General features: G+C 64.7%; 54 protein-coding genes and 2 tRNA genes (1 of these 56 cut by a window edge). 41 read left to right on the top strand and 15 right to left on the bottom strand.

Translation table 11 applies throughout. The features are described from left to right. Positions 1-263: the 5' portion of a hypothetical protein gene (locus AC07PE_RS21930; protein ID WP_498768423.1), read on the bottom strand. It extends 94 nt beyond the left edge of the window; only the first 263 of its 357 coding nucleotides appear in the window; it begins with the start codon at positions 261-263; the stop codon falls past the left edge of the window. Here AC07PE_RS21930 and AC07PE_RS21925 point away from each other — a divergent pair. After that, positions 247-549, top strand: coding sequence for a hypothetical protein (locus AC07PE_RS21925; RefSeq protein WP_498768421.1), 303 nt, complete (start codon positions 247-249; stop codon positions 547-549). The two genes, AC07PE_RS21930 and AC07PE_RS21925, sit on opposite strands and share 17 nt — an antisense overlap. 66 nt (positions 550-615) lie before the next feature. Here AC07PE_RS21925 and AC07PE_RS21920 read toward each other — a convergent pair whose 3' ends face one another. Further along, positions 616-927, bottom strand: a complete 312-nt coding sequence (locus AC07PE_RS21920) for a hypothetical protein (RefSeq protein ID WP_498768419.1) — start codon at positions 925-927, stop codon at positions 616-618. A gap of 187 nt (positions 928-1,114) precedes the next feature. Then, positions 1,115-1,762 (bottom strand): ABC transporter ATP-binding protein, encoded by a 648-nt coding sequence (locus AC07PE_RS21915; RefSeq protein WP_498768417.1) that lies wholly within the window; start codon positions 1,760-1,762, stop codon positions 1,115-1,117. A gap of 80 nt (positions 1,763-1,842) precedes the next feature. Here AC07PE_RS21915 and egtD point away from each other — a divergent pair, with 80 nt between their 5' ends. From egtD to AC07PE_RS21895, 4 genes are read left to right on the top strand one after another with little or no spacing between them, the layout of a single operon-like run. Beyond that, positions 1,843-2,841: an L-histidine N(alpha)-methyltransferase gene (gene egtD, locus AC07PE_RS21910; RefSeq protein WP_498768415.1), complete on the top strand. Its 999-nt coding sequence runs from the start codon at positions 1,843-1,845 to the stop codon at positions 2,839-2,841. 15 nt (positions 2,842-2,856) lie between these two features. Then, entirely contained in the window at positions 2,857-4,080 is a 1,224-nt protein-coding gene (gene egtB / locus AC07PE_RS21905) for an ergothioneine biosynthesis protein EgtB (protein WP_498768413.1), read from the top strand. Beyond that, entirely contained in the window at positions 4,077-5,012 is a 936-nt protein-coding gene (locus AC07PE_RS21900; RefSeq protein WP_498768411.1) for a YihY/virulence factor BrkB family protein, read from the top strand. Before egtB ends, AC07PE_RS21900 begins: the two co-directional genes overlap by 4 nt. A 59-nt stretch (positions 5,013-5,071) precedes the next feature. Beyond that, positions 5,072-5,860 carry a YdcF family protein gene (locus tag AC07PE_RS21895; protein WP_498768409.1) on the top strand — a complete coding sequence of 263 codons (789 nt, stop codon included), beginning with the start codon at positions 5,072-5,074 and terminating at the stop codon, positions 5,858-5,860. On the opposite strand, the gene AC07PE_RS21890 is transcribed toward AC07PE_RS21895, so the two are convergent. Further along, on the bottom strand, positions 5,853-6,290 hold the full coding sequence (locus AC07PE_RS21890; RefSeq protein WP_498768407.1) for a DUF3592 domain-containing protein: 438 nt from the start codon (positions 6,288-6,290) through the stop codon (positions 5,853-5,855). The two genes, AC07PE_RS21895 and AC07PE_RS21890, sit on opposite strands and share 8 nt — an antisense overlap. A gap of 64 nt (positions 6,291-6,354) precedes the next feature. On the opposite strand from AC07PE_RS21890, the gene AC07PE_RS21885 reads away from it, so the two are divergent. Beyond that, on the top strand, positions 6,355-7,560 hold the full coding sequence (locus tag AC07PE_RS21885) for a glycosyltransferase (protein WP_498768405.1): 1,206 nt from the start codon (positions 6,355-6,357) through the stop codon (positions 7,558-7,560). Here AC07PE_RS21885 and AC07PE_RS21880 read toward each other — a convergent pair. Together AC07PE_RS21880 and leuA are read right to left on the bottom strand one after the other, a co-directional pair. Continuing rightward, positions 7,557-8,423: a cupin-like domain-containing protein gene (locus tag AC07PE_RS21880; RefSeq protein ID WP_498768403.1), complete on the bottom strand. Its 867-nt coding sequence runs from the start codon at positions 8,421-8,423 to the stop codon at positions 7,557-7,559. The genes AC07PE_RS21885 and AC07PE_RS21880 overlap by 4 nt on opposite strands. Continuing rightward, positions 8,423-10,120, bottom strand: coding sequence for a 2-isopropylmalate synthase (gene leuA / locus AC07PE_RS21875; protein WP_498768401.1), 1,698 nt, complete (start codon positions 10,118-10,120; stop codon positions 8,423-8,425). The genes AC07PE_RS21880 and leuA overlap by 1 nt, the downstream gene beginning before the upstream one ends. A gap of 506 nt (positions 10,121-10,626) precedes the next feature. On the opposite strand from leuA, the gene AC07PE_RS21870 reads away from it, so the two are divergent. Both AC07PE_RS21870 and AC07PE_RS21865 read left to right on the top strand, forming a co-directional pair. Continuing rightward, entirely contained in the window at positions 10,627-10,809 is a 183-nt protein-coding gene (locus AC07PE_RS21870; RefSeq protein ID WP_498768400.1) for a hypothetical protein, read from the top strand. Continuing rightward, on the top strand, positions 10,797-11,441 hold the full coding sequence (locus AC07PE_RS21865; RefSeq protein ID WP_498768398.1) for a DUF1906 domain-containing protein: 645 nt from the start codon (positions 10,797-10,799) through the stop codon (positions 11,439-11,441). Before AC07PE_RS21870 ends, AC07PE_RS21865 begins: the two co-directional genes overlap by 13 nt. Positions 11,442-11,447: 6 nt before the next feature. Here the strand turns inward: AC07PE_RS21865 and selD are convergent, their stop codons facing one another. Beyond that, on the bottom strand, positions 11,448-12,500 hold the full coding sequence (gene selD / locus AC07PE_RS21860) for a selenide, water dikinase SelD (RefSeq protein WP_498768396.1): 1,053 nt from the start codon (positions 12,498-12,500) through the stop codon (positions 11,448-11,450). Between the two features lie 16 nt (positions 12,501-12,516). After that, entirely contained in the window at positions 12,517-13,485 is a 969-nt protein-coding gene (gene senB, locus AC07PE_RS21855) for a selenoneine biosynthesis selenosugar synthase SenB (RefSeq protein WP_498768394.1), read from the bottom strand. A 42-nt stretch (positions 13,486-13,527) separates the two neighbouring features. Here senB and senA point away from each other — a divergent pair, with 42 nt between their 5' ends. Continuing rightward, the gene (gene senA, locus AC07PE_RS21850) at positions 13,528-14,733 is read left to right on the top strand and encodes a selenoneine synthase SenA (protein WP_498768392.1); all 1,206 of its coding nucleotides are present in this window, start codon (positions 13,528-13,530) and stop codon (positions 14,731-14,733) included. A gap of 66 nt (positions 14,734-14,799) precedes the next feature. On the opposite strand, the gene AC07PE_RS21845 is transcribed toward senA, so the two are convergent. The 3 genes from AC07PE_RS21845 to AC07PE_RS21835 all read right to left on the bottom strand — a co-directional run bounded on the left by AC07PE_RS21845 (position 14,800) and on the right by AC07PE_RS21835 (position 18,406). Further along, positions 14,800-16,338 (bottom strand): DEAD/DEAH box helicase, encoded by a 1,539-nt coding sequence (locus AC07PE_RS21845; protein ID WP_498768390.1) that lies wholly within the window; start codon positions 16,336-16,338, stop codon positions 14,800-14,802. A 375-nt stretch (positions 16,339-16,713) separates the two neighbouring features. Then, entirely contained in the window at positions 16,714-16,914 is a 201-nt protein-coding gene (locus AC07PE_RS21840; RefSeq protein ID WP_498768388.1) for a hypothetical protein, read from the bottom strand. A 133-nt stretch (positions 16,915-17,047) separates the two neighbouring features. Next, positions 17,048-18,406, bottom strand: a complete 1,359-nt coding sequence (locus AC07PE_RS21835; RefSeq protein WP_498768386.1) for a transglycosylase SLT domain-containing protein — start codon at positions 18,404-18,406, stop codon at positions 17,048-17,050. 429 nt (positions 18,407-18,835) lie between these two features. On the opposite strand from AC07PE_RS21835, the gene AC07PE_RS21830 reads away from it, so the two are divergent. Then, entirely contained in the window at positions 18,836-19,405 is a 570-nt protein-coding gene (locus AC07PE_RS21830) for a DUF1415 domain-containing protein (RefSeq protein WP_498768384.1), read from the top strand. A gap of 4 nt (positions 19,406-19,409) precedes the next feature. Then, entirely contained in the window at positions 19,410-19,601 is a 192-nt protein-coding gene (locus tag AC07PE_RS21825; RefSeq protein ID WP_498768382.1) for a DUF1289 domain-containing protein, read from the top strand. Between the two features lie 61 nt (positions 19,602-19,662). On the opposite strand, the gene AC07PE_RS21820 is transcribed toward AC07PE_RS21825, so the two are convergent. Next, a complete protein-coding gene (locus AC07PE_RS21820; protein ID WP_498768380.1) occupies positions 19,663-20,172 on the bottom strand; it encodes a DUF1993 domain-containing protein in 510 nt (169 codons plus the stop codon). Positions 20,173-20,392: 220 nt separating this feature from the next. Here AC07PE_RS21820 and AC07PE_RS21815 point away from each other — a divergent pair, with 220 nt between their 5' ends. Together AC07PE_RS21815 and AC07PE_RS21810 are read left to right on the top strand one after the other, a co-directional pair. Then, entirely contained in the window at positions 20,393-23,563 is a 3,171-nt protein-coding gene (locus AC07PE_RS21815) for an EAL domain-containing protein (RefSeq protein WP_498768378.1), read from the top strand. Beyond that, positions 23,526-25,826: a xanthine dehydrogenase family protein molybdopterin-binding subunit gene (locus AC07PE_RS21810; RefSeq protein ID WP_498768376.1), complete on the top strand. Its 2,301-nt coding sequence runs from the start codon at positions 23,526-23,528 to the stop codon at positions 25,824-25,826. Before AC07PE_RS21815 ends, AC07PE_RS21810 begins: the two co-directional genes overlap by 38 nt. Here the strand turns inward: AC07PE_RS21810 and AC07PE_RS21805 are convergent. Next, positions 25,823-26,251: a thioredoxin family protein gene (locus AC07PE_RS21805; RefSeq protein WP_498768374.1), complete on the bottom strand. Its 429-nt coding sequence runs from the start codon at positions 26,249-26,251 to the stop codon at positions 25,823-25,825. The genes AC07PE_RS21810 and AC07PE_RS21805 overlap by 4 nt on opposite strands. Before the next feature lie 52 nt (positions 26,252-26,303). Here AC07PE_RS21805 and tsaB point away from each other — a divergent pair, with 52 nt between their 5' ends. Genes tsaB through AC07PE_RS21785 form a run of 4 tightly spaced genes read left to right on the top strand, consistent with a single transcriptional unit; the run spans position 26,304 to position 29,431 of the window. Further along, on the top strand, positions 26,304-27,038 hold the full coding sequence (gene tsaB / locus AC07PE_RS21800) for a tRNA (adenosine(37)-N6)-threonylcarbamoyltransferase complex dimerization subunit type 1 TsaB (RefSeq protein WP_498768372.1): 735 nt from the start codon (positions 26,304-26,306) through the stop codon (positions 27,036-27,038). Further along, positions 27,038-27,511, top strand: coding sequence for a ribosomal protein S18-alanine N-acetyltransferase (gene rimI, locus AC07PE_RS21795; protein ID WP_498768370.1), 474 nt, complete (start codon positions 27,038-27,040; stop codon positions 27,509-27,511). Before tsaB ends, rimI begins: the two co-directional genes overlap by 1 nt. Beyond that, positions 27,508-28,491, top strand: a complete 984-nt coding sequence (locus AC07PE_RS21790) for a uracil-DNA glycosylase (RefSeq protein WP_498768368.1) — start codon at positions 27,508-27,510, stop codon at positions 28,489-28,491. Before rimI ends, AC07PE_RS21790 begins: the two co-directional genes overlap by 4 nt. After that, positions 28,475-29,431: a DUF1853 family protein gene (locus AC07PE_RS21785; RefSeq protein ID WP_498768366.1), complete on the top strand. Its 957-nt coding sequence runs from the start codon at positions 28,475-28,477 to the stop codon at positions 29,429-29,431. Before AC07PE_RS21790 ends, AC07PE_RS21785 begins: the two co-directional genes overlap by 17 nt. A 185-nt stretch (positions 29,432-29,616) precedes the next feature. Here AC07PE_RS21785 and lplT read toward each other — a convergent pair whose 3' ends face one another. Continuing rightward, positions 29,617-30,879, bottom strand: coding sequence for a lysophospholipid transporter LplT (lplT, locus tag AC07PE_RS21780; RefSeq protein WP_498768364.1), 1,263 nt, complete (start codon positions 30,877-30,879; stop codon positions 29,617-29,619). A 138-nt stretch (positions 30,880-31,017) separates the two neighbouring features. Here lplT and alr point away from each other — a divergent pair, with 138 nt between their 5' ends. The 16 genes from alr to AC07PE_RS21700 all read left to right on the top strand — a co-directional run bounded on the left by alr (position 31,018) and on the right by AC07PE_RS21700 (position 48,322). Then, positions 31,018-32,124, top strand: a complete 1,107-nt coding sequence (alr, locus tag AC07PE_RS21775) for an alanine racemase (protein WP_498768362.1) — start codon at positions 31,018-31,020, stop codon at positions 32,122-32,124. Between the two features lie 142 nt (positions 32,125-32,266). Beyond that, positions 32,267-33,646, top strand: a complete 1,380-nt coding sequence (gene radA / locus AC07PE_RS21770; RefSeq protein ID WP_498768360.1) for a DNA repair protein RadA — start codon at positions 32,267-32,269, stop codon at positions 33,644-33,646. Between the two features lie 52 nt (positions 33,647-33,698). Then, positions 33,699-34,016, top strand: a complete 318-nt coding sequence (locus AC07PE_RS21765; RefSeq protein WP_498768358.1) for a PilZ domain-containing protein — start codon at positions 33,699-33,701, stop codon at positions 34,014-34,016. Positions 34,017-34,555: 539 nt separating this feature from the next. After that, complete coding sequence (pstS, locus tag AC07PE_RS21760; RefSeq protein WP_498768356.1) at positions 34,556-35,599, top strand: phosphate ABC transporter substrate-binding protein PstS; 1,044 nt, start codon at positions 34,556-34,558, stop codon at positions 35,597-35,599. A gap of 205 nt (positions 35,600-35,804) precedes the next feature. Beyond that, positions 35,805-36,737, top strand: a complete 933-nt coding sequence (pstC, locus tag AC07PE_RS21755) for a phosphate ABC transporter permease subunit PstC (RefSeq protein ID WP_498768593.1) — start codon at positions 35,805-35,807, stop codon at positions 36,735-36,737. Beyond that, positions 36,737-37,591, top strand: a complete 855-nt coding sequence (gene pstA / locus AC07PE_RS21750; protein WP_498768353.1) for a phosphate ABC transporter permease PstA — start codon at positions 36,737-36,739, stop codon at positions 37,589-37,591. The genes pstC and pstA overlap by 1 nt, the downstream gene beginning before the upstream one ends. Before the next feature lie 22 nt (positions 37,592-37,613). Beyond that, positions 37,614-38,411 (top strand): phosphate ABC transporter ATP-binding protein PstB, encoded by a 798-nt coding sequence (pstB, locus tag AC07PE_RS21745; RefSeq protein ID WP_498768591.1) that lies wholly within the window; start codon positions 37,614-37,616, stop codon positions 38,409-38,411. 47 nt (positions 38,412-38,458) lie between these two features. After that, positions 38,459-39,163 carry a phosphate signaling complex protein PhoU gene (gene phoU, locus AC07PE_RS21740; protein WP_498768351.1) on the top strand — a complete coding sequence of 235 codons (705 nt, stop codon included), beginning with the start codon at positions 38,459-38,461 and terminating at the stop codon, positions 39,161-39,163. A 4-nt stretch (positions 39,164-39,167) separates the two neighbouring features. Further along, complete coding sequence (locus tag AC07PE_RS21735) at positions 39,168-39,860, top strand: response regulator (RefSeq protein WP_498768349.1); 693 nt, start codon at positions 39,168-39,170, stop codon at positions 39,858-39,860. Between the two features lie 54 nt (positions 39,861-39,914). Continuing rightward, complete coding sequence (gene phoR, locus AC07PE_RS21730) at positions 39,915-41,219, top strand: phosphate regulon sensor histidine kinase PhoR (RefSeq protein ID WP_498768589.1); 1,305 nt, start codon at positions 39,915-39,917, stop codon at positions 41,217-41,219. A 68-nt stretch (positions 41,220-41,287) separates the two neighbouring features. After that, the gene (locus tag AC07PE_RS21725) at positions 41,288-42,226 is read left to right on the top strand and encodes a patatin-like phospholipase family protein (protein ID WP_498768347.1); all 939 of its coding nucleotides are present in this window, start codon (positions 41,288-41,290) and stop codon (positions 42,224-42,226) included. A gap of 37 nt (positions 42,227-42,263) precedes the next feature. Beyond that, the gene (locus AC07PE_RS21720; RefSeq protein WP_498768345.1) at positions 42,264-42,671 is read left to right on the top strand and encodes a GlcG/HbpS family heme-binding protein; all 408 of its coding nucleotides are present in this window, start codon (positions 42,264-42,266) and stop codon (positions 42,669-42,671) included. Between the two features lie 222 nt (positions 42,672-42,893). Continuing rightward, positions 42,894-44,057: a glutamine-hydrolyzing carbamoyl-phosphate synthase small subunit gene (gene carA, locus AC07PE_RS21715; RefSeq protein ID WP_498768343.1), complete on the top strand. Its 1,164-nt coding sequence runs from the start codon at positions 42,894-42,896 to the stop codon at positions 44,055-44,057. After that, the gene (gene carB, locus AC07PE_RS21710; protein WP_498768341.1) at positions 44,058-47,288 is read left to right on the top strand and encodes a carbamoyl-phosphate synthase large subunit; all 3,231 of its coding nucleotides are present in this window, start codon (positions 44,058-44,060) and stop codon (positions 47,286-47,288) included. Positions 47,289-47,393: 105 nt separating this feature from the next. Further along, positions 47,394-47,867: a transcription elongation factor GreA gene (greA, locus tag AC07PE_RS21705; protein WP_498768338.1), complete on the top strand. Its 474-nt coding sequence runs from the start codon at positions 47,394-47,396 to the stop codon at positions 47,865-47,867. 14 nt (positions 47,868-47,881) lie between these two features. Beyond that, on the top strand, positions 47,882-48,322 hold the full coding sequence (locus tag AC07PE_RS21700) for a DUF4149 domain-containing protein (RefSeq protein WP_498768336.1): 441 nt from the start codon (positions 47,882-47,884) through the stop codon (positions 48,320-48,322). A 108-nt stretch (positions 48,323-48,430) separates the two neighbouring features. On the opposite strand, the gene yhbY is transcribed toward AC07PE_RS21700, so the two are convergent. Next, on the bottom strand, positions 48,431-48,901 hold the full coding sequence (gene yhbY / locus AC07PE_RS21695; protein WP_498768334.1) for a ribosome assembly RNA-binding protein YhbY: 471 nt from the start codon (positions 48,899-48,901) through the stop codon (positions 48,431-48,433). Positions 48,902-48,947: 46 nt separating this feature from the next. Here yhbY and AC07PE_RS21690 point away from each other — a divergent pair, with 46 nt between their 5' ends. The 8 genes from AC07PE_RS21690 to AC07PE_RS21655 all read left to right on the top strand — a co-directional run bounded on the left by AC07PE_RS21690 (position 48,948) and on the right by AC07PE_RS21655 (position 56,057). After that, positions 48,948-49,592 carry an RlmE family RNA methyltransferase gene (locus AC07PE_RS21690; protein ID WP_498768332.1) on the top strand — a complete coding sequence of 215 codons (645 nt, stop codon included), beginning with the start codon at positions 48,948-48,950 and terminating at the stop codon, positions 49,590-49,592. A 261-nt stretch (positions 49,593-49,853) separates the two neighbouring features. Then, the gene (gene ftsH / locus AC07PE_RS21685; protein ID WP_498768330.1) at positions 49,854-51,737 is read left to right on the top strand and encodes an ATP-dependent zinc metalloprotease FtsH; all 1,884 of its coding nucleotides are present in this window, start codon (positions 49,854-49,856) and stop codon (positions 51,735-51,737) included. Positions 51,738-51,809: 72 nt separating this feature from the next. Next, entirely contained in the window at positions 51,810-52,649 is an 840-nt protein-coding gene (folP, locus tag AC07PE_RS21680) for a dihydropteroate synthase (RefSeq protein ID WP_498768328.1), read from the top strand. Between the two features lie 26 nt (positions 52,650-52,675). Beyond that, positions 52,676-54,016: a phosphoglucosamine mutase gene (glmM, locus tag AC07PE_RS21675; RefSeq protein WP_498768326.1), complete on the top strand. Its 1,341-nt coding sequence runs from the start codon at positions 52,676-52,678 to the stop codon at positions 54,014-54,016. 65 nt (positions 54,017-54,081) lie between these two features. Beyond that, a tRNA-Pro gene (locus AC07PE_RS21670) sits at positions 54,082-54,158 on the top strand. Positions 54,159-54,219: 61 nt separating this feature from the next. Next, positions 54,220-54,296 (top strand) — tRNA-Arg (locus AC07PE_RS21665). A 191-nt stretch (positions 54,297-54,487) separates the two neighbouring features. Next, positions 54,488-55,363: a hypothetical protein gene (locus AC07PE_RS21660; RefSeq protein WP_498768324.1), complete on the top strand. Its 876-nt coding sequence runs from the start codon at positions 54,488-54,490 to the stop codon at positions 55,361-55,363. After that, positions 55,356-56,057 (top strand): hypothetical protein, encoded by a 702-nt coding sequence (locus AC07PE_RS21655; protein ID WP_498768322.1) that lies wholly within the window; start codon positions 55,356-55,358, stop codon positions 56,055-56,057. Before AC07PE_RS21660 ends, AC07PE_RS21655 begins: the two co-directional genes overlap by 8 nt. Positions 56,058-56,416: the final 359 nt, after the last annotated feature.

Genomic DNA, 56,416 nt, shown 5'->3' with positions numbered 1-56,416 from the left:
GGCAGCGCCGCAAAAACGGCGCGCACGAAAGCAGCAACGGCGGAAAAGGCGCCAGCCAAAGCGGCCGCGAAGACGGCTGCGAAGACCAATGCAAAGGCCAGCACTGCCGCGCGTAAGCCGGCCGCGGTAAAAGCTGCCGCAGTAAAATCGGTCGCAGCTAAACCGGCCGCACTAAAAACGGCTGCACTAAAAACGGCCGCTGCAAAGCGCGCCGCCACGCCGGCCGCGAAGGCTGCAAGGGCAGCCGTGAAAGCCGCAACCAAGCCCGCAGCAAAGCCGCGCGCAAGCCGCCGCGCCGAGCCAACGCGTCCCGACACCGCAGCCCAGGCGCGGCCCACGCTGGTGCGCGACAGCTTCACCATGCCCGAGCAGGAATACGCCGTGCTCGGTGCAGTCAAGCAGGCCTGCCTGAAAGCCGGCTTCGAGGTCAAGAAGAGCGAGCTGCTGCGCATCGGCGTGGCCCTGCTGGGCCAGCTCGACGTCACCAGCCTGCGCGCCGTGCTGGGCGGCTTGCCGCAACTGAAAACGGGCCGTCCGCCGGGCGAGTAGGCGCTTCATGGCCCCGCAGCGTCATGCTGCATGGGCCGGCGGCGCCTGGCCCGCACGGCGTTCCGTTCAGTGCGTGGTGCGCCCCGGCGGCTGTGCCCGGGCTTCCGCCGTGAGCTCCTTCAGCTCGCGAATCGGAATGTTCGACTTCTCGTGCATCCTCAGCAGGATGGTGGCGCCGACGTTCAGCTTGCGGTGCCGGATCTTGCTGATGATGGGCGGCTGCACTTCGAGGACGCGGCACAGCTCCGCGTCGTTCTTCAGCTGCATGCGGGTGATCAGGGTATCGAGTAGGGGATTGGGGACGAAACTCGACGGCTCGGCCGCGCGAGCGCGGTGCATCGCCTCGAGCAGCTCCTGTTTTTTCTGTCGTACGCTCATGAACTTCCTCCATTTGGGAACATTCAAGACAGACCGACTTGTTTTGGAGAGTTTGCCCGACCGCAATTGTGCCGCTTTTTATGCTGCTTATGCTCGGTGGGTTTGTTGGAATGCTACTACGACTTTGACAAGTTTGACGCACTGTTCATGAATAAAAGCCCATAACGTCCGTCTTTCTGAACGGAACTTACGTTAATTTCAGTCCGGAACGTGTCAATACCAGGGTGCGGTCGGCCATGGCGGCCGCCGCATGCGAGTGCGTCACCATGATGGCGCCGGCGCCGCTCTGGCGGATCTCGTCGCGCAGCAGGTGCAGGATGCCGTCCGCCGTCTCCGGATCCAGGTTCCCGGTCGGTTCGTCGGCCAGCAGCAGGGCGGGGCGGTGCACCAGGGCGCGCGCGATCGCCACCCGCTGCAGCTCGCCGCCGGACAGCTGGCGCGGAAAGTCGGCGCCGCGTCCGTGCAGGCCGACCGCATCCAGCATGGCGCGGGCGCGCGCCGTGTCCGCGCCGCCGTTCAGCAGCAGCGGCAGGGCCACGTTCTGTTCCAGCGTCAGGTGCGGCAGCACGTGGAAGGCCTGGAAGATGAAGCCCATGCGGCTGCGGCGCAGCCTGGTGGCGGCATCGTCGTCGAGGCTGGACATCGGTACGCCGTCGACCACCACCTGGCCGCTGTCTGGCGTGTCCAATCCGGCGATCAGATTCAGCAGGGTGGATTTGCCGACCCCGGATTCCCCCATCACGGCCACGAATTCGCCGGGCGCGAAACGGTGCGAGAGATGGGCCAGCACGGCGCGGCCGCCGTAGGACTTGGTGAGGTCGACGAGTTCTAGCATAGTCCGCTACTGTAGCATGGCGACGGCATTCTCCCGATTCGCGTATGATGGCAAGAACGTCAACATTCCAGGACCTAGCGATGCTGAACCGTTCGACCGAAGCGCCTGCGCTCGACGCGCCCTTTGACACCTCTGCGGAAGGCCTGCGCCTGCGCGCCGAACTCGAGGCCGGCCTGCGCGCGCAGCACGCCTGCATCTCGCCCAAATTCCTGTACGACGCACTCGGCTCCAAGCTGTTCGAGGCCATCTGCGAGGTGCCCGAGTATTACCCGACCCGCACAGAAGCAGCCATCTTCGAACGCCACGGCGGCGAGATCGCGCGCGCGGTCGGCACCGGCTCGACCCTGATCGACCTCGGCGCCGGCAACTGCGCCAAGGCAGCGCGCCTGTTCCCGCTGCTGCATCCGGCCCAGTACGTCCCCGTCGACATCTCGGCCGACTTTCTGCAAGACGCCGTCGAGCGCCTGCAGCAGCGCTTCCGCCATATCGAGATGAATCCCCTCGGCATGGATTTCTCGGGCGGCGACTGGCGCCTGCCGGACGTGGTGCGCCAGGAGCGCCGCCTGTTCTTGTATCCCGGTTCCTCGATCGGCAACTTCAGTCCGGAAGATGCGCTGGCCTTCCTGCGCCGCGTGCGCGCCCAGTGCGGAGCGGACGGCGGCATCCTGATCGGCATCGACCTGGCCAAGGAGCGCGCGGTGCTGGACGCCGCCTACGACGACGCCCTGGGCGTGACCGCCGCCTTCAACCTGAACGTGCTGCGCCACGCCAACCGCCTGCTCGGCGCCGACTTCGACATCCGCGCCTGGCGCCACCAGGGCTTCTACAACGAGCGCGAAGGCCGCGTCGAGATGCACCTCGAAGCCAGGACCAGCCAGCAAGTCAGCTGGCAGGGCGGCAGCCGCCGCTTCGAAGCCGGCGAATGCATCCACACCGAGAACAGCTACAAATACCGCCCGGCGGCCGCCGTTGGACTCCTGGAGCAGGCCGGCTTTGCCGCCGCCGGCGTCTGGACCGACGAACGCGGATGGTTTGCCGTGATCCACGCGCGCGCCGTCCCGCCGGGCGCCATGCACTGAAGCCGCGAGGGAGCCATGGGAGCGAACGAACACCGCCAGGCCCGCGAATTCGAACAGGTGCGCCAGCGCTCGCTGCACTTGGCCGAGCCCTTGTCCAGCGAGGACTGCTGCGCGCAGTCGATGCCGGACGCCAGCCCGATCAAATGGCACCTGGCCCACACCACCTGGTTCTTCGAGACCTTCATTCTCGAGCCGCGCGAAGCAAACTACCGGCCCTTCCACCCGGCCTTCCGGGTGCTGTTCAACTCCTATTACAACGGCGTCGGCGCCAAGCATCCGCGGCCGCAGCGCGGCCTGCTGACGCGCCCTGCCTTCGATGAGGTGCTGGCCTGGCGCCGCGACGTCGACGGCCGCATCGCGCGCCTGCTGCAGGATGCGCCCGATGACCGCGAACTGGCTGCGCTGGTGACGCTGGGCCTGCAGCACGAGCAGCAGCACCAGGAGCTGATGCTGACCGACCTGAAGCACCTGCTGGCCCAGAATCCGCTGTATCCGGCCTATCTCGACTCCACGCTGCCGGAATCCTGTCCGGTCGGGCCGATGGTCTGGCAGGACTTCGAGGGCGGCCTGGCCGAGATCGGCCACCGCGGCGCCGGCTTCTGCTTCGACAACGAGCTGCCACGCCACCGCCAGTATGTCGCGCCCTTCCAGCTGGCCTCGCGCCTGGCGACGAACGGCGACTATCTCGAGTTCGTCGAGGCCGGTGGCTACCGCGATCCGGCCCTGTGGCTGTCCGAAGGCTGGGACCGGGTCTGCAGCGGCGAGATCGAACAGCCGCTGTACTGGCGCAAGGAGGCGGGCGGCTGGATGGAGTTCACGCTGCATGGACTGCAGCCGCTCGACCTGGCGCGCCCCGTGACGCACGTTTCGCTGTACGAAGCCGATGCCTACGCGCGCTGGCGCGGCGCGCGCCTGCCGACGGAAGCCGAGTGGGAATTTGCGGCCGCCGACATCGCGATCTCCTGCGGCGACCTGCATCCGCGCGCGGCCGGCAGTGACGGCCTGGCGCAGATGTTCGGCGAATGCTGGCAGTGGACCAGCAGCAGCTACGCGCCTTACCCCGGTTATGCGCCGGCGGCCGGCGCGCTGGGCGAGTACAACGGCAAGTTCATGGTGAACCAATACGTGCTGCGCGGCTCCTCCTGCGCCACCCCGCACGGACACGCGCGCGCCAGCTACCGCAACTTCTTCCCGGCGGGGGCGCGCTGGCAGTTCACCGGGATCAGGCTGGCCCGATGAAGGCAATGAGCGGCCTGCGCCTGGCGGTCCTGAACCGGCGCGCGAATGCCTACATCCTCGCTCATCCGCTCGCCTTCACGCTGGGCGTATTGAAAAGCTTCCGCGCCAACCAGGGGCTGCTGCTGGCCGGCGCCGTCGCCTATTACGCGCTGCTGTCCATCGTGCCCTTCCTGATGCTGGTGGTGGTGGTGCTCTCGCACTTCCTCGACCAGGCCGAATTGCTGCTGACCATGCGGCGCTACCTGGAATTGCTGCTGCCCGGCCAGTCCGCCGCCATCGTCGCGGAGGTCGCGCACTTTCTCGACGAGCGCGACCTGATCACCTGGGTGCTGGGCGCCACCATGGTTTTCTTCAGCTCCTTCGCCTTCACGGTGCTGGAGAACGCGATGAGCGTGATCTTCGTGCACCGCGTGGCCGTGCGCCGGCGCCACTTCATGGTCTCGGCGCTGCTCCCTTACTGCTACATCCTGGCGCTGGGTTTCGGCATCATGATCGTGACCCTGGTGGCCGGTACGCTGCAGGTGATCGGCACCGAGACCGTCGACCTGTTCGGCTACAGCTGGTCGCTGCATGGCGTCTCCGGCGCCTTGCTCTACTTGCTCGGCCTGGCCGGCGAGATCCTGGTGCTCACCTCCATCTACATGGTGATGCCGGTCGGCCGGCTGTCGCTCTCGCACGCGCTGGTCGGCGGCATCACCGCGGCGCTGCTGTGGGAAGTCGCGCGCCATGTGCTGGTCTGGTATTTTTCCACCCTGTCGAAGGTGAACGTGGTGTACGGCTCGATGAGCACCGCCATCGTCGTCATGTTCAGCCTCGAGATCGGCGCGGCGCTGCTGCTGTTCGGGGCGCAGGTGATTGCGGAGTACGAGCGGGTCGGGCAGGGCGGCGGGCCGGGGCAGGCGAAGAAGATGGAGACGCGGCCGGCCGAGTGAGGCCGCGAGCCGGTACACTAGCGTGTCCGTCTCCCGACGCCACCCTTGACGCCACCTCGATGCTAGCCCTGCTCAATGCCATCCCGCGCGAACTGATCCTGCCGCCCGCCAACCTGTTCCTGCTGATCGTGATCGGTCTATTGATCTGGCGGCGCTGGCCGCGCGCCGGCCGCATCGTCGCCGGGACGGGGCTGGCGCTGCTGGCGGTCCTGTCCACCATCGCCGGCGCCTCCCTGTTCGTCAGGCCGCTGGAGCGCATGACGGCGCCGCTGCTGGCGCCCGAGCGCGCCGGGGCCCAGGCCATCGTCGTGCTGGCGGCGGGGCGTCTGCAGGCCGCGCCCGAATACGGCGGCCAGGATATTCCCGACTATCTCGCGCTGGCGCGCCTGCGCTATGCGGCCCACCTGCAGCGGCAGACCGGGTTGCCGGTGCTCGCCAGCGGCGGCATCGGCGCACGGGCTGTCGATGCGGGCGACCATGCGATGGCGGATGCGATGGCCACGGCGCTGCGCGAGGATTTCGGCGTGCCGGTCAAATGGATCGAAGGGCGCTCGCGCGACACGGCGGAAAACGCTGCCTACAGCGCGGCCATGCTGCGCAAGGATGGCGTCAAGCGCATCCTGTTGGTGACCGACGCCATGCACATGCCGCGCGCCCGCATGGCCTTCGAGCACGAAGGGCTGGAGGTGGTCAGCGCACCGACCATGTTCTTCAGCCATCAGGCCCGCTCGCCCAGCTCCTTGGTGCCGAGCGCCGAGGGCATGCGCCGGTCCTGGTATGCGCTGTATGAATTGATCGGTTTCGCCTGGTATCGGGTGCGCCTGGGCGAGCGGAACGGCGCTACCTGAAACCCATCCAGAACACCAGGCCCATCGCCCAGCAGACCGGCGCGATGGCGAAGCCGATGCGGGTGTACTTGTTCACTCCCGGGATCAGCACGCTTCTGCCGTGCTTGAGCGGGTGGTGATATACCTTCACCATCGACCGGGCGGGAAATTTTCCGACGATCTTGCGGGCGACGGACACCTGAACGGTGGCGCCGAAGTGAGTCCGCCATCCCGTATAAGCATGCCCATCGACGCTGTAGCGGTATTCGACATGCCAGTACCAGCGATGGCGCCGCGACCGCATGGCGGGCACGCTGATCACCGAGCGGACGACCTGGCCTTCGACTGTCGGCCACTTCGTGCTCATGCGCCCATTGTGCCAATCGAAGAAGGCCCAGGCCAGCATGAGGAAGCCGAAAAGGAAAATTGCCGCAAGGACGAAGGGTTCCATCCTGGCAGTGTAAGAGCAAAAAATCCATGTGGCAACACGACCAGGCTGGTCTACACTGCCGGACATGCCAAACATCCTCCTCGGCTGGGAACTCGGCCTCGCCCTCGGCCACGCTGGCCGCCTGAAATCCCTCGCGCTGCCGCTGATCGCGCGCGGCCACAGGGTCTCGTTCGCCCTGCGCGATCTGGTCCACACTCAGCGCCTGCTGCACGACCTCGAGGTCCCCAAATTCCAGGCGCCTTTCTGGCAGCATCGCGTCGAAGGCCTGCCGCCGGGTGAGGCTAGTCTGGCCGACATCCTGCTGGCCTGCGGCTGGATCGACGCCGGGGCCGTGAATGGCCTGGTCGAGGGCTGGCGCGCGCTGCTGAAGGCGACCCAGGCCGATCTGGTCGTCTGCGATTACGCGCCGACCGCGGTGCTCGCTGCGCGCAGTCTGGGCATCCCCAGCGCCGCCGTCGGCGCCGGCTTCTGCATGCCGCCGGCTGCGCAAGCGCTGCCGCCGCTGCGCGACTGGGAGGCCGCCCCGCGCGAGCGCATGGCCGCCACCGAGGCGCGCGTGCTGGACAGCGCGAACAAGGTGCTGGCCCGCTACCACGCGCCGCCGCTTGCGCACGCATCCAGTCTGCTGCTGGGCGATGCGCCGCTGCTGTGCACCTTTCCCGAACTCGATCCCTGGCGGCGCGCGGCCGGCAGCGCCAGCTGGTACGGGCCGAATGTGGCGCCGTCCGCCGGCGCCTTGCCGCAGTGGCCAGCGGGTGAGGGGACCAGAGTGTTCGCTTATCTGAATGCCACGCACCCCGAGCATGCCGCGATGCTCCAGGCGCTCCGCGCGGCCGGCTGCCGCACGCTCTGCTATGCACCGGACGTAGCGGCCGGCGCCAGGCCTCCGCGGGAAGCTACGGAGATTGCCTGGTCGCGTACACCGGTGGACCTCGGCCAGGCCCTGCCCGAATGCGATCTGGTGGTCTGTCACGCCGGCGAATCGACGGTCTCGCAGGCGCTGCTGGCCGGCAGGCCGCTGCTCTTGATGCCGCAGTCGGCCGAGTCCTTCCTGACAGCGCGCCGCGTGCGTGAGATGGGAGCAGGGATCAATATCGGCGAGCTGGCCCGGCCGCTGGATTGGCCGGCCATCGTCCGCAGTTTGCTGAGTGACGGGCGATACCGGCAGGCGGCGCAAGCCTTCGCGCAACGCCATGCTGACTTCGACGCGCACCGCCAGGCCGAAGCGCTGGCGGACGCCCTCGAAGCAGCAGCCTTGAAGAGGGTTTAGACGCCGCCCGGCAAGGCCAGCGGCACGGCGCGCGCCCAGCGGTTGGACGACAGCGAGAAGCTCAGCGCCCGCACCTGGTGATACCACCCGGCCGGCACATAGAGCATGTCGCCGGGCTTCACCACGACCTCGACGACGGCGGCCTGGCGCGCCAGCGGGTAAGCCTCGAAGTCCGGCGCCTCGGGATCGACGGGCGATCCGAACAGCACCGGATTGGCTTCCCGCGTGTACAGGAATTCGTCGTGGTGCGGGGGCGCCAGGAAGATGCGCTTGCTGCCCCAGATCTGCGCGAAGATGTTGTCGTCGTAGTCGCAGTGCAGCGGCGTCACCGTGCGCGCGGGGCCGAGCCAGAAGCGCGGCGGTCCCATCTTCTCGAAGTAGCCGGGCCAGTGGCACATGCCGTTCAATTCGCGAAGTTCGAGGTTGCCGACATAGGGCGGCAGGTCGCTGGCCGGGGCTTCGCTGATGTCGAGATACTCGCGCAGGGACATGTCCTGCATCGCGCGGTCCGGCGCGAAGGCCGTCGCCACGTAGTCGCCGACCCGTGCACGCACAGGCACGTCGCCGAAGCGCTCGCGTAGTTGGGACGGGCTGAGCGCGCACAGCGGCCAGCGCCTGACCACGCCAGACATCAGGAAGGGCAGGCCATGCGCAGCGCGGGCGCGAAAGGCCGCGCCATCGAGCTTGCCGAGGCGCGGCACTTCGGTGATGAGGGGGAGCGTGCGCGAGGCAGCACGGATCGCCTCGCGCATCGCCTGGATCGACGAAACGCCGCGCACCTGCGCGGCCTTCTGCTCGCGCGCCGCCGCCGGCTGCAAATCCAGTCGCGGCGGCAGGCGCTTGAGGGTACTGCCGTCGCTCATCAGGCCGCGCGGGCGACCGGCTGCGGGTCTTGTTGAGCGGCCATGGCGAGCTGACGGTTCACCGCCGACAGCACGGCCTTGAAGGACGCGGTCAGGATGTTGCTGTCGATGGCGGCGCCGAACAGGGTCGGGCCGTTCCCGAGGCGCAGCTCGACGTAGCAGGCGGCCTTGGCGTCGGCGCCCGAGCCGATCGCGTGCTCGTGGTAGTCCATCAGGCGGATGTCCAGGCCGAGCGCGCTGACGAAGGCGTCGATCGGACCGTTGCCCTTGCCGTGGTGGTTGACGGTCACGCGCTCATGCTCGACCGAGACGTCGATATCGACGCGGTGCTCGCCTTCGCTGTCCTCGGCCATGCGGTGCGAGACGTAGCGGTAGGACGGGTTCTCCTGCTCGAAGTATTCGCGGGCGAACAGGGCGTGGATGTCGCTCGCTGCCACCTCGGCGCCGGTGGCATCGGCATGGCGCTGGACCACGCGCGAAAACTCGATTTGCAGACGCCGCGGCAGTTCGAGGCCGTATTCCTGCTCGAGCAGGTAGGCCATGCCGCCCTTGCCGGACTGGCTGTTGACGCGGATGACGGCGTCGTAGCTGCGGCCCAGGTCTTGCGGGTCGATCGGCAGGTAGGGCACTTCCCAGAGCGCGTCGCTCTTCTGCGCCGCGAAGCCTTTCTTGATCGCGTCCTGGTGCGAGCCGGAGAAGGCAGTGAACACGAGGTCGCCGACATACGGGTGGCGCGGATGCACCGGGATCTGGTTGCATTCCTCGACCAGCTGGCGCACCGAGTCGATGTCCGAGAAGTCCAGGCCCGGGTGCACGCCCTGGGTGTACAGGTTCAGCGCGAGGGTCACCAGGTCGACGTTCCCGGTGCGTTCGCCATTGCCGAACAGGCAGCCTTCGACGCGGTCGGCGCCGGCCATCACGGCCAGCTCGGCGGCGGCGACGGCGGTGCCGCGGTCATTGTGCGGGTGGACGCTGATCACCAGGCTGTCGCGGCGCTCGAGGTGGCGCGACATCCATTCGATCTGGTCGGCGTAGACGTTCGGGGTGCTGGCTTCGACGGTCGAGGGCAGGTTGACGATCAGTTTGTTTTGCGGGGTCGGCTGCCAGACTTCGCTGACGGCGTCGACGATGCGCTTGCTGAAATCCAGCTCGGTGGTCGAGAAGGATTCCGGCGAATACTCCAGGCCCCAGCGGGTTTCCGGATGCTGTGCAACCAGCTCTTTAATGAGGCGGGTGCCGTTCACGGCGATCTGCACGATCTCGTCCTGGCCCATGCCGAACACCACGCGGCGGAACACCGGCGCCACCGAGTTGTAGATGTGGACGATGGCCTGCTTGGCGCCGACGCAGGACTCGACGGTGCGGCGGATCAGCTCATCGCGGGCCTGGGTCAGCACGATGATGGTGACGTCGTCCGGGATGCGCTTTTCCTCGACCAGCATCCGCACGAAGTCGAAGTCGGTCTGCGAGGCGGACGGGAAGCCGACCTCGATCTCCTTCACGCCGATCTGCACCAGCTTTTCGAAGAAGCGCAGCTTCTTCTCGGGGCTCATCGGTTCGATCAGGGCCTGGTTACCGTCGCGCAGGTCGGTGCTCATCCAGATCGGCGGCTGGGTGATGGTGCGGCTCGGCCACTGGCGGTCGCTCAACGGGACGGCGGGGAAGGGACGGTATTTGGCGGCGGGATTGGTCAACATGGCGGAACTCCTGATAATAGATTCGGTAAGCACGGTGTGGCGCGGGCTGCCGGACGGGCCACGAAACGCTAGGCCCGGCAACCGATCGGTAGCGATAGCAGGTGCGCGCGCTCGCCGGCGGCCGACAGGAGGGTTCCGGCGATGCTAAAAACGGTGGTGAAGGCGGTGGCAAACATCTGTTCAACTTTCCTTGGGCTGCGGTTCCGGCAAGGTGCCGGGCGGGGTACGGCGCTTGAATTAAGCGCGTAGTAGCAGGCCTGCCGGCGCTAGGGCGACGGTCAGCGGTAGGAAGATCGACAGAGGCAGTTGAAAGAACATTTCTTCACTCTAAGTGAATTTTGTTTGGTGTGTCAAGCGTTTGTTACGCCCGCGTTTGGTAGTCGCGACAGAATTTCTCAAAAGATTGTTGTGGCTGATCAAGCTTTTGCGCTCGGCGTGGTGGCAGAGTACACGCTTGCGCCGCGCCAAACGTGCGCAACAAAAAACCGAGCGGGAGATGAGTTGTGATGAGCCAGGATCTGATCTTCGGTTTTCCGATTCCGGTGCTGCTGGCCTTGGCCGTGGCGGTACTGCTCGTGCTCGTGCTGGCAGGCGTGCTGGCCTCGATGAGCGGGCCGGTGCGGGTGCGCGATCCCGGCTGCGCGGCGGAACCCGAGACGGAGCAGGAGGACGCGGCATGGCGGTTCTAAGAGGGCTGGACACGACCGTCGAGCTGACGCGCCACGCCGAGGCGCTGAAGGCGCAGGGTGTTGACTTCGCGATGCGTTACTACAGCAATAACGCGTCCAAGAACCTGTCGCTGGGCGAAGCCCGCGCCCTGTCGCAGGCCGGCCTGCAGATCGGCGTGGTGTGGGAGACCACCGGCACCCACGCCGCCTACTTCACGCGCGCCCAGGGCCTGGCGGACGGCGCCCAGGCCTTCCGCATGGCGCGTGAAAGCATAGGCCAGCCCTTCGGCTCGGCCATCTATTTCGCTGTCGACTTCGATCCGACCCAGGCCGACATCGACGGCGGCATCAGCAATTACTTCACCGGCGTCCACGCGGCGCTGTACGTGGCGAACGATGGCGCGCCGTGCTACCGGGTCGGGGTCTACGGTTCGGGATTGTGCTGCGGCGCCCTGGTCGAGCGCGAGATCGCGGGCCTGAGCTGGCTGTCGCAATCGTCCGGCTTCGCCGGCTCGCGGCGCTATGCCGAGCAAAAGCTCTACGACCTGATCCAGATGCTGCCGGCGCGGATCGTGGGCGCGGACGGGATCGTGCTGAGCATCGATCCCGACGCCACCCATCCGGAAAAGGACGCCGGGCTGTTCAGCGTCTAGCTGCGCTTAACTTACCTTCACACGCGAGGCACCCGCTTCCATGCGGCCGATCACGGCGGCGTGGCCGAAGCCTTCGCGCGCGAACAGCGCCAGCACTTCGTCGACGCTGCCCGGGTCGCAGGACACCAGCAGGCCGCCCGAGGTCTGCGGGTCGGTCAGCAGCACGCGCTGGGTGTCCGTCACGCCGGCGCCGAGGTCGACGTCCATGCCATAGGCGTCCCAGTTGCGGCCCGACGCGCCGGTAAAGTAACCGTCGTGGGCCAGCTGTTCGACGCCCGGCAGCAGCGGGATGTTTGCCATGTCGAGCTGCGCGGTCAGTTTGGCGCCGCGCGCCAGCTCCAGCAGGTGGCCCAGCAGGCCGAAGCCGGTGACGTCCGTCAGCGCGTGCACGCCGGCCAGCTCGGCCAGTGCCTTGCCCGGCTTGTTCAACTTGGTGGTGTTGGCGATCATGGCCGCATAGCCTTCCGCATCCAGCTTGTCCTTCTTCAGCGCAGCCGACAGCACGCCCACGCCCAGCGGCTTGCCGAGCACCAGCACGTCGCCCGCGCGCGCGTCCGCATTGCGCTTGACCTTGGACGGATGCACCAGGCCCATCACCACCAGGCCGTAGATCGGCTCGACCGAGTCGATCGTGTGGCCGCCGGCGATCGGGATGCCGGCTTCGGCGCAGATCGATTCGCCGCCCTGGATGATCTTGCCGATCGTATCCAGCGGCAGCTTATTCACCGGCATGCCGACCAGGGCCAGCGCCATGATCGGTGTACCACCCATCGCGTAGACGTCGGAAATCGCATTGGTGGCGGCGATGCGGCCGAAGTCGAAGGGATCGTCGACGATGGGCATGAAGAAGTCGGTGGTGGCGATCAGCGCCTGCTCGTCGTTCAGCTTGTAGACGGCGGCGTCGTCGGCGGTCTCGATCCCGACCATCAGTTCTTTCGGCACCGGGAAGCCGGTCGACTTCTTGAGGATCTCGGACAGGACGCCGGGCGCGATCTTGCAGCCGCAGCCGCCGCCGTGCGAGAAGGAGGTCAGTTTGATGGCTTGGTCAGGAGTGGTCATGGAAGGCTCGTCGATTTCAATGAATGCGTAAAAGGAGATTATCTACCAGGTCGAGCAGGGCTGCTCGCTCGCGGCCAGGCGCGAACAGCCGCCGCCTTGCCGCGCACTGGCGCAGCAGCTTCGCGCGGAAGGCCTCGTCGATGGCGACCCGGTCGATCAGCCGCGCCAGCGCGGCCGCGTCCCCGAGCGGGAAGAAGCCGGCGTAGTCCTCGCCCAGCATGCCGCGGTTGCCGCCGATACTAGACGCCAGCACCGGCACGCCGCTCATCACCGCCTCGATGATGACGTTGGCGCCGCCCTCCATGCGCGAGCAGATCGCCATCGCCCGGCAGCGGCGCAACAGGCGCCGGGCCGGCATGTGGGGCAGGGCGCCGAGCCAGCGGTAGCGCGGCGCGTCCCTCTGCGTCTGGCGCGCGGCCTCGCCGAGGGCCGGGTCGAGCGCGCCGCCCACGTGCAGCAGGCGCACTTCCGGATTCTTCACCAGCGCGGCCGCGCGCATGAAGGTAAGCGGGTCTTTTTCCTCGCGCAGGTGGCCGATCATGGCGATGTCGCAGCTGCCTGCATGCGGCCGTGCGGGCCGCAGCAGCGGGGCCGACTGGTAGATCACATGCGCCTTGGCGCGTTCCTCGGGGGCGAGTTCCTCCAGGCCCTGCGGCTGCAGCAGCGCCAGGGCCGTGGCATGGGCCAGCGAGGCGCGCGCGGCGGCGTCCTGGTGGATGTCGCGATACAGGTCGGTGCCGGTCAGGACCAGCAGGCTGGGATGGTCCGGATGCGCTTGGGCGAAGGCGGCCAGCGCCGGGGCGGAACGGCGCGCATGCAGGGCGATCAGCAGGTCCGGCGCCGGCTGGCCAGCGTCCCAGCCCTGCGCGACCGTGACGTGCGCATGCGCGGACAGGTGGCGCATCCAGCGGCTGGCGGTCTGCCAGTTGCCGTTGTTCTCGCGCGCGGAGGCGGGGCTGACGATGAGGATGCGGGGACGAGCCATTGGCCTTATTGGCTTATTGTCAAACGATCGTAGAATGTCAGCATGGACCAACAAGACCCTTCGTTCCGGCACGCCGGACCCGACCGGCTGGCAAGCATGCTGCGGGATGCGCGGCATTATACGCTGGCGCTGTTCGATACATTGGCCGACGCCGGCTACGCCGATGCCGCGCGCGTCCCGCGCCTGCCCATCATCAATCCGCCCTTGTGGGAGCTCGGGCACACGGCCTGGTTTGCCGAATGGTTCGTGCTGCGCGCAGCCACCAGCAGCCGTCCCGGTGATGCCGAGGGCCACAGCCTGCTGGCGCGCGGCGACGACTGGTTCGATTCTGGCCTGGTCCCGCACCGCACGCGCTGGGCGCTCGACCTGCCGGGGCCGGGCGCGATCCAGACCTATTGCGAGGAAGTGCTCGAGCGACTCCTCGACAAGCTGGCGCACGAACCCGACGACGATGCCGCGCTCTATCCCTACCGCCTGGCGCTGGCGCACGAGGACATGCACGGCGAGGCGCTGCTTTACACCATGCAGACCCTGGGCCTGCCGCTGACCTCCGGCATGGCGGGCACGCTGGCGGCGGCGCCGCCTTCGGGCGAGCTCGCCTTTGCCGGCGGCGCCTTCCTGCGCGGCGGCGAGCAGTCGTACGGTTTTGTGTTCGATAACGAGAAGGACGCGGCCAGCTGCCGCGTGGCGCCGTTCGCGATCGATGCTTCGCTGGTCTCGAACGCCCGCTACCAGGCCTTCGTCGACGATGGCGGCTACCAGGATGCACGCTGGTGGAGCGAGGCGGGCCAGACATGGCTGACGGCCTCGGGACAGCAGGCGCCGCGCTATTGGCGGCGTGAAGGCGAAGGAGAGGGCGGCTGGCAGCAGCTGCGCTTTGGCCGCCGCGAGCCGCTGGTACCGGGTGCCCCGGTGCGCCACCTGAGCTTGCACGAAGCCCAGGCGTATTGCCGCTGGGCCGGGCGGCGCCTGCCGACGGAGCTCGAGTGGGAATTCGCGGCCGCGTCCGGCCATCCGGGCTTCGAATGGGGCCGGCTATGGGAATGGACGGCCACACCTTTCCTGCCCTACGCCGGCTTCGCGCCGGACCGCTATCTCGAGTATTCGGCGCCCTGGTTCGGCAGCCGCCAGGTCCTGCGCGGCGCCTCCTTCGCCACGCCGGCGCGCTTCCGCAGCCCCGTGTTCAGGAATTTCTTCACGCCCGAGCGCGACGATATTTTCGCCGGCTTCCGTACCTGCGCGCCCTGAGCTGCCGGGCGCGGGCGAAAAAAAAGGCTGCCGAAGCAGCCTTTCCTCATTCATGCAAGCAGACGATCAACGGTCGCCGAAGGTGCGGCGGGCATTGTCCGCCGAGCGCGGGTGCGAACCGCGGTAGCCGCCTTCGCGCGGGGCGCTGTCACGTGGTCCGGCATCCCGGCGCGGTGCAGCGTCGCGGTTGTAGCCGCCGCCGGCCGGACGGCCGCCTTCACGGTTGTAGCCGCCTTCGCGCGGTGCGCTTTCGCTGCGGTAGCCGCCTTCGCTACGGAAGCCGCCTTCACGCGGGCCCGAACCCGGCTTGTGGAAGCTGCGCTGGCCCGGCTTGGCGCCTGCGTTGCGGCCATCGCCCGGCTTCCAGCCCGGACGGGCGCCGGAGCGTGCCGGCGCCGAACGCTTCGGCTCGAAGCCTTCCACCACGTCGACCGGGATGGTCTGCTTGGTGAAGCGCTCGATGCGCTTGACGTTCATGCCTTCCGCGTGGTTCACCAGCGAGACGGCGATGCCGTTGCGGCCGGCGCGGCCGGTACGGCCGATGCGGTGCACGTAATCTTCCGGGAACTTAGGCAGATCGTAGTTCACCACGTGGGTGATGGTCGGCACGTCGATGCCGCGCGCGGCGACGTCGGTGGCAACCAGCACCTTCACCTGGCCGCGGCGCATGCTGTCCAGCGTGCGGTTGCGCGCGCCCTGGTGCATGTCGCCGTGCAGGGCGGCAGCCGCGAAACCGGCGATGTTCAGGCGGTCGGCGATCATGTCGGCGTCACGCTTGGTGGCGGTGAAGACGACGGCCTGGTCCAGGGTTTCGTCGCGCAGCAGGTGGTCGAGCAGGCGGTTCTTGTGCGACAGGTCGTCGACGAAGTGGACCTTCTGCACGATGTTCTCGTGACGCTTGGTGCCGCTGGCGATCTGGATCACCATCGGGTCCTTGGTGATGCGACGGGCCATGTTGCCGACCACACCGTCCAGGGTGGCCGAGAACAGCATGGTCTGGCGCGAATCCGGGGTCGCGGCGACGATCTTCTCGATGTCTTCGATGAAGCCCATGTCCAGCATGCGGTCGGCTTCGTCCAGCACCAGGATCTCGAGCTGGGAGAAGTCGATCTTGCCCGACTCCATGTGGTCGATCAGGCGGCCCGGGGTCGCAACCAGGATTTCAGGATTCTTGGCCAGCAGCTGCATCTGCTTCGGGTAAGGCATGCCGCCCAGAATCGACACGGCGCGGATGCGGCGCATGAAGGCGGTGTACTGCTCGGTGGCGCTGGTGACCTGTAGAGCCAGTTCGCGGGTCGGGGTCAGGACCAGCATTTTCGGCTGGGCCGGCTTGAAACGGACGCGCTCGCCGCGTGCCTTGGCCGCCTGCGCTTCTTGCGCCGGGGTACGGCCGGCCGGGGCCGCTTCCTGGTTGGCGAATTTGTTCAGGGCCGGCAGCATGAATGCTGCGGTCTTGCCCGAACCGGTTTGCGACGAGACCAGCAGATCGCGACCCGCGATACCAGCCGGCACGGCCTGCTCCTGCACCGGGGTCGGCTTTTCATAGCCGGCAACCGACACTGCTTTGACGATGGACGTGTGTAAGCCTAGTGCTTCAAAACTCATTGTTTGGTGTACTTTCGATAGATCTGTGGGCGTTTACGCATAGTTGCGGAAACGCAAAATAGCAACGCGAGCCAACAAAACGAAATGACTACAAAATGAAAGAAATTTCGGCACAAAAGCTTTGCGCCGGGACGGTGCCAATGAAGACGGCACGCAGGGCGGGAGGGCTTATGAAAGGGTATCTTTCTACGATACCAGGGCTTGCGAAGCTTGCTAGTTGTACTGCTGATTTACTTCTGGTGGACTGTCGCAGCGACTCGTTTTCGGTCGCGTTTTGCAGCGCACAAACGACACTATACCGTAGTTTTGAAAAGTCTGCAGGAAGCGTGCGAGAAATGCGGCCAGCCTGTCGGCCGGGCCGCATCCTGGCGCCGATTACATCTCGCAGTAATTGGCCGGGTAGTTGATGCCGCAGCGTCCGTTGTTGTACAGGTCGCATGCCGCGCGGTCGCCGGCCTGGCAGTCCTCCAGATAAACCTGGCAGGTCAGGCAATCCGGGGGTACCCAGGCGTAGGCAGCGGAAGACAGGCCGATACCGAGACCGAGTGCAAACAGCGCTTTTTTGAAGCTGATCATTGTGATGCCTTTCAAAAGATTGTTTCGAAAGTTTCTTGGGGCCTTGGATAAGGCTTCACAATGTTATCGGAATGGAACTATGCGGTGCGGGTATTTGTCGTAGAGCAAGTCCGGGACTGGCCCGAACCGGCAATCAACGGTGCTTCCGGCCGTTGGCGCGCGCCGAAGGCTTGCTGCCGCCCGTGACACGGCTCTTGATCTCTGCCACGGTGGCCTTGATGCGCTGGGCGCCGGTCAGCTTCTGGCCCTTGCGCTTGCTGTCGCCGCGGTCGGCTTCCAGTGCAATCTGGGCGTTGTCGACGATGGCGTCGGCGATGTCCGAGGCGGTCGAGGTGCTGGTCTTCGGCACCAGGATGGTCGAACCGGCCTTCAGGCGCATCTGCGGCGGGATGTTGTTGGCCTGGCGGATGACATCGGGCGTGGTGCCGAACTTCGAAGCCAGCGAGGCGATCGACTCCTTGGCGCCCGTGATCTTGTGGGTGGTCCAGGACGACAGCGCGTGGCCCCATTGCGCCAGGTTCAGGTGGAACTTCTCGGCGTTCTCTTTCGGCAGCAGGATCTTGGTCGATTCGCCGGTGATGACCGGTTTCTTGAACTGCGGGTTCAGGGCCTTGAATTCGTCGATCGACATTTCGGCCAGCTGGGCGGCGACGGCGAGATCGATGTCCGAGGTCTTGTCGACGGTCGTGAAGTAGGGCTGGTTGTCGATGGCCGGCAGGGTCACGCCGTACTGGCCCGGATTCGCGATGATATTCTTGACCGCCTGCAGCTTCGGTACGTAGTTGCGGGTCTCGGCCGGCATCAGCTCGGCCAGGCTCTCGAAGTCGGTCGGCTTGCCAGCCGCGCGGTTCTTCTGGATCGCCTTCTGAACGTTGCCTTCGCCCCAGTTATAAGCGGCCAGCGCCAGTTGCCAGTCACCGAACATGGTGTACAGGCGCTGCAGGTAGGTGAGGGCGGCGTCGGTCGAGGCCAGCACGCCGCGGCGCTCGTCCTTGAACATGTTCTGCTTGAGGTTGAAATCCTTGCCGGTGCCCGGCACGAACTGCCACAGGCCGGACGCGTCCGCGGTCGACAGCGCCTGCGGGTTGAAGGCGGATTCGATCACCGGCAGCAGCGCCAGTTCGGTCGGCATGCCGCGCTTTTCCAGTTCCTGCACCACGTGATAGAGGTAGAGCGAGGCGCGGCCCGAGGTGCGCGCCAGGTACTCCGGACGGCTGGAGTACCACTGCACGTGCTTGGCGACCAGGTTGTTGTCGACGTCGGGAATGGCGTAGCCGCTACGGATGCGGGCCCACAGGTCGGGGTCCTTGTAGTCGTCGCCCTTGGCGGCGCTCAGGGATGCGGACAGGGCCGGCTTGGCAAACGCGGCGGTGGTGACGCCCAGGTTGCTTTGCGAGATCGTGCTCGAAGAACTTTCGGCGGCGAGGCCAATCGCGGGAGCCAGCAGGATCGCGAGGGCCAGGGCTTTGGTGGTGCGAGTCGTTTCGTACATAGCTTTCCAGTGTTGCGTCCAGGAACGGTTAGGACTGACGAGTAAGGGGGGAGTGTACGGACCAGTTGTCGCGTCAGTCAAGAATTATGTCGGCACGGTTACAAATTTTCTTGGCTACTCATTTTGATAAGCCTTGCTTATATTTTGACAATTTTCCAATGGGTATGCGTGCGTGAGAAGATCGCTTCATAGGGGAATTTGATGCAGACATGAATATACCCCTGGGGGTATGTTCCGAAAGAAAGTGAACATGCAAGACCTTTCGTGAGCATTCCGACAAGCTGAAACCCATGTCGGAACGCTCACCAGCGCCGACGGCTATGTTTGCCAAGTTACCCGGGCTTGCCAGTCGATCTATGAGGGCACGCAAAGTGCGCGTACAATGCCAGCTCTGCGCACCGCGTATTTGCAATTTTGGAAAGAAGCATCATGAGCACTGCCAACCTGAATGCGGACGATGAGGAGATCGTCGCCGCCACCCGCCGCTGGCTGGAACGCGCCGTCATCGGCCTGAACCTGTGTCCGTTTGCCAAGGCGGTGTATGTCAAGGAGCAGGTGCGCTACGTGGTGTCGCCGGCGCGCACCCCGGAAGAGCTGCTGGAAACCCTGATGAACGAGCTGCAGGACCTGGCCGACGCCGATCCGGAAAAGATCGACACGACCTTGGTGATCCATCCCTTCGTGTTAAATGACTTTTTGGACTTCAATGAATTCCTGGACGTGGCCGACGCCGCGGTGGAAGACATGAGCCTGGATGGCGAGTTGCAAGTGGCCAGTTTCCACCCGGACTACCAGTTCGCCGATACCGACCAGAACGACATCTCGAACTACACCAACCGCGCGCCTTACCCGATCCTGCAGTTGCTGCGCGAAGAGAGCATCGACCGCGCCGTGGAAGCCTTCCCCGAAGCGGAGGCGATCTTCGAGAAGAATATCGAGACCATGGAAGCGCTCGGTCACGAAGGCTGGGACAAGCTCGATGTCGGACCGGCCCGCTGATCCCATGGGCGCCCCATTCCCGGAACGCCCGGACACGCCCTGTGTGGCGGTGTGCTCGACCACTTTCGACGAAATCTGCCGCGGCTGCGGCCGCACGGTGGTCGAGGTGGCCCATTGGGTATCGATGACGACGGAGCAGAAGGAAGCCGTCTGGCAGCGCATCCTGTCCCAGGGCTATCCGCGCCGTAATACCTGACCTGATAAGAATCAAACCGGCTCAGACTGTCGCGCGGCAGTCTGAGCCGGTTTGCGTTTACTCAAAAGCTGCCGACGAAGTCCTTCTTGCCAATCTCGACGCCGTTATGGCGCAGGATGTCGTAAGCCGTCGTCGCATGGAAGTAGAAATGCGGCAGCGAGTAGTGCATCAAATAGCTCTGGCCGCCGTTGAACTGGCGCTGCTTTTCCCCGCTGCCGATCGTGATCTCGCGCTTCTCGCCATCCTCGATCGCTTCGCGCGGCACGCTGTCGATGAAGGCCAGGGTCTTCGCGATGCGCGCCTGCAGGCCGGCGAAGTCCGTTTCGACATCCTCGTAGCGCGGCACGTCGACGCCGCCCAGGCGCGCTACCGTGCCCTTGGCGAAATCGGTTGCCACCTGCACCTGGCGCAGCAGCGGGAACATGTCCGGGAACAGGCGCGCCTTCAGCAGCGCGTCCGGCTCGATCTTCTTCAGGTCGGCATGGGATTCGGCCTTTTCCAGAATTGCCGCCAGGCTGCCCAGGATCTGCCGGAAGACCGGGACCGACGCGGTATACATCGACAAGCTCATCGTTCACTACTCCTTCTATATATAAGACACGCATCATAGCAACTGTGAAACGTGGTTGCACAGTCACGCTTCGCGTCTTTGCGCTTGCCAGTCACGACTATTTGCTGACTTGCGGCAACTTTGTGTGCATAATCTGTCAACAGAAGCTAACCAATACTCACAAAAAAAGCTACCGCCTCCCGGCGCTCCCGTCTTGCCCGCCATGTCTGCATCCAGGTTCATGTCCAGCCTCGCCAAGCGTGCCCTCCCGTTGCGCCTGCTACGCCTGTACGGGCGCTCGCTGTACGGCGCGCTGCTGCTGGTCGTGTTCGGCGGCCTGGTGGTGCCGGCGCTGGTGGGCAGCTATCTGCTGGTCGGGGTGCAGGAGCGCGAGGCTGCGCGCGCCAACCTGGACGAGACCCTGCAGCGCACCGCCGACATCCTCGCCCTCGGCATGCAGGAATCGCTGTGGAACATGAACGCCGACGCCGCCCGCTCGCTGGTCGAATCGGTGATGCGCGACCCGGCCGTGCTGCACGTGCAGGTGCGCGCCCAGGCCGACGGCGACTTCATCGACGAGCATGCCGGCGTCGCGCCCGAAGGCCGCGTGTTCCGCGCCGAGCGCACCGTGGTCGTGCACGGCGAGCCGATCGGCCGCGTGCTGGTCGAGATGGACGATAGCCGCAGCCAGCAGGAGCTGCGCGCCAAGCAGTGGCGCTATGCCGGCGTGCTGGCGGTGCAGCTGGCCATGTCGCTGCTGCTGATCGCGCTGCTGATCAAGCGCCGCCTGCTGGCGCCGCTGGGCGCCCTGACCGGCTTTTCCGACCGCCTCTCGCGCGGCGACTTCGATACCCCGCTGGTGCTGTCCTCGAAGGACGAACTGGGGCGCCTGGGCGCGCAGATGGATCGCATGCGGGTCGCGATCCGCGAGCTGTTCGCCGACATCGGCCGGCGCGAGGAGCGCTTCCGCACCATCGTGACCCAGGTCCCGGGCGCAGTGTTCCGGGCCCGTCCCGGCGGCAGCATCGATTTCGTCAGCGACGCCATCGAAGGCATCGCCGGCTACCCGGCGCGCATGTTCATGAACGCCACCACCGACCGCTGGTCCGACCTCGTCGCCCCCGAAGACCGCCGCATGCGCCGGCACCTGGCCAAGGAAGCGCTGCTGGCCGGGCGCTCCTACGAGATCGAGTACCGCATCGTCGATGCCGACGGCGTCGAGCGCTGGGTGCTGGAGAGCGGCCAGCCGGTGGCGCAGGGCGGTGATGCCGCGTTCTGGGTCGACGGCCTGATCTCCGATATCAGCGAGCGCAAGCACAATGAGATGCGCATCGAGGCGCTGCTGGCCGAGCAGGGCGTGATGCTGGATTCGGTCATGTTCGGCATCTTGCACGTGCGCGAGCGGCGCGTGGTCTCGACCAACCGCCGTTTCGACGAGATGTTCGGCTATGACGAGGGCGAGCTCGTCGGCGATTCCGTCATGACCCTGTTCGTCTCGCCGGAAGACTGCGAGGATGCCTTGCGCACCAGCGTGCCGGTGCTGTCCAGGGGAAGCGAATTCCACGAAGAGCGCCAGTTCCGGCGCCGCGACGGCAGCTTGTTCTGGTGCATGGCGAGCGGCCGCGCGCTCGACCCGGAGCGCCAGGACGCGGGCGGCATCTGGGTGTTCGCCGACGTCACCCAGCGCCGCCAGGCCGAGGAAACGCTGCGCCTCTCGGCCACGGTGCTGGAGCACATCGCCGACGGCGTGATGGTGATCGACGTGCACGGCCGGATCGTCGCCATCAACCCGGCCTACACCCAGATCACCGGCTGGACCGAGATGGAGGCGATCGGCACCCAATCGAACCTGACCCGCGGCGCGAGCCAGGACCAGGAATTCTACGACGCCATGTGGCGCGACCTCGCCGAGACTGGCTTCTGGCGCGGCGAGATCTGGAGCACCCGCAAGAACGGCGAAATCTATCTCGAGTGGCTGACGGTGTCGGCGGTGCGCGACGACGAGGACACGGTCACGCATTACGTCTGCGTGTTCAGTGACATCACCAAGCTGAAGGAGTCGCAGGAAAAGCTCGACCACCTGGCCCACCACGATCCGCTCACCGGCCTGCCGAACCGCCTGCTGTTCCACGACCGCCTTCAGCACGCGCTGGTGCGCGCGGCGCGCGCAAACGAACAGCTGGCCGTGATCTTCATCGACCTGGACCGCTTCAAGAACGTCAACGACACCCTCGGCCACCACGTCGGCGACGAGCTGCTCAAGCAGGTCGCGAAGTCGCTCTCCGGCTGCCTGCGCATCGGCGATACCCTAGCGCGCCTGGGCGGCGACGAATTCATCGTGCTGCTCGAAGACGTGGACGGCGAGCGCGGCGCGCGCCTGGTGGCGGAAAAGCTGATGCGCCTGTTCGAGCAGCCGGTGCTGGTGTCCGGCTACGAGCTGTTCGTCACCGGCAGCGTCGGCATCAGCCTGTTCCCGCAGGACGCCGGCGACCTGAATGTCCTGATCCGCAACGCCGACGTGGCCATGTACCAGGCCAAGGCGCGCGGCCGCAACGGCTACGCCTTCTACGCGCCGTCGATGGATGGCGAGGGCGTCGAGCGCCTGCGCCTGGAAGCGCTGCTGCGCCGCGCGATCGAGAAGAACGAGATCTGGCTGGCCTACCAGCCGCAGGTCGAAATCGACAGCGGCCTGTTGATCGGGGTCGAGGCCCTGGTGCGCTGGAACAGCCCGGAGCTGGGCGCCGTCGGGCCGGACCGCTTCATCCCGCTGGCCGAGGACATCGGCTTCATCAACCAGCTGGGCAGCTGGGTGCTGGAGGAGGCCTGCCGCCAGATGATCTGCTGGGACCTGGCCGGCCTGTACGTGCCGAAGATCGCGGTCAACCTGTCGGCCCGCCAGTTCGACCGCGGCGGCCTGGCCGCCACCGTCGAGCGGGTACTGCGCGAGACCAATCTGCCGGCGCACCGCCTGCAGCTCGAGGTGACCGAATCGGTGATCATGAATACCGGCGACGCGATGCAGTATATTAACGATTTGCACGCGATCGGCGTCGAACTGGCGATCGACGATTTCGGCACCGGTTATTCCTCGCTGGCGTATCTGAAGCAGCTGCCGGTGCAGACCCTGAAGATCGACCGCAGCTTCATCCGGGACATCTCGACCGATGCGATTAATAAGGACAATGAGGAAGCGATCGCCATCGCCATCATCCAGCTCGGGAAGAGCATGAACCTGGCGGTGATCGCGGAGGGCGTGGAGACGGCCGAACAAGCGGCCTTCCTGCTGCGGCACGGCTGCCGTCGCGCGCAAGGATACTTATATGCCCGGCCTTTGCCGCCGGAGCAAGTGCTGGCACAGTGGGGACAGAATAATAATGCGCGACTCGAATATTCAGGAGCAGGACAAGAGTAACAAGCCGGCGCGCGGACGCCGCCGCTTCCTGCTGGGCGGCCTCGCTGCCAGCGGGGTGCTGGTGGTCGGCTGGGGCCTCGCGCCGCCGCGCCAGCGCCTGCGCGGCGCCAGCCCGCTGGCCGTGGAAGCGGGCGCCGTCGCCCTCAACGGCTGGGTTGCGATCGCGCGCGACGGCACCGTCTCGGTGGTGGTCCCGCGCAGCGAGATGGGGCAGGGCGTGAACACCGCGCTGCCCATGCTGCTGGCCGAGGAACTCGATGCGCCCCTGGCGAACGTGCGCATCTCGCAGGCCCCGATCGACAAGATCTTCGGCAACCTGACGGTGCTGCGCGAAAACCTGCCTTTCCACCCCGACGACCGCGGCAGCATCAAGCAGGGCGCGCAATGGGTAATGTCCAAGGTCGGGCGAGAGCTCGGCCTGATGTTCACCGGCGGTTCGACCAGCGTGAAGGATGCCTGGGTGCCGATGCGCGAAGCGGGCGCGGTGGCGCGTGCGATGCTGGTGCGCGCGGCGGCCGAACGGTGGAAGATTGAAGCTTCGCGGCTCACGACCCGTGACGGCTTCGTGCTGCATCCGGACGGCCGGCGCCTCGCTTACGGCGAACTGGCCGAGCGTGCCGCGGTGGTCGGCGCCGACATCGAACCAAGCAACGTCCGCCTGAAAACCCCGTCCGAATTCCGCCTGATCGGCCAGCCGGTGCCGCGACGCGACAGCCCGGCCAAGGTGAACGGCAGCGCGCTGTTCGGCATCGATGCCCGCGTGCCGGGGATGCTGTACGCGGCCGTGCGCATGGCGCCCGTGGTGGGCGCGGGCGTTTCTTCTTTCGACGCCTCGAAAGTCATGGCGATGCCGGGCGTGCTGAAAGTGGTCGAGGTCCCGGCACTGCCGCAGTATTCCGGCGCCGGCGCCGGCATCGCGGTGGTGGCGAAATCCTGGTGGCAGGCGAAGCAGGCTGCGGCCGCGCTGCCGGTCACCTGGAGCGCCAGCCCGCACGCCGGGTTGTCCAGCGAGGCGATCTTCGCCGACTTTGCCAGGCTGCTCGACAGCGAGTCGGGCTTCACCTATTTCGAGAGCGGCAGCCAGGACGTCCAGGGCGCGTCGAAGACCATCCATGCCGAGTACCGCGCGCCTTTCCTGGCCCACGCCACCATGGAGCCGATCAACTGCACGGCCCAGCTCAAGGACGGCAAGCTGAAACTGTGGACCTCGACCCAGGTGCCGAGCGTGGCGGTGGAAGTGGCGGCCAGGGTGGCCGGCGTGGACCGCGCCGACGTCTCGCTGGACCTGATGCTGCTGGGCGGCGGCTTCGGGCGGCGCCTGGAAACGGACATGGTGGCGCAGGCGGCGGCGATTGCGAAGGCGCTCAGCGGCCAGCCCGTGCAGCTGATCTGGACCCGCGAGGACGACGTCCAGCACGACGCCTACCGCCCGCAGGCGCTGGCGCGCTTCACGGCCAAGTTCGATGGCAAGGGCAATCTGCTCGCCTGGGACAACAAGTCGGTCAGCGGCGCCATCGGCCACCAGTACTTCCCGCGCAACCTGGGCCTGCCCGGCATCGGCCCGGACAAGACCACGGCCGAGGGCGAGTACGACATGCAGTACGCGATCCCGAACCGCCGCATCGCCCACGTGATCGCGGACAGCCCGGTGGCGATCGGCTACTGGCGCTCGGTCGGCCATTCGCACAATGCCTTCTTCAAGGAGGGCTTCCTGGACGAGGTCGCGCATGCGGCCGGCAAGGATGGGGTGGCGCTGCGCCGTGAACTGCTGCGCGAGCATCCGCGCCACCTGGCGGTGCTGGAGGCGGCGCTGGCCCGTGCCGGCAGCGCGCCGGAAGGGCGGGCGCACGGGGTGGCGGTGCACCAGTCCTTCGGCACCATCGTGGCGCAGGTGGCCGAGGTGTCGGTGACGGACAAGCAGATCCGCGTGCACCGCGTGGTGTGCGCGGTCGATTGCGGCATCGTCGTGAACCCGAACATCGTGGCGCAGCAGGTGGAGTCGGCGGTCGTGTTCGGGCTGTCGGCGGCGCTGGGCGGCGAGATCACTTTGAAGGACGGGCAGGTCCAGCAGACCAACTTCGGCGATTATCCGGTGTTGCGGATGAACGAGGCGCCGCTGGTCGAGACCGTGATCATCCCGAGCATGGAGCCGCCCGAGGGCATGGGCGAGCCGGCCGTGCCGCCGGTGGCGCCGGCGGTGGCGAGCGCGGTGTTCAAGTTGACCGGGCAGCGGCTGCGCAGCCTGCCGCTGCGCCTGGCTTAAGAGTCGGCCTTGGCCAGCAGGGTGCGCAGATTGGCATTCCGCTGCCAGCCACGCCGCTCCTCGCTCGAGGAAGCCAGGCGTGCCAGCTCCTCGTCCGGCAGCGCCGCCTGCGCCTGCACCAGGCGGTCGGCCACGTTCGCATCCGGCAGCATGGTGCCGAAGAAGGCGACCCGGTCGCCGCGCTGCATCAGCAGGGTAGGGAAGTTCTCGACGTCGAGGTCGCCGACCACGTCGGCCTGGTCTTCGATGTCGATCCAGACGAAGGTCTTGTCCGGGTGGCGCGCGGCCAGGCCCTCGAAGGCGGCGCGGTAGGACGAGCAGGTGCCGCACCAGGCGGCGCACAGGCAGGCGACGACCCAAGCCTCGCCATCCAGGGCGGCGGCGAGCTGGTCGCGGTTGTCGGACTCGAGTAACAGACTAGGCATGGGCCGGATTTTACGGCTTTTGGCCGGCAGGCGCCACGGGTTAAAATACGGCATGCCTATCATCCTTGCCATCGAAACCTCGTCCGAGCTGGCCTCGTGCGCGCTGTTCAATAGCGCCGCCACGCCGGCAGCTGCATCCGCCACCGTCCTTTCCCGCGAAACGGCCGGCGTGCGCACCCATTCGCAATCCGTGCTGCCGATGGTGCAGGAACTGCTGCGCGAGGCCGGCGTCAAGCTGGCCGACTGCGACGCCATCGCCTTCGGCGCCGGTCCCGGCTCCTTCACCGGCGTGCGCACGGCTTGCGGCGTGGCCCAGGGCCTGGCCTTCGGCGCCGGCCTGCCGGTGCTGCCGATGGTGACGCTGGAAGCGCTGGCCGAAGCCTGCCGCGCGCGCGCCGGGGCCACCGAGGTGCTGGCGGTGCTGGATGCGCGCATGGGCGAGGTCTACTGGGCGCAATACCGTTACGCGGACGGCGCCTGGACGGCGGTTTGCGAGCCAGCCCTGAGCGCGCCGCAGGACGTGTCGCCGCAGCCTGTTCCCGGCCTGGCCGCCTGCGGCAACGGCTTCGCCGCCTATTTGGAAGCCTTTGCGGGCAAGGATTTCGCCGCGAACGCCATCGGCGACATGCTGCCGCACGCACGCGACATGGCCGTGCTGGGCGTCGCCGCGCTGGCCGCCGGTCTTGCGGTTCCGGCCGACCAGGCCCAGCCTCTCTACCTGCGCAACAAGGTCGCCTATACGAGCGCCGAGCGCCAGGCGATCAACGCGGCCAAGGCGGGCGGCTGATGGCGGCATCGCTGGAACAGGTGGGGCTGGCGCTGCGGCGGATGGTCGTCGCCGACATCGACGAGGTGTACGCGCTCGAGCAGAGCGTGTTCCCGCATCCCTGGAGCCGCGCCAACTTCGTCGATTCGCTGGCCAGCGGCTACGATGCGTGGGTGCTGCGCGAGCCGGACGAGGGCGCGCTCGCCGGCTACTTCCTGGTGATGTACGCGGTGGACGAGGCGCATCTGCTGGACGTCGCCGTCAGCGGCGCGCGCCATGGTACCGGCCTCGGACGCTTCCTGCTGGACCGCATCGCGGCGCGTGCGCGGGCGATGGGCATGGAGTCGATCCTGCTGGAGGTGCGGCCGTCGAACGAACGCGCGCTGCAGGTGTACGAGCGCTATGGTTATACGCAGATCGGGCGCCGCAAGGGGTATTATCCAGCCCATGAGGGCAAGCGCGAGGATGCGATCGTGATGAGGTATGCACTATGAACGGATTCGCCGAGCGCGATGCTGTCTTCCTGGCGGAGATGGGGATTACGCCGCTGTGGACTTTGCGGGATGCGCCGGCTGTCGTGGCCGATGCGGCTGCAGTGGTCGAAGCGGTTGATGACGTGGCTGCGCTTGGCGTGGTTGCGCACGACGACGTGGCCGGCGATGCATTCGGCGAGGGCCAGGCACCTGTTGTGACGGCGGCGCCTGCAGCGGCTATGCCTGCCGCGCCGCCGCCGCGCGAAGCTGTGCCGGGTCCGCGCCCGCTGCAGCCGGTCGCGCAATCGGTATCGGCGCTGGCGCCGGTGCCGCCCGAAGACCTGGCCTGGGACGACGCCGCGCTGCCGGCCGAGGCCACGCCGGAAGAAATCGCGCAAATGGACTGGGACCAGCTTGCCCTGGCGATCGCCGCCTGCCGCCGCTGCAGTGCCTGCCGCGACGGCCGTGCGCCGGTGCCGGGCACGGGATCGAAGACGGCGCGCTGGCTGGTGGCGGCCGGCGCCTCCACGGCCGCCGACGAGAAGGCCCGCATCCCGCTGGCGGGCGACCCCGGCAAGCTGCTGGACAACATGCTGGCCGCGGTGGAGCTGTCGCGCGAGCGCGATGTCTACATCACCAATCTGATCAAGTGCCGACCGACCACGCCGGGCGGCGGCGAGCGCGCGCCCACGGCCGAGGAAGCGGCGGCCTGCCGTCCTTACCTGGAACGCGAGCTGGTCCTGAGCGGAGCCGGCACCGTGCTGACCCTTGGCCAGATCGCCGCCAACACCCTGCTGGGACGTCCGCTGGCGGAGCCGCTGGCCGGCGTGCGCGGCAAGGCCTATCCGCTGCAAAGCGCCCCGGCGACCCTGGTGGCGACCCAGCATCCGGGCGAGCTGCTGCGGCGCGGCGGCGACAAGGCGCTGGCCTGGGCCGATTTGTGCCGGGCGCGCGCCGCCGGCGGAACCGGCGTTGGAACCCACGGTGCGGGACGCGGCTGACAACTACCAGTCCTATTTCGAGCGCCGCTGGGGCCACCTGCGGCGCGCCCGGGTGCGGGCCCTGGCCTGGCTGCTGGACGCGCCCGACCTGCTCGACATCCACGATCCGCACTGGGAAGGGCGCATCGCCACGCTGGGGCCGATGACGCCCGAGACCGAGCGCTGGCTGGCGGCGCTGGACCAGGATCCGTCCGCGCTCGACGCTGCGCTGGGCGCCAAGATGACTACCCGCCTCGGCCTGTACGCCGAAAAGCTGATGGCCTTCTATTTCGCCGAGCAGGGCAGGCTGGTCGCCCACGGCCTGCAGGTGCGGGCCGCGCGCGACGACACCGTCGGCGAATTCGACTTCCTGCTGGATGCCGGCCCGGATGGCGTCGAGCACATCGAGTTCGCCACCAAGTTCTATCTGCTGCAGGCTGAGGTCCACGGCAACATCGCGGCCAGCTTCGACAGCTTCGTCGGCCCCAACCTGGCCGATAGCCTGGGCCGCAAGATGCGCAAGGTGTTCGAGCGCCAGCTGCAGCTCGGATCCCATCCGGCCGCCCAAGAGGTGCTGCCTCGGCCGGTGGTGAGCGCGAAGGCGCTCGTGAAAGGCTGGCTGTTCTACCCGGCCGGAACCTACTTCGCGATGGATGGCATCGCGGCCGGCCACTGCCGCGGTTTCTGGTGTTCGCTGTCCGAGCTCGGGCAGATGGACGAAGACCGCTTCCTGATCCTGCCGCGCCTGCAATGGCTGCAGCCTTTCCGCGCCTCGTCCGCCACCTGGATGCTGGATCGCGCCCAGCTGCTCGCCGAGCTGGCCGACCATTTCGCGGCATCGGATTCGCCGGTGCTGGTTGCGGCGGTGCGGGAAGAGCCGGGCAGCATCGTCGAAACCGAGCGCGGCTTCATCGTCCCCGACGACTGGCGCGAACGCGCCGGCGCCCGCCTGCACCCCTGAACTCTCGGTAATTCGGGGTCAGACCACTTTTTGAAGAAATAGCCGCGCGGACGCAAGTTCGCAGGCAGAGACACGCGTTTTGAAAGATTCTGTCAAAACGGTTTCAAAAATGAAAGAAAATTTCAGATCGGTTGGACAGAGCACCTGGGAGGGCAATTACCCAAAAAAGTGCTCTGACCCCGAATTTAGTGCTTGTGCTCGCCGATCAGCGCCAGCGAGTCGTGCTCGCGCTGGTTGGCGGCGTGGCGGCGGCCGATCAGGTACATCAGGCCGGCGAGGGCGAAGCCGAACAGGACGATGATGACGTTCAGGTCCAGGTGCAGCGTGATCATGATGGCATAGACGGCCATCAGGGTCAGGATCGACAGGTTCTCGTTGAAGTTCTGCACGGCGATCGAGTGGCCGGCGCTCATCAGGACGTGGCCGCGGTGCTGCAGCAGGGCGTTCATCGGCACCACGAAGAAGCCGGACAGCAGGCCGATCAGCAGGAGCAGCGGCACGGCGACGGTCACCGAATACACCAGGGTCATGCCCATCACCACGATGCCCATGATGATGCCGAGCGGGATCACGGTCAGCGATTTGCGCAGCGGGATCATCTTGGCGGCCATTGCCGCGCCAACCGCGACGCCGATCGCCACCACGCCGATCAGGCTCGATGCCTTGTCGAAGGGCATGTGCAAGGAGCGCTTCGCCCATTCCAGCACGATCAGCTGCAGGGCCGCGCCGGCGCCCCAGAACAGGGTCGTCACCGCCAGCGAGATCTGTCCCAGCTTGTCCTTCCACAGCGTGGCCGAGCATTCGGCAAAGTCGGCGATCAGCTTGACCGGATTGCGTTCCTGGTGCTCGTAGCGCGCGCCCGTGTCCGGAATGCGCAGGTTGAACAGCGCCGCCACGGCGTAGACGACGATCAGCACCGCCAGCGAAGCCTTGACCGGGGTGTCGATGCCGGTGTCGATGACGGGGAAGTCCAGCGTCATCAGCCAGCCGCTGACGTGCGGGCCCACCAGCGCGCCGCCGATCACGGCGCCGAGGATGATGGACATGACGGTCAGGCCTTCGATCCAGCCATTCGCGGCGACCAGCTTTTCGGCCGGCAGCAACTCGGTCAGGATGCCGTACTTGGCCGGCGAGTACACGGCCGCGCCGAAGCCGACCACGGCACAGGCGATCAGCGGATGGACGCCGAAGAAGATCAGGCAGCAGCCGAACACCTTGATCAGGTTGGCGATGAACATGACGCGGCCCTTGGGCATCGAGTCGGCGAACGCCCCGACGAATGCAGCCAGCAGGACGTAGAACAGCACGAACGACAGCTTCAACAGGGGCGTCAGCGAGGGTGGGGCTTTCATCGCCGTCAGCAGACCGATCGCAACAAAAATCAGTGCATTATCTGCCAGCGACGAGAAGAATTGCGCCGCCATGATGGTATAAAAACCACGCTTCATTCGAGACGTTCTAAAAACAGTGTGGGTTGCTTTATACCATGAAAGGCCGCCGGGCCAAAGAAATCGACAATACGCCATTTCAACAGCTGGCGCTAAAATAGTACTTACTTTCGCCAGTTGAGCCCCCATCTTACGCCCATGCCACGTCCCCTCCACGCGATCATCCATCCCGACGCCATGCAGCACAACCTGGCCAAGGCCCGCGCCTGCGCGCCGACGGCCAAGGTGTGGGCGGTGGTCAAGGCGAATGCCTACGGTCATGGCCTGGAGCGCGGCATGCGTGGCTTTGTGCAGGCCGACGGCCTGGCCCTGATCGAGACCGAAAACGCCCTGCGCCTGCGCGAACTGGGCTGGGTGAAGCCGATTCTCTTATTAGAGGGAATCTTCGACGCGGCCGACGTGCCGCTGCTGGCCGAGCACAGTATTAATAGCACGGTCCATTGCCTCGAGCAGATCAAGGTGCTGGAATACACTCAGCTCTACCGCCCGATCGACGTGCACCTGAAGATGAACACGGGGATGAACCGGCTCGGCTTCCGCCCTGACGAGTACGCGGCGGCCTATAAACGCCTGCGGGCGATCCCCGGCATCCGCAACATCACGCTGATGACGCACTTCGCCAACGCCGACGAGCTGCAAAACCCGCGCCTGTCGATCGCGGAGCAGGTGCGCCGCTTCCGCGAAGGCGCCCAGGGCCTGGAGGGCCAGCGCAGCCTGTCGAATTCCGGCGGCGTGCTGCACCAGGCGGCCCTGTCCAAAGAGCTGCATAATGACTGGGTCCGTCCCGGCGTGATGCTGTACGGCGGCACCCCGGGCGGCGGTGTCACGGCGCGCGAATACGGCCTGCTGCCGACCATGACCCTGAAATCCGAGATCATCGGCATCCAGCAGCTGCAGAAGGGCGATACGGTCGGCTACGGCAGCCGCTTCGAGGCGCCAGGGCCGATGACGGTGGGCGTAGTGGCTTGCGGCTATGCCGACGGCTACCCGCGCCACGCCGAGCAGGGCACGCCGGTGCTGGTGGACGGCGTGAAGACCCGGCTGGTCGGCCGCGTCTCGATGGACATGATGACCGTCGACCTGAGCCCGGTCGCCAACGCCCGCGTGGGCAGCAAGGTGACCCTGTGGGGCGACGGCCTGCCGATCGACGAGGTGGCGAACAGCGCCGGCACGATCGGCTACGAATTGATGTGCGCCCTGGCGCCGCGCGTGCGGGTAGCCGAAGGCCGCGTAGGCACCGACTAAGAGCACCCGATAAACCCACCATGGCGGCGTTGCATCGTCTCGCCGTACTAAAGTACTGTCTTCGTGGTCCGCCACTGCGGCGATGCGCCTTGCCCCGGGGGCTTTCTCGGGCGCTCTAATTTAAATGAACTAATAAATAGCAATGGCAAAATCCCGAACCAGTTTCGTCTGCAACGATTGCGGCTCCGTGGCGAGCCGCTGGACCGGCCAGTGCGGCGACTGCAAGGCATGGAATACCATGACCGAGCAGGTCGAGTCCGCCGGCCTGAACCGGATGTCGCAGACACCCGGCATGCATAAAAGCCTGGCGCAGACCGCGCCGGTGCTGTCGCTGGCCGACATCGAGGCGATCGACGTGCCGCGCTTCGGCACCGGCATCGAGGAATTCGACCGCGTGCTGGGCGGCGGCCTGGTCGCCGGCGGCGTGGTGCTGATCGGCGGCGACCCCGGCATCGGCAAGTCGACCCTGCTGCTGCAGGCGCTGGCCAACCTCGCCACCACCCGCAACACGCTCTATGTATCGGGCGAAGAATCGGGCGCCCAGATCGCCCTGCGCGCGCGCCGGCTGCAGGTCGAGGCGAAGGAATTGAAGCTGCAGGCCGAGATCCAGCTCGAGAAGATCCTCGGCACCATTGCCGACGTCAAGCCCGACGTCTGCGTGATCGACTCGATCCAGACCCTGTACTCGGACGCGCTGACCTCGGCGCCGGGTTCGGTGTCCCAGGTGCGCGAGTGCGCGGCGCAGCTGACCCGGGTCGCCAAGCAGACCGGCGTCACCATCATCCTGGTCGGCCACGTGACGAAAGAAGGATCGCTGGCCGGTCCGCGCGTGCTCGAGCACATCGTCGATACCGTGCTGTACTTCGAAGGCGATACGCAGAGCAGCTTCCGCCTGGTGCGGGCGATCAAGAACCGTTTCGGCGCCGTCAACGAGCTGGGTGTGTTCGCGATGACGGAAAAGGGACTGAAAGGGGTGTCGAACCCGTCGGCCTTGTTTTTGTCGCAACACGACAGCCAGGTGCCCGGCTCCTGCGTGATGGTGACCCAGGAGGGCACGCGCCCGCTGCTGGTCGAGATCCAGGCCCTGGTCGACACCAGCCACTTGCCGAATGCGCGCCGGCTGTCGGTCGGCCTGGAACAGAACCGCCTGGCAATGCTGCTGGCGGTGCTGCACCGCCATGCCGGCATCGCCGCCTTCGACCAGGACGTGTTCATCAATGCGGTGGGCGGCGTGAAGATCACCGAACCGGCGGCCGACCTTGCGGTGCTGCTTGCCATTAATTCGTCGATGCGCAGCAAGCCCTTGCCGCGCGGCCTGGTGGTGTTCGGCGAAGTCGGCCTGGCCGGCGAGATCCGCCCGGCGCCGCGTGGCCAGGAACGCTTGCGCGAAGCCGCCAAGCTGGGCTTCTCGGTGGCCGTGATCCCGAAATCGAACGTGCCGAAGCAGCCGATCGAGGGCATGACCATCGTTGCCGTCGAACGGATCGACGAGGCCTTCAACAAGCTGCGCGAACTTGACTGAACCCTTATAATTTGTGGTTTGTTCGATATTGGTACCACAAAGGCAAGGTGTAATGACAGATCAAAGGCAGTCCGCGCGCAAGATTGTGAAAGTGAAGGCGCTCCTCGCGATGGAGGGCCAGGGGCCCGTGCTCGGGAAGACCGCGGATGTGGGCGCCAACGGCGTCAGCGTTGCGGTGCAGAGTCCCTTGCAGGTGGGACAGACGGGGCAGGTGAGCTTCGACCTGCTGGTCGAAGGCAAGCTGGTCCCGATCGCGGCCCGGGCGAAGGTGGTTTACTGCATCTTCGGCGGCGGCGAATTCAAGGTCGGCTTCCAGTTCCTCAACCTGGACTTGACGGCCATGACCCAGCTCTCGCGCTTCCTGCGCTGAGCACCAGACAAACCGACGATGCAAGCGAAAGCGGCGAGCGCCCTGAGGGCCTCGCCGCTTTTTCAATTTGGCTAAATGCCATATACGCTATTCGTGATAGCGGTCCCGCAATTTTTCCGAGCATCCGTGGCCTTCGCAAACAGCCTCGAAGAGCACAAGCCCGGCGATGCCTGCCAGCACCCCTGTAACGATCAAACCTAACATGGACTTCAAACGCCGTTTGGCGAGTCCCCCCAATTCGTCCCGCACGCTTTTGAGAGCGAGGCATGCACACGCTGTATCGGTCCTCCATTCCGCCTCCACATCTTCACCGTAGCAGATGGTCAGGTATTTACAAGATACTTTTTCCCCTGTTCCGTAAGGCGAAAAAGCAGGCAGGCCCGGCATTGTTACAGTGCGCCGTCACTTATATGACATGCATAAAATGCCCGCGACATGATCAAGAAAACCATGTCATAAAGCCGTCATATTTGCTCACTACACTGCGCAGCATTAACACCGCGTCACCACCCTTAACCAAAGTACAACAAGGACCTGATATGCGCATGAAGCAACTGCTGGCAACCCTGATCATCGGCACCTCGGCCGCCTTCGCGAGCACCGCGACGCTGGCTGCGGACATCACCGGTGCGGGCGCTACCTTCCCGTACCCGATCTACGCCAAGTGGGCGGAGATGTACAAGAAGGCCACCGGCAACGGCCTCAACTACCAATCGGTCGGCTCGGGCGCCGGCATCAAGCAGATCAAGGCCAAGACGGTGGAATTCGGCGCGTCCGACATGCCGCTGCCGGCTGATGAACTGAACCAGGCAGGCCTGTTCCAGTTCCCGGCCATCATGGGCGGCGTGGTTACGGTCGTCAACCTGGACGGCATCGCACCGGGCCAGCTGAAGCTGACCGGCCCCGTCGTCGCCGACATCTACCTGGGCAAGATCACCAAGTGGAACGACCAGGCGATCGCCGCCCTGAACCCGGGCGTCAAGCTGCCGGCCGAAGACATCACCGTCGTGCACCGCGCCGACAGCTCGGGCACCTCCTTCCTGTTCACCGACTACCTGTCGAAGACCAACCCGGAATTCAAATCGAAGATCGGCGCCGGCACCGCGGTCAAGTGGGCCACCGGCGTGGGCGGCAAGGGCAATGACGGCGTCGCCGCCAACGTCCAGCGCATCAAGGGCTCGATCGGCTACGTCGAGTGGGCCTACGCGAAGAAGAACAAGATGAGCCACACCCAGCTGAAGAACCGCGACGGCGTGTTCCTGCAGCCGGATGACGACAACTTCAAGGCCGCCGCCGCCAACGCCGACTGGGCCAAGACCCCGGGCTTCTCGGTGGTCCTGACCGACCAGCCGGGCAAGGCGGCATGGCCGATCACCGGCGTGTCCTACATCCTGGTGCACAAGACCCAGGAAGACGCCGCCAAGGGCAAGGAAGTCCTGAAGTTCTTCGACTACGCCTTCAAGAACGGCGACGCCGCTGCAACCGAGCTGGACTACGTGCCCATGCCTGACGCGGTTACCAAGCTGGTGCAGGATGCCTGGAAGGCCAACTTGAAAGACGCTTCGGGCAAGGCGATCTGGTAATTGAGCATCACCCAAAACGTGGGTAGCGCAGCTCCCACTCTCCCGGCGAGTGGTCGGGAGGGTGGGGCGGCGCATTTTGCTTGCAGGTAATAAATTGAATAACGATATGAGCGCACACACCGCCGCGGTCTCCAACGAGGCTGCAGACGAAGCCGCCAAGCAGGCCCTGTTCGACGAGGCCAGCCAGGCGCGGCTGCGCAACACCATGCGCAACCAGCGCATCCAGGATTTCTTCTTCCACAAGATCACACTGCTGTTCGCGGCCTCGGTGCTGGTGGTGCTGGTCGGGATCATCGTCTCGCTGGCCATCGGCGCGGCCCCGGCCTTCCGCGAATTCGGCGCGGGCTTCATCGCCCGCAACGAGTGGGACCCGGTCAACGACCAGTTCGGCGCCCTGATCGCCATCACCGGCACCCTGGCGACCTCGCTGATCGCGCTGCTGGTGGCGGTGCCGATCAGCTTCGGCATCGCCCTGTTCCTGACCGAGATCTGCCCAGCCTGGCTGCGCCGCCCGATGGGCACCGCGGTCGAGCTGCTGGCCGGCGTCCCCTCCATCATCTACGGCATGTGGGGCCTGTTCGTGTTCGCGCCCATGTTCGGCGACCACATCCAGCCGCTGCTGAAGAAGACCCTCGGCGTCCTTCCCGTGATTGGCCCGCTGTTCCAGGGCCCGACCATGGGCCTCGGCATCCTGACCGCCGGCCTGATCCTGGCCGTGATGATCATCCCCTTCATCGCTTCCGTGATGCGCGACGTGTTCGAGATCGTCCCCGCGGTGCTGAAGGAATCGGCGTACGGCCTCGGCTGCACCAAGTGGGAAGTGGTCCGCAAGATCGTGCTGCCTTACACCCGTACCGGCGTGGTCGGCGGTGTCATGCTGGGCCTGGGCCGCGCGCTCGGCGAGACCATGGCCGTCACCTTCGTGATCGGCAACGCCAACGAACTCTCGTGGTCGCTGTTCGCCGCGGGCAACTCGATTTCCTCGACCCTGGCCAACGAGTTCGCCGAAGCCAGCACGCCGCTGCACGTGTCCTCGCTGTTCGCACTGGGCCTGATCCTGTTCGCGATCACCTTCGTGGTGCTGTCGGCCGCCAAACTGATGCTGCTGGGGATGTCCCGCAAAGAAGGAGTGAAGTAATGGAAGGCGTCATGAATCCCGTCTACAGGCGCCGCCTGCTCGGTCACCGCATCGGTATCGCGCTGTCGGTGCTGGCCATGGCAATCGGCCTCGGCTTCCTCGCCTGGATCCTGTTCACCCTGCTGGTGCACGGCTTCGGCGCGCTCTCGCATACCCTGTTTTCGCTGGATACCCCGGCGCCGGGCAGCGAAGGCGGCATCCGCAACGCCATCGTCGGCAGCCTGCTGATGGTCGGTTTCTCGACCCTGGTCAGCACCCCGATCGGCATCCTGGCCGGCATCTACCTGGCCGAGTACGGCCAGAACAACAAGTTCGCCGCCGTCACACGCTTCGTCACCGACATCATGCTGTCGGCGCCGTCGATCGTGATCGGCCTGTTCGTCTACGCATTGCTGGTGCCGCGCATGGGCCACTTCTCGGGCTATGCCGGCACGCTGGCGCTGTCCCTGATCGCGATCCCGGTGGTCGTGCGCACCACCGACAACATGCTGCACCTGGTGCCGAACAGCCTGCTCGAAGCAGCCTTCGCGCTCGGTGCGCCGCGCTGGAAGGTGGCAACCACCGTGCGCCTGCGCGCCGTGAAGGCCGGCGTCGTGACCGGCGTGCTGCTGGCCGTGGCCCGCATCTCGGGCGAGACCGCGCCGCTGCTGTTCACGGCCCTGAACAACCAGTTCTTCACGGCCGACATGAACCAGCCGATGGCCAACCTGCCGGTGGTGATCTACCGCTTCGCCATGAGCCCCTACGAAGACTGGCAGTCGCTCGCCTGGGGCGCCGCGCTGCTGGTGACCTTCAGCGTGCTGCTCCTGAATATCCTGTCGCGGACCATGTTCCGCCAAAAGAACCCGCAATAATCCAAGCATGACCCAGACGATCATGATGACCCAAGCTACCGCGAACGCCCCCGTGTCGAAGACCAAGACCAAGACCATCGAGATCTCCGGCCTGGACTTCTATTACGGGAAGACCAAGAGCCTGAAGAACGTCAGCCTCGACATCCACGACAAGCAGGTGACGGCCTTCATCGGCCCCTCGGGCTGCGGCAAGTCGACCCTGCTGCGCACCCTGAACCGCATGTACGACCTGTACCCCGGCCAGCGCGCCGAAGGTTCCATCCTCTACCGCGGCCGCAACATCCTGGAGCCGGGCGTGGACGTCAACATGCTGCGCGCCAAGGTCGGCATGGTGTTCCAGAAGCCGACGCCCTTCCCGATGTCGGTGTACGACAACATCGCCTTCGGCGTGCGCCTGTACGAGAATTTGTCCAAGGGCGAGATGGACGAGCGCGTCGAATGGGCGCTGAAGAAGGCGGCCCTGTGGGGCGAGGTCAAGGACAAGCTGAACAAGAGCGGCCTGTCGCTGTCGGGTGGCCAGCAGCAGCGCCTGTGCATCGCGCGCGGGGTTGCAGTGAAGCCGGACGTGCTGCTGCTCGACGAGCCGACCTCGGCGCTGGACCCGATCTCGACCGCCAAGATCGAGGAACTGATCAGCGAGCTGAAGGGCGACTACACGATCGCCATCGTGACCCACAACATGCAGCAGGCCGCGCGCTGCTCGGACTACACCGCCTACATGTACCTGGGCGAGCTGGTGGAATTCGGCGAGACGGACCAGCTGTTCATGAATCCGGCCAAGAAAGAAACTCAGGACTACATTACTGGCCGCTTCGGTTGATCCGGGCTGATGCGGTAAGATAACCTTATAGAACAGGAAACAGAGACATGGTAGGCGAGCATTCATCCAAGCAGTACGACCAGGAACTGGAAGCCATCCGTTCCAAGGTGCTGCTCATGGGCGGCATGGTGGAAACCCAGTTCGACGAGGCGCTGAACTGCTTCCGCGTCGGTAATATCGACCTGGCGGACAAGGTGATGGCGGACGACCAGGCCGTGAACCAGCTCGAAGTCCAGCTGGACGACGCCTGCAGCCACCTGATCGTGCGCCGCCAGCCGGCCGCGAACGACCTGCGCACCGTGATGGCGACCATCAAGGTGATCACCGACCTCGAACGCATCGGCGACGAGGCCGCGAAGATCGCGCGCACGGCCAAGAGCCTGCACGAGCGCGGCATGGTCAGCTTCAACCACTACGACATCGTGCGCACCATCTCGCGCAACACCGCCGACATGCTGCACGACGCCCTCGACGCCTTCGCGCGCCTGGACGGCAAGACCGCGCTGCAGATCATCGCGCGCGACGACGAGGTCGACTTCGAATTCCGCACCATCCTGCGCAACATGATCACCTTCATGATGGAAGACCCGCGCACGATCTCGTCGGCGCTGGACACGCTGTGGGTGGCCAAGGCCATCGAGCGCATCGGCGACCACGCCAAGAACATCGCCGAATACGTGATCTACGTGGCCGAGGGGCGCGACATCCGCCATTCCAAGCCTGCCGCCGCGGCCGTCCACGGGGAAGGCTGAGTCGATGGCGTCCAACACGAGCGTCCTGATCGTCGAGGATGAGCCGGCCATCGTCGAGCTGGTAAGTTATTCCCTGCGCGAGACCGGCTGGGAGATCCGCACCGCCGCCAACGTGGCATCGGCCTGGGACTCCATCGTGCACGGGCGTCCGGACCTGCTGCTGCTGGACTGGATGCTGCCCGACCAGAGCGGGCTGCGGCTGCTGTCGCGCCTGCGCGGCGACCGCGACTTCCAGGACATCCCCGTCATCATGCTGACCGCGAAGAGCATGGAAGAGGACAAGATCGCCGGCCTGAACACGGGCGCCGACGATTACGTCACCAAGCCCTTTTCGCCGAAGGAGCTGCTGGCGCGCGCCAAGGCCCTGTTGCGGCGCAAGAGCCCCCACCTGGCCGAGGCGCCGCTGAACGCCGGGCCGGTGGTGCTCGATCCGGGCAGCTGCACCGTGACCCTGGACGGCCGCCAGCTCGACATGGGCAATGCCGAATACCGTCTGCTCAAATTCCTGATGGCCCACCGCGAGCGCGTGTTCTCGCGCAGCCAGTTGCTCGATAAAGTCTGGGGCGACGCCTCGGCGGTCGAGGAGCGCACCGTCGACGTCCACGTGCTGCGTCTTCGCAAGGCCCTGAAGGAAGCCGAAAAGCTGATCAAGACCGTGCGCAGCGTGGGCTACATGCTGACCGAGAAAGAGTTGTAAGTGCAAGCCGCTCCCGACGCCACGCCCGAGGCAAATACCGTTACCGAAACGCCGATGCCGTCCGGCGTCCATCCGCACCTGCTGTTCTGGGTGCCGGCGCTGCTGCGCCTGGGCCTCGTGTTCGTCGCCGCCGGCATCGCCTGGTGGCTGTTCGGCCTGGTGGCCGGGCTGTCGCTGGCGCTGCTCATCACGGTGGCGCTGCTGGTGGTGCAGCTGTCCTACCTGCACCAGCTGGGCGAGTGGCTGCACCATCCGCACAGCAGCCGCCTGCCGGACGGCTGGGGTTCCTGGACCGACGTGTTCGCCCGTCTGTACCGCCTGCGGCGCGACGACGAGCGCAACCAGGAAGAGCTGGCCGAATGGCTGGCGCGCTTCCGCCAGGCCATGCATCTGCTGCCGGAAGGCGTGGCGATCATGGACGACGTGCTCTTCCTCGAATGGTGCAACCCGACCGCCGAGCGCCACCTGGGCCTGACCCTCGAGAAGGACAAGGGCCGCCGCGTGACGAACCTGATCCGGCATCCGGAATTCATCGACTACATCATCCTCGGCCGCTACGAGCAGCCGCTGACGCTGGCGATCCGCAACCGCAAGCTGGTGGTGCAGATCATCCCCTTCGAGAACCGCCGGCAGATCCTGGTGACGCACGACGCCACCGAGACCGAGCGCATTGAAGCCATGCGCCGCGACTTCATCGCCAACGCCTCGCACGAGCTGCGCACGCCGCTGACGGTGATCGTCGGCTTCCTCGAAATCGCGATGGCCGACCCGGGCATGGACGAACGCACCCGCGTCGCCCACCTGAAGCTGATGACCGAGCAGGGCCAGCGCATGCAGCGCCTGATCGAGGACATGCTGACCCTGTCGCGTCTGGAGTCCGACGAGTACCCGCTCAAGCGCGAGCGCGTCGACGTGCACGCGCTGGTGGAGCAGGTGGCGAACGATGCGCGCGCGCTGTCGAACGGCCGCCACGAGATCGAGTTCACGGTCGAGGGGCCGGACGTGATGGGCAGCTGGGATGAATTGCGCAGCGCCTTCGGCAACCTGGCGACCAATGCGGTGCGCTACACGCCGGAGGGCGGGCGCATCCTGCTGTCCTGGACGCGCGGCCCGAACGACCTGCGCTTCGCGGTGGCGGATACCGGCATCGGCATCGACGAGCAGCACATCTCGCGCCTGACCGAGCGCTTCTACCGCGTCGACAAGAGCCGCTCGCGCGAAACCCAGGGAACGGGTTTGGGGCTGGCGATCGTCAAGCACGTGCTGCTGCGCCATGGCGGCAAGCTGACGATCCGCTCGGAGGCGGGGAAGGGGAGCGTGTTTACGGCCTCGCTGCCGAATACCTCCCTGCCTGGTTAAGCTTCCTCTACGCCAGGCTGGTCCGGACTCGGGTTACAATCGGTCCTTTACCGATCGAACCCGGATCCATGCCGTCCCGACGCTCCCTCCTTTCCGCCCTTGCCGCAAGCCTGCTGCTCGCCGCCTGCGGCAGCACTCCCACCCAAGCACCCGTCCAGATTGCCGCAGCGCCCGTCCCGGCGCCGCAGCCGGTGGCGCGTAAAGTCAAGATCGGCCTCGCCCTCGGCGGCGGCGCTGCGCGCGGCTTTGCCCACATCGGCGTGATCAAGGCCCTGGAAGCCCAGGGCATCGTGCCCGACATCGTGGTCGGCACCAGCGCCGGTTCGGTGGTCGGCTCGATGTACGCCTACGGCTACAACGGCTTCACCCTGCAGAAGATGGCCATGGAGATGGACGAGGCTTCGATCTCGGACTGGGCCCTGCCTTTCTTCAGCAAGTCCTCGGGCGTGCTGAAAGGGGAGGCGCTGCAGGCCTACGTCAACAAGGCCGTGCATGGCCAGCCTATCGAGAAGCTCAAGATCCCCTTTGGCGCGGTGGCTACCGACCTGAAGACCGGCCAGCCCATCCTGTTCCGGCGCGGGAATACCGGTCAGGCGGTGCGTGCGTCGTCGGCGGTGCCGAGCGTGTTCCAGCCGGTCAGCATCGCGGGGAAGACCTATGTGGACGGCGGCCTGGTGGCGCCGGTGCCGGTGCGCTTCGCCAAGGAGATGGGCGCCGAGTTCATTATCGCCGTCAACATCTCGAGCGCCACCGAGGCCCAGGCAACGGCCAGTTCGCTTGACGTCCTGATGCAGACCTTTACCATCATGGGACAGCGCCTCAACCAGCACGAGCTGAAGGATGCCGACATCGTCATCACGCCGGCCCTGGGCACCATGGGCAGCGCCGATTTCAACGGCCGCAACCTGGCCGTGCTGGCCGGCGAGCAGGCGGCGGCGTCCGTGATGTCGCAGCTGAAGGCGCAACTGAAGGCCAAGCAACTGAGCCCGGCGCCGCTGGCTCGCTAAGAGACAACAACCACAACACAAAGGAAAAGGAAAAAAGATGCAAACCAAGCCCGTACTGACCCTCGAAGACGTCAAGAAGATCGCCGCCGCTGCCGAAGCGGAAGCCATGGCCAACCAGTGGAAGGTCGCGATCGCCATCGTCGACGACGGCGGCCACCTGCTGTGGCTGCAGCGCCTGGACGGCGTCGCCCCGATCTCGTCGCAGCTGGCGCCGGCCAAGGCCAAGACCGCCGCGCTGGGCCGCCGCGAATCGAAGATCTACGAAGACATGATCAACAATGGCCGCTACTCCTTCCTGCGCGCGCCCGAGCTGGACGGCATGCTGGAAGGCGGCGTGCCGATCGTGGTCGACGGCCACACCGTGGGCGCGGTTGGCGTTTCCGGCGTGAAATCGGCCGAGGATGCGCAGATCGCCAAGGCCGGCATCGCGGCGCTCGGCCTGTAATTTCCCGGCAGAATGGCAGGTGAGTGTGCCGATGGGCGATTGCCGAATGGGTCAAATCGCGCTATAATTCGGAAGTTTATCTACTTACTCACCTGCCGTAGCGCATACCCACTTACATCATCATTCTGTAGACCTCGCGCCCACGGTAGATCCATCGTCGCGGCGTACCCGTAGGTCAGTCTGACGTGGCGAAGCTACGGCAACCTTATTGGAGAGTTGCCCTTGCCGCCATTTTTTTCTGGCCCAGCCGTCCCAGCCATCCTGGCCCTCGCAGACGGAACCATTTTCAAAGGACATTCGATTGGAGCCATCGGTCACACGACCGGTGAAGTGGTGTTCAACACCGCGATCACGGGCTACCAGGAAATCCTTACCGACCCCAGCTATTCGCGTCAGATCGTCACGCTGACCTACCCGCACATCGGCAACCAGGGTGTGAACCCGGCCGACGTCGAGGCATCGAAGGTGCATGCCGCCGGCCTCATCATCCGCGACCTGCCGCTGCTGGCATCGAACTTCCGCTCGACCCAATCGCTGTCGGACTACCTGAAGCAGGAAAACGTGGTCGCCATCGCCGGCATCGACACGCGCAAGCTGACCCGCATCCTGCGCGAGAAGGGCGCCCAGAACGGCGCCATCCTGACCGCCCAGCAGGGCCAGGAGCCGTCGGAAGCGCAGGCGCTGGAACTGGCGCGCTCCTTCCCGGGCCTGAACGGCATGGACCTGGCGAAGGTCGTCTCTAGCAAGGTGCCGTATGAATTCACCGAGACCGAGTGGAAGCTCGGCCAGGGCTTCGGCAAGCAGGACAAGCCGCAGTTCCACGTGGTCGCCTTCGACTACGGCGTCAAGCGCAACATCCTGCGCATGCTGGCCGAGCGCGGCTGCAGGATCACCGTGCTGCCGGCGCAAGCCACCGCGGCCGAGGCGCTGGCCCTGAACCCGGACGGCATCTTCCTGGCCAATGGCCCAGGCGACCCGGCCGCCTGCGACTACGCGATCGAAGCCACCCGACAGGTGATCGACGCCGGCATCCCGACCTTCGGCATCTGCCTCGGCCACCAGATCATGGCCCTGGCTTCGGGCGCGAAGACCGTCAAGATGAAGTTCGGCCACCACGGCGCGAATCACCCGGTGCAGGACCTCGATTCCCGCAAGGTCCTGATCACTTCCCAGAACCACGGCTTCGCGGTGGACCAGGAAACCCTGCCCGCCAACTGCCGCGTGACCCACGTCTCGCTGTTCGACAACTCGCTGCAGGGTTTCGAGCGCACCGACAAACCGGCGTTCTGCTTCCAGGGCCACCCGGAAGCCTCGCCCGGCCCGACCGACGTTGCGTATCTGTTCGACCGTTTCATCAGCCTCATGCAAGTTCAGGAGAAAAAATAAATGCCAAAGCGTTCCGACATTAAATCCATCCTGATCATTGGCGCCGGTCCGATCGTGATCGGCCAGGCGGTGGAATTCGACTACTCGGGCGCCCAGGCCTGCAAGGCCCTGCGCGAAGAAGGCTACAAGGTCATCCTGGTCAACTCGAACCCGGCGACCATCATGACCGACCCGGAAACGGCCGACGTCACCTACATCGAGCCGATCACCTGGAAGGCGGTCGAGCGCATCATCGAGAAGGAGCGCCCGGACGCGATCCTGCCGACCATGGGCGGCCAGACCGCGCTGAACTGCGCGCTCGACCTGCACCGCAACGGCGTGCTGGACAAGTACAAGGTCGAGCTGATCGGCGCCTCGCCGGAAGCCATCGACAAGGCCGAGGACCGCGCCAAGTTCAAGGACGCGATGACCAAGATCGGCCTGGGTTCGGCCCGTTCCTACATCGCGCACTCGATGGACGAGTCGCGCGCGGCGCAGCGCGAGCTGGGCTTCCCGGTCATCATCCGTCCGTCCTTCACCATGGGCGGCTCGGGCGGCGGCATCGCCTACAACGAAGAAGAATTCGAAGCGATCTGCAAGCGCGGCCTGGAAGCCTCGCCGACCTCGGAACTGCTGATCGAGGAATCGCTGCTGGGCTGGAAAGAATACGAGATGGAAGTGGTGCGCGACAAGGCGGACAACTGCATCATCGTGTGCTCGATCGAAAACCTGGATCCGATGGGCGTGCACACCGGCGACTCGATCACCGTCGCGCCGGCGCAGACGCTGACCGACAAGGAATACCAGATCATGCGCAACGCGTCGATCAACGTGCTGCGCGAGATCGGCGTCGACACCGGCGGCTCGAACGTGCAGTTCTCGATCAACCCGGCGGACGGCCGCATGATCGTCATCGAGATGAACCCGCGCGTGTCGCGTTCGTCGGCGCTGGCCTCCAAGGCGACCGGCTTCCCGATCGCCAAGATCGCGGCCAAGCTGGCTGTTGGGTTCACTCTTGATGAGCTGCGCAACGACATCACCGGTGGCGCGACCCCGGCCTCGTTCGAGCCTTCGATCGATTACGTGGTCACCAAGATCCCGCGCTTCACCTTCGAAAAATTCCCGGCCGCGGACAAGCACCTGACCACCCAGATGAAATCGGTGGGCGAAGTGATGGCGATCGGCCGCACCTTCCAGGAATCCTTCCAGAAGGCCCTGCGCGGCCTGGAAGTCGGTGTGGATGGTCTGAACGAAAAGACGCGTGACCGCGAGAAGATCGAGGAAGAGCTGGGCGAGCCGGGTCCGGAACGCATCTGGTACGTGGGCGACGCCTTCGCCCAGGGCTTCACGCTGGAAGAAGTCCACGCGCTGACCAAGATCGATCCGTGGTTCCTCATCCAGATCAAGGAAATCGTCGACATCGAGCTGTGGCTGGATCACCAGAAGCTGGAAAGCCTGGACAAGCCGACCCTGTACAAGCTGAAGCAGAAGGGCTTCTCGGACCGCCGCCTGGCCTTCCTGATGCAGACCACGCCGCCGGCCGTGCGCGAGCGCCGCCATGCGCTGGGCATCCGCCCGGTCTACAAGCGCGTCGACACCTGCGCCGGCGAGTTCGCGACCAACACCGCCTACATGTACTCGACCTACGACGAGGAGTGCGAATCCGAGCCGACCGACAAGAAGAAGATCATGGTGCTGGGCGGTGGCCCGAACCGTATCGGTCAGGGCATCGAGTTCGACTACTGCTGCGTGCACGCGGCCCTCGCCATGCGCGAGGACGGCTACGAGACCATCATGGTCAACTGCAATCCCGAAACCGTGTCGACCGACTACGATACCTCGGACCGCCTGTACTTCGAGTCGCTGACCCTGGAAGACGTGCTGGAGATCGTCGACCTCGAGAAGCCGGAAGGCGTAATCGTGCAGTACGGCGGCCAGACCCCGCTGAAGCTGGCGCTGGACCTGGAAGCCAACGGCGTGCCCATCATCGGCACCTCGCCGGACATGATCGACGCCGCCGAAGACCGCGAGCGCTTCCAGCAGCTGCTGCAGAAGCTGGGCCTGCGCCAGCCGCCGAACCGCACCGCGCGCACCGAAGAGGAAGCGCTGGCCCTGGCCACCGAGATCGGCTACCCGCTGGTGGTGCGCCCGTCCTACGTGCTGGGCGGCCGCGCGATGGAGATCGTCCACGAGCAGCGCGACCTCGAGCGCTACATGCGCGAAGCGGTCAAGGTCTCGAACGATTCGCCGGTGCTGCTGGACCGCTTCCTGAACGACGCCATCGAATGCGACGTCGACTGCATCTCGGACGGCGAGACCACCTTCATCGGCGGCGTGATGGAGCACATCGAACAGGCTGGTGTGCACTCGGGCGACTCGGCCTGCTCGCTGCCGCCTTACTCGCTGTCGCAGGAGACCATCGATGAGCTGAAGCGCCAGACCTCGCTGATGGCCAAGGCCCTGAACGTGGTCGGCCTGATGAACGTGCAGTTCGCGATCCAGCGTGCGGAAGTGGACGGCAAGGTCCAGGACACCGTGTATGTGCTGGAAGTGAATCCGCGTGCTTCGCGTACCGTGCCTTTCGTGTCGAAGGCGACCGGCCTGCAGCTGGCCAAGATCGCGGCGCGCTGCATGGTCGGCCAGACCCTGGCCCAGCAGGGCGTGACGAAAGAGATCGTCCCGCCGTTCTACAGCGTCAAGGAAGCCGTGTTCCCGTTCGTGAAGTTCCCGGGCGTCGACACCATTCTCGGCCCGGAAATGAAGTCGACCGGCGAAGTGATGGGCGTCGGCATGACCTTCGGCGAAGCCTTCGTCAAGTCGCAGCTGGCGGCCAGCGTCAACCTCCCGACCTCGGGCCGCGTGTTCCTGTCGGTGAAGGGTTCCGACAAGCCGCGCACCGTGGCGGTGGCGCGCGACCTGGTCTCGCTCGGTTTCTCGCTGGTGGCGACCAAGGGCACCGCGGCGGTCATCTCCGCCGCCGGCATCCCGGTCACCCCGGTCAACAAGGTGCTGGAAGGCCGTCCGCACATCGTCGACATGATCAAGAACCACGAGATCGCGATGGTGGTGAACACGGTCGAGGAAAAGCGCAGCGCGATCACCGACTCGCGCACCATCCGTACCTCGGCCCTGCAGGCGCGCGTCGTGACCTACACGACCATCGCCGGCGCCGAAGCGGCGGTGCAGGGCATGCGCCACCTGGACGAGTTGCGGGTCTATGATTTACAAGGTCTGCATAAAACACTAAACTAAGCGTCAGAAGCAGTACAGTAGTAAGCAATACGGACCACACAGCTCGCGCGGCGCGCCGCGAGGGCTGTGTGGTTTTACTTTTAGATAGCGACTATAGCGACGACCATGAATACACCACTGACCAAACACGGCGCCGAACTCCTGAAGGATGAGCTGCACCAGCTCAAGACCAAGGAGCGCCGCAGCGTGATCGATGCGATCGCCGAAGCGCGTTCGCATGGTGACCTGTCCGAAAACGCCGAATACGACGCCGCCAAGGAGCGCCAGGCCTTCGTCGAAGGCCGCATCGCGGAACTGGAATCGAAGTTGTCGACCGCCCAGGTCATCGACCCGGCCACTCTCGACGCCGAAGGCCGCGTGGTGTTTGCCTCCACCGTCGACCTCGAAGACCTGGAAAGCGGCCAGAAAGTGACTTACCAGATCGTCGGCATCGACGAGGCGGACCTGAAGTTGAACAAGGTGTCCGTCACCTCGCCGATCGCACGTGCGCTGATCGGTAAATACGCTGGCGACGTGGTCGAAGTGCAGGCCCCGTCCGGCCCGCGCGAATACGAGATCCTCGAAGTCCGTTACATCTGAGCCGGGGCGCGAGCGTGCTGGCGAACCTGCGCCTGCTGGTGGCAGCCCTGTGGGCGGGCAGCGTCTGGGCGGTCAGCTACCTGGCCGCGCCGAGCGCCTTCGCGGTGCTCGACAGCACCCAGGCCGGCAGTGTGGTCGGCGTGATGCTGACCCGGCTGGCGTGGCTGTCGATGGCGTGTGCGCCGCTGCTGGCCGTGCTGGCGGCGAGCTCTCATGAACTGGAGCGCAAGCGCCGCCGCTGGCTGTATGCGCTCATCGCAGGCATGCTGGCCTGCAGCCTGGCCGTCTATCTGGGCCTGCAGCCGATGATGGCAGCGATCCGCGAAGCCGCCGGCCCGGCCGGGGTGAGGGCGTCGCCGCAGTGGGGGACCTTTGCGGCCCTGCATGGGGTGTCGCAGGTGCTCTACCTGGTCGAGAGCGTGCTCGGCGCGATTTTAGTTGTCAAAGCAAAGTAGGGTGGGCTCTCCGAGCCCACGCGGAAAGTCAACACAACGCATATGTCACGCGTGGGCACGGGGTGCCCACCCTACGGCGTAAAAAAACCGGGGAGACCCCGGTTTGTTTTACTTGTTGAGCGCGGTCTTCTTGGTGCTGGCCTGGCGGGTCTTGGCGCGCTTGATGTTGCCGCCCTGGGTCACGCGTTCGTTCCCCTTCAGTAGGACCTTGGTGACGCTCGGCTTCTTGGTGCCGCTCGGGCTCGGCTTGACGATGGTGACTTCGCGCATGCCCTTGCCGGCCTTGACCGAGCGTTCCTTGACGGCTTCCTTCTTCGGGCGATACAGGACAAGCAGTTTGCCGATATGCTGTACCGGCGCCGCTTCCAGTTCTTCGCAGATCTGTTCGTAGATGGCGATACGTGCTTCGCGGTCGTCGCCGAACACACGTACCTTGATCAGGCCGTGCGCGTCGAGGCTGGACGAGATTTCGTTCATGACGGATTTGGTCAGGCCGGCTTCGCCGATCATGACGACGGGGTTGAGCCCGTGAGCTTCCGCACGAAGGGCCGCGCGCTCGGCCGGTGTAAGTTTGATCATAATGGTTCTTTTTTGATGTACCTAATAAAAGCAGTATTTTACGCGAATGGCCAAGAACAAATTCAATAAAAACTGGATACACGACCACATTAACGACCCGTATGTCAAATTGGCACAGAAAGAGGGTTACCGTGCGCGTGCAGCCTACAAGCTGAAAGAGATCGACGAGGCCGAGAAGCTGATCAAGCCGGGGCAGGTGATCGTCGACCTCGGCTGCACCCCGGGCAGCTGGGGCCAGTACACCCGCCGCAAGCTGGCGGGCGGCGAGGAGGGCGGCATCAAGGGCACCATGATCGGCCTCGATCTGCTGCCGATGGAGCCGATCGCCGACATGCACTTCATCCAGGGCGACTTCCGTGAAGACGCCGTGCTGGACCAGCTGGCCGAGATCCTGGGCGAGCGCCAGGCCGACCTGGTGCTGTCCGACATGGCGCCGAATTTGTCCGGTATCCCGACTGCCGACGCGGCACGCATGGAGCATTTGATTGAAATTGCTATTGAGTTTTCTCAAGCTCACCTCAAGCCCTCCGGCGCATTGTTAGTAAAATGCTTTAAGGACATGGGGTTTACGCAAATCGTCGAGCTCTTCCGCAAGGAATTCAAGGTGGTCAAACAGATCAAGCCGAAGGCCAGCCGCGACAAGTCCTCGGAAATTTTCCTGCTGGGACGGGGTCTCAAGAATCCTTCCTAGCGAAAAATGGGTTTATTCACGGTCTCACCCTTGATATTCGGCGGTATAACCGCACATCGCCCAATGGATGGTGTGCCTGGTGAAGTTGCCAGGCCATGCCCGCCGGGTAGATATGTTTATTCGTGCGCGTCGGAAATAAAAAACCGTTATAGTGACGGGACAAAGCTTCACGAGCGGCCGTGCGTGGCACTGCCTGCTTATTGCGGTAAAATCCGCGTTTGAAACAATGGGAAAAGATGCGTCCGCATCAGAGGAGTTTTCGTGAATAATATGTTTTCCAAATCCGCCATCTGGGTGGTGGTCGCGCTGCTGTTGTTCATGCTGTTCAAGCAGTTCGACAATCACAGCGTCGCGGGCGGCAGCAAGACGATTGCTTATTCCGAGCTGCTCGATGACGTTCAGGCGAAACGCATCAAGGACGTCGTGATCGAAGGTTCGAACATCACGGCGGTCCGCAATGACGACAGCAAGGTCCGCGCCACCGCGACCATGCTCGACCGCGGCCTGATCAAGGACCTGCGCGACAACAACGTGCGCTTCGACGTCAAACCGCCGGAAGAGCCTTCCTTCCTGCAGCAAGTCTTCATTTCCTGGTTCCCGATGCTGCTGCTGATCGGGGTCTGGGTGTTCTTCATGCGCCAGATGCAAGGCGGCGGCAAGGGCGGGGCTTTCTCGTTCGGCAAGTCGAAGGCGCGCATGATGGACGAAACCAATAACACCGTCACCTTCGCCGACGTCGCCGGCTGCGACGAAGCCAAGGAAGAAGTCGCCGAGATCGTCGACTTCCTGAAGGATCCGACCAAGTTCCAGAAGCTGGGCGGCCGTATCCCGCGCGGCGTGCTGATGGTTGGCCCCCCGGGTACCGGTAAGACCCTGCTGGCGCGCGCCATTGCCGGCGAAGCGAAAGTGCCGTTCTTCTCGATCTCCGGTTCCGACTTCGTCGAGATGTTCGTCGGCGTGGGTGCATCCCGTGTCCGCGACATGTTCGAGAACGCGAAGAAGCATTCGCCCTGCATCATCTTCATCGACGAGATCGATGCCGTCGGCCGCCACCGTGGCGCCGGCATGGGCGGCGGCAACGACGAGCGCGAACAGACCCTGAACCAGCTGCTGGTCGAGATGGACGGCTTCGAAGCCTCCTCGGGTGTGATCGTGATCGCCGCCACCAACCGCGCCGACGTGCTGGACAAGGCGCTGCTGCGTCCGGGCCGTTTCGACCGCCAGGTGATGGTTGGCCTGCCGGACATCCGCGGCCGCGAGCAGATCCTGAACGTGCACATGCGTAAAGTGCCGATCGGTACCGACGTGAAGGCCGACATCCTGGCCCGCGGCACCCCGGGCTTCTCCGGCGCCGACCTGGCCAACCTGGTCAACGAAGCAGCCCTGTTCGCCGCGCGCCGCAGCAAGCGCCTGGTCGAGATGAGCGACTTCGAAGACGCCAAGGACAAGATCTTCATGGGCCCGGAACGCAAGTCCATGGTCATGCGCGAGGAAGAGCGCCGCAACACGGCTTACCACGAATCGGGCCACGCGGTGATCGCCAAGCTGTTGCCGAAGGCCGATCCGGTGCACAAGGTCACGATCATGCCACGCGGCTATGCGCTGGGCCTGACCTGGCAGCTGCCGGAACACGACAGCCTGTCCGGTTACAAGGACAAGATGCTGGAAGAAATCTCGATCCTGTTCGGCGGCCGTATCGCCGAGGAGATCTTCGTCGGCCAGATGTCGACCGGCGCCTCGAACGACTTCGCCCGCGCAACCAAGCTGGCGCGTTCGATGGTGACCCGCTTCGGCATGTCCGAGAGCATGGGCGTGATGGTCTACGAAGACGATCCGAACGAAGGCTTCTTCGGCGGCTCGGTCAAGACCATCTCCGAGGCGACCCAGCAGAAGGTGGACGCAGAGATCCGCGCCATCCTCGACAGCCAGTACTCGCTGGCGCGCCGCCTGCTGGAAGAGAACCGCGACAAGGTCGAAATGATGACCAAGGCCCTGCTCGAGTGGGAAACCATCGACGCCGAGCAGATCAACGACATCATGGCCGGCCGCGAGCCGACCCCGCCGAAGTCGGTCCAGCTGACCAAGCGTCCGTCGAGCGGCGGCGATTCCGGCGGCGTGGCGACCAACGCCCCGGCACCGGCCTGATCGGTTTGTAAGTTCGTCCTGAAAGACACCCTGCGGGGTGTCTTTTTTTTCCGTTTTTGTTGGCGTTTTATCATGCGACAGTATTTACAATGCGGCCGTTTCGGCTTCAATCTTGCCCAGCGCCCGCTGGTGATGGGCATCCTCAACGTCACCCCCGATTCCTTCTCCGACGGCGGCCGCTACCAGGCCCTCGAGTTCGCCATGGAGCGGGCCGAGCAGATGATCAAGGATGGCGTCGACATCATTGACATCGGCGGCGAATCGACCCGTCCCGGCTCGCCCAGCGTGCCGGTGCAGGAAGAGCTGGCCCGGGTCATGCCCGTCATCTACGCGCTGCGTGAGCTCGGCCATGCCTTGTCGATCGACACCTGCAAGCCGGAAGTGATGCGCGAAGCGATCATCGCCGGCGCCGACATGATCAACGACATCAACGGCTTCCGCGCGCCCGGCGCGATCGAAGCGGTGGCCGACAGCGACGTCGGCCTGTGCATCATGCACATGCAGGGCACGCCCCAGGACATGCAGGCCCAGCCCGTCTACCAGGACGTGGTGGAGGAGGTGACGGCCTTCCTGCGCGAGCGCGCCGAGGCCCTGCTGGCGGCCGGTGTTGCGCGCGAGCGCATCACGATTGATCCGGGATTTGGCTTTGGCAAGACTGTCGAGCATAATGTCGCATTGCTTCGCGGTATCAACCATATGCAGCGCGAACTGGGCCTGCCGGTACTGGCGGGGCTGTCGCGCAAGTCGATGATAGGCGCACTGACCGGACGGCCCGTCGACCAGCGCATGGCCGGCAGCCTCGGCGGCGCGTTGGCTGCGGTAGCACAGGGCGCCCGCATCGTGCGGGTCCATGATGTGGCGGAGACGGTGGACGCACTGAAGGTGTGGAACGCCGCATCCTCCGGCGCTTGAAGAACAACTGAACATAAGAGAACGATATGGCACGCAAATATTTTGGTACGGACGGCGTACGTGGCCTGGTGGGCGTAGCACCCATCACTCCCGATTTCGTGATGCGTCTCGGCTATGCCGCCGGCAAGGTGCTGGCCAAGGGCAGCACCGGCGCCAGCGGCCGTCCAACCGTGCTGATCGGTAAAGACACCCGCATCTCCGGCTACCTGCTTGAAGCTTCGCTCGAAGCCGGCTTCTCGGCGGCAGGCGTCGACGTCATGCTGGCCGGCCCGATGCCGACCCCGGCAATCGCCTACCTGACCCGCGCGCTTCGCCTGCAGGCCGGCGTCGTGATTTCGGCCTCGCACAATCCCTTCCAGGACAACGGCATCAAGTTTTTCTCCGAGCACGGCACCAAGCTGCCGGACGCGGTCGAACTCGAAATCGAGGAAGCGATCGACCAGCCGATGGGCTGCGTCTCGTCCGAGAAGCTGGGCCGCGCGACCCGCCTGCGCGACGCCCAGGGCCGCTACATCGAATTCTGCAAGAGCACCTTCCCGAACGAACTGGACCTACGCGGCATGAAGATCGTGGTCGACTGCGCCCACGGCGCCGCCTACGCCATCGCGCCGCACGTGTTCCACGAACTGGGCGCCGAAGTGATCGAGCTGGGCACCAAGCCGGACGGCTTCAACATCAACGACGGCGTCGGCGCCACCGCGCCCAAGGCCATGGCCCAGGCCGTTGTCGAGCACCAGGCCGATCTCGGCATCGCGCTGGACGGCGACGCCGACCGCCTGATCATGTGCGACGCCACCGGCCGCCTGTACAACGGCGACGAGCTGCTCTACGTGATGGTGCGCGCACGTATGGCCACCGGCAAGGTGGACGGCGCGGTCGGCACCCTGATGACCAACATGGCCCTCGAAGTCGCGTTCAAGGAAATGGGCGTGGGCTTCGCGCGCGCCAAGGTCGGCGACCGCTACGTGCTGGAAATGATGAAGGAGAAAGGCTGGCTGTTCGGCGGCGAAGGCTCGGGCCACCTGCTGGCCCTGGACAAGCACTCGACCGGCGACGGTATCGTCTCGGCCTTGCAGGTGCTGTCGGCCCTCAGGCGCGGCAACCAGAGCCTGGCCGAGTGCTGCAAGGAGCTGGTGCTGTTCCCGCAGACCCTGATCAACCTGCGCGTGCAGCCGGGCTTCGACTGGACCAAGAACGAAGCCGTGGTGGCCGAGAAGGAAGCCGTGGAGCGCGAGTTGGGCGAGCGCGGCCGCGTGCTGATCCGCGCCTCGGGCACCGAGCCGCTGGTGCGCGTCATGGTCGAGGCCAAGGAAGCTGGGCTGGCCGAGAGCATGGCGAAGCGCATCGCTGCGCGTTTCGAGGTTTGATGCCGCTACGCCGGCGGGCGGGCGTTCATTGACGCTTGCGGGCCGCCGGGGTATGATCTTTCCATCGGAGTGTAGCGCAGCCCGGTAGCGCACCTGCTTTGGGAGCAGGGGGTCCAAGGTTCGAATCCTTGTACTCCGACCACCGTTTCGAATGCGGGCTGTCCTCGACGGCCCGTTTTCTTTTCCTCGAGATATTCATCTCACTGCCCATAGCTCAGTTGGATAGAGCATCAGCCTTCTAAGCTGAGGGTCGCTGGTTCGAACCCAGCTGGGCAGGCCAAACTCCGGTTCTATCTTTCAGGTTACGTAACACTTAAATCGCTCCGCGATCAGTTGGCGCCTGATCAATTCATTCCAGAACTAACAAAAGTTGTAAAAATTTTCACCGAGTAGATATGCTGCAACATTTTGGTTGCAATTATGGAAATAATTCGATATTGTCATTGATATTTCTATAAACATTCTCACGGCATGTCAGCGATCATTCAGCTCACTTTCGACGGCTCGATGACCAGAAATGGTCACCAAGTCACTATGCGCGACCTAGCACAAACCATGACGGGAATACAGTCGGCCGCCGACAGAGCTTGCCTTGATGTGATGCATGGAAACGTGCGGAAGCATCAGAGATTGGGCCGCGATAACTACGAATTAGTCGAATTTATCGTCGGAGAGCCGCGCGAAGGTAGCTACATTATCGATTTTGTGTCAGAGCAAGGGCGGCTGATCGTCAAGCGGATGATTGAAGCAATTACCGATCCTTATGCATCAGCTCGAGCTGAAGGTGATCAACAAGTTTATAGTATTGGGCACCAGATTGATTCTAGAAAAGATGCTGCTCAAGAGCTTAAGAAATTACGAACGTTTGAAGAACTGCAGAACCATCCAAGTCCCTTGATTACTCGGACTTATGGTGATAAGTCAATTAACAAAGAATTCGGACAAATGTTAAACCCTGTTGCACGGGAGCCTGATGGGTTGGTTCGTTTAGTGTTAAAACCTTCACGTCATGAGCGCTCCTACACTTACGAGTTTGATAGTGAAACAGCAAAGAGATTTAAGCGGGTGATTAGCGGCCGTCAACTTGGCGACCCGGTGATATACAGCGGTTACGTGAGAGAGCTCGATCGCGGTGCCGGTCAACTGAAAAGTTTTAGAGGTAAATTTATTAACGAGTCCAATAAGAAGACAGTGACACTATTCATCGAAGACAAGGACGACTTTTCGATTTTAGTGCCTTTTCTAAATCAAGACGATCCGATCAGGATCGTAGCCTCCCCGATTATCGAATTCGAGTCGTTTGATCCTGCCGGTGGGGATATTCAGTTTCTGAAAATTTATGGCTGAAGACGGTAAGCTTGACAAGCTAAAAGAGCAGTACATTGATGAGGTTCTGGCGATAGTTCCCTTAAGTCAGGCGTTCTTTATCGTCCTTATGGCTCTCGTTGCCGACAGAATTGTCGAGGGGAAATCTTGGTCAGTGATTGACGCACTGGTGTCCTACGGACTTAAGTCCTCGTTGGGGCCGGATGAGGGGAAGTTTTGGACTGTTGGCTTATTGTCAATATGTATATCGTTTGGCCTGGCCTTATTCAATACATTTACTCTGCGGCTAGCTTTGAATCGATCACTTAATAGTGCAAATCTGGGCGCATCGCTTGCTGTGTGGCAGAGAGCAGCGGTCGTTAGAGTCGCTGGTTTGACCGATCCTCAAAAACAAGTAATACAAACTTCTTTTAAGTCTGAGGTTGATAACCGACTAAAAAAATACAAAGCTAAAAGAATTTCGATAGAAATGATAGCATCAATCGTAAGTATGGCCGCGTATGCAAATATCTTGATTATATTTTTGGGGTATAAAAATGGTGTCGAATTGAGTTGGGCGTGGCTTGATTTCACATTTTTATGTGGTTCTGCTATTGTCTGTTTTCTGCTTCATCGCGCATCTGTAAAATATGCGATATCGAAAATTCTTCCTTTAAAGGTGTATGTTGGCGTCTTGACTGGCGAGCTTATGTTCTTTGAGGATTTTACTGGGTAAATATTTTCGGTCGTTTCAAAACAGTTAAAATAAATTACTTGGAACTGCCAACTTGTTCAATTGGCCCCCAATCGATACGACGAAAAATTAACTATCGATGTAAAGGGTCGGTGTCGAGCCTGTTTCAGTGATGCGATTTCACGGGCGAGTTTTGCTCTACATCGCGCTTTCATAATTTAATAACGGTCCTTGAAAGGCCTACGCGAAGCGCAACCGATCGATTTAAATTGGTCGACCTTTCCTTTCTTCTTCAGCATAGCTTCTGCCAATACATATGCTGAATTTTCGCAGAGATCTCGACGTTGAATTTCTCTCTGCTAGCGAACGCCGTCACTGGGGCAGGCATGTTAGTGTCAATT

Source organism: Telluria sp. GW821-FHT07G12, from assembly GCF_059418525.1.
The sequence above is the reverse complement of the archived record's forward strand: the minus strand, read 5'-3'. Positions and strand labels throughout refer to the sequence as shown.

Coding starts and splice junctions, on each gene's coding strand:
- AC07PE_RS21810 (WP_498768376.1), top strand. CDS start 23,526: ATGCGCGACTCGAATATTCAGGAGCAGGACAAGAGTAACAAGCCGGCG.
- phoR (WP_498768589.1), top strand. CDS start 39,915: ATGCCGTCCGGCGTCCATCCGCACCTGCTGTTCTGGGTGCCGGCGCTG.
- AC07PE_RS21765 (WP_498768358.1), top strand. CDS start 33,699: ATGACAGATCAAAGGCAGTCCGCGCGCAAGATTGTGAAAGTGAAGGCG.
- yhbY (WP_498768334.1), bottom strand. CDS start 48,901: ATGATCAAACTTACACCGGCCGAGCGCGCGGCCCTTCGTGCGGAAGCT.
- lplT (WP_498768364.1), bottom strand. CDS start 30,879: ATGAAGCGTGGTTTTTATACCATCATGGCGGCGCAATTCTTCTCGTCG.
- senA (WP_498768392.1), top strand. CDS start 13,528: ATGGACCAACAAGACCCTTCGTTCCGGCACGCCGGACCCGACCGGCTG.
- AC07PE_RS21920 (WP_498768419.1), bottom strand. CDS start 927: ATGAGCGTACGACAGAAAAAACAGGAGCTGCTCGAGGCGATGCACCGC.
- phoU (WP_498768351.1), top strand. CDS start 38,459: ATGGTAGGCGAGCATTCATCCAAGCAGTACGACCAGGAACTGGAAGCC.
- AC07PE_RS21895 (WP_498768409.1), top strand. CDS start 5,072: ATGCTAGCCCTGCTCAATGCCATCCCGCGCGAACTGATCCTGCCGCCC.
- pstC (WP_498768593.1), top strand. CDS start 35,805: ATGCGCAACCAGCGCATCCAGGATTTCTTCTTCCACAAGATCACACTG.
- pstA (WP_498768353.1), top strand. CDS start 36,737: ATGGAAGGCGTCATGAATCCCGTCTACAGGCGCCGCCTGCTCGGTCAC.
- AC07PE_RS21845 (WP_498768390.1), bottom strand. CDS start 16,338: ATGAGTTTTGAAGCACTAGGCTTACACACGTCCATCGTCAAAGCAGTG.
- AC07PE_RS21865 (WP_498768398.1), top strand. CDS start 10,797: ATGGCGGTTCTAAGAGGGCTGGACACGACCGTCGAGCTGACGCGCCAC.
- leuA (WP_498768401.1), bottom strand. CDS start 10,120: ATGTTGACCAATCCCGCCGCCAAATACCGTCCCTTCCCCGCCGTCCCG.
- AC07PE_RS21720 (WP_498768345.1), top strand. CDS start 42,264: ATGCAAACCAAGCCCGTACTGACCCTCGAAGACGTCAAGAAGATCGCC.
- AC07PE_RS21885 (WP_498768405.1), top strand. CDS start 6,355: ATGCCAAACATCCTCCTCGGCTGGGAACTCGGCCTCGCCCTCGGCCAC.
- AC07PE_RS21890 (WP_498768407.1), bottom strand. CDS start 6,290: ATGGAACCCTTCGTCCTTGCGGCAATTTTCCTTTTCGGCTTCCTCATG.
- AC07PE_RS21880 (WP_498768403.1), bottom strand. CDS start 8,423: ATGAGCGACGGCAGTACCCTCAAGCGCCTGCCGCCGCGACTGGATTTG.
- rimI (WP_498768370.1), top strand. CDS start 27,038: ATGGCGGCATCGCTGGAACAGGTGGGGCTGGCGCTGCGGCGGATGGTC.
- radA (WP_498768360.1), top strand. CDS start 32,267: ATGGCAAAATCCCGAACCAGTTTCGTCTGCAACGATTGCGGCTCCGTG.
- AC07PE_RS21660 (WP_498768324.1), top strand. CDS start 54,488: ATGTCAGCGATCATTCAGCTCACTTTCGACGGCTCGATGACCAGAAAT.
- AC07PE_RS21835 (WP_498768386.1), bottom strand. CDS start 18,406: ATGTACGAAACGACTCGCACCACCAAAGCCCTGGCCCTCGCGATCCTG.
- carB (WP_498768341.1), top strand. CDS start 44,058: ATGCCAAAGCGTTCCGACATTAAATCCATCCTGATCATTGGCGCCGGT.
- senB (WP_498768394.1), bottom strand. CDS start 13,485: ATGGCTCGTCCCCGCATCCTCATCGTCAGCCCCGCCTCCGCGCGCGAG.
- egtB (WP_498768413.1), top strand. CDS start 2,857: ATGGGAGCGAACGAACACCGCCAGGCCCGCGAATTCGAACAGGTGCGC.
- AC07PE_RS21655 (WP_498768322.1), top strand. CDS start 55,356: ATGGCTGAAGACGGTAAGCTTGACAAGCTAAAAGAGCAGTACATTGAT.
- AC07PE_RS21815 (WP_498768378.1), top strand. CDS start 20,393: ATGTCCAGCCTCGCCAAGCGTGCCCTCCCGTTGCGCCTGCTACGCCTG.
- AC07PE_RS21915 (WP_498768417.1), bottom strand. CDS start 1,762: ATGCTAGAACTCGTCGACCTCACCAAGTCCTACGGCGGCCGCGCCGTG.
- AC07PE_RS21900 (WP_498768411.1), top strand. CDS start 4,077: ATGAAGGCAATGAGCGGCCTGCGCCTGGCGGTCCTGAACCGGCGCGCG.
- AC07PE_RS21735 (WP_498768349.1), top strand. CDS start 39,168: ATGGCGTCCAACACGAGCGTCCTGATCGTCGAGGATGAGCCGGCCATC.
- glmM (WP_498768326.1), top strand. CDS start 52,676: ATGGCACGCAAATATTTTGGTACGGACGGCGTACGTGGCCTGGTGGGC.
- AC07PE_RS21825 (WP_498768382.1), top strand. CDS start 19,410: ATGGGCGCCCCATTCCCGGAACGCCCGGACACGCCCTGTGTGGCGGTG.
- AC07PE_RS21820 (WP_498768380.1), bottom strand. CDS start 20,172: ATGAGCTTGTCGATGTATACCGCGTCGGTCCCGGTCTTCCGGCAGATC.
- AC07PE_RS21725 (WP_498768347.1), top strand. CDS start 41,288: ATGCCGTCCCGACGCTCCCTCCTTTCCGCCCTTGCCGCAAGCCTGCTG.
- tsaB (WP_498768372.1), top strand. CDS start 26,304: ATGCCTATCATCCTTGCCATCGAAACCTCGTCCGAGCTGGCCTCGTGC.
- AC07PE_RS21870 (WP_498768400.1), top strand. CDS start 10,627: ATGAGCCAGGATCTGATCTTCGGTTTTCCGATTCCGGTGCTGCTGGCC.
- AC07PE_RS21840 (WP_498768388.1), bottom strand. CDS start 16,914: ATGATCAGCTTCAAAAAAGCGCTGTTTGCACTCGGTCTCGGTATCGGC.
- AC07PE_RS21805 (WP_498768374.1), bottom strand. CDS start 26,251: ATGCCTAGTCTGTTACTCGAGTCCGACAACCGCGACCAGCTCGCCGCC.
- egtD (WP_498768415.1), top strand. CDS start 1,843: ATGCTGAACCGTTCGACCGAAGCGCCTGCGCTCGACGCGCCCTTTGAC.
- pstS (WP_498768356.1), top strand. CDS start 34,556: ATGCGCATGAAGCAACTGCTGGCAACCCTGATCATCGGCACCTCGGCC.
- AC07PE_RS21790 (WP_498768368.1), top strand. CDS start 27,508: ATGAACGGATTCGCCGAGCGCGATGCTGTCTTCCTGGCGGAGATGGGG.
- pstB (WP_498768591.1), top strand. CDS start 37,614: ATGATGACCCAAGCTACCGCGAACGCCCCCGTGTCGAAGACCAAGACC.
- AC07PE_RS21690 (WP_498768332.1), top strand. CDS start 48,948: ATGGCCAAGAACAAATTCAATAAAAACTGGATACACGACCACATTAAC.
- greA (WP_498768338.1), top strand. CDS start 47,394: ATGAATACACCACTGACCAAACACGGCGCCGAACTCCTGAAGGATGAG.
- folP (WP_498768328.1), top strand. CDS start 51,810: ATGCGACAGTATTTACAATGCGGCCGTTTCGGCTTCAATCTTGCCCAG.
- alr (WP_498768362.1), top strand. CDS start 31,018: ATGCCACGTCCCCTCCACGCGATCATCCATCCCGACGCCATGCAGCAC.
- AC07PE_RS21830 (WP_498768384.1), top strand. CDS start 18,836: ATGAGCACTGCCAACCTGAATGCGGACGATGAGGAGATCGTCGCCGCC.
- selD (WP_498768396.1), bottom strand. CDS start 12,500: ATGACCACTCCTGACCAAGCCATCAAACTGACCTCCTTCTCGCACGGC.